43 protein-coding genes and 1 other RNA gene are annotated in these 49,908 nt (G+C 46.7%); 16 read left to right on the top strand and 28 right to left on the bottom strand.

Going from position 1 to position 49,908, the window contains the following annotated elements; genetic code table 11:
- The first annotated feature begins 596 nt into the window (after positions 1–596).
- The 3 genes from speF to K5Q99_RS10365 all read left to right on the top strand — a co-directional run bounded on the left by speF (position 597) and on the right by K5Q99_RS10365 (position 5,444).
- Positions 597–2,759 (top strand): ornithine decarboxylase SpeF, encoded by a 2,163-nt coding sequence (gene speF / locus K5Q99_RS10375; RefSeq protein ID WP_220776812.1) that lies wholly within the window; start codon positions 597–599, stop codon positions 2,757–2,759.
- A gap of 86 nt (positions 2,760–2,845) precedes the next feature.
- The gene (gene potE, locus K5Q99_RS10370; RefSeq protein WP_220776811.1) at positions 2,846–4,165 is read left to right on the top strand and encodes a putrescine-ornithine antiporter; all 1,320 of its coding nucleotides are present in this window, start codon (positions 2,846–2,848) and stop codon (positions 4,163–4,165) included.
- 124 nt (positions 4,166–4,289) lie between these two features.
- Positions 4,290–5,444: a porin gene (locus tag K5Q99_RS10365; RefSeq protein WP_106649126.1), complete on the top strand. Its 1,155-nt coding sequence runs from the start codon at positions 4,290–4,292 to the stop codon at positions 5,442–5,444.
- 450 nt (positions 5,445–5,894) lie between these two features.
- Here the strand turns inward: K5Q99_RS10365 and K5Q99_RS10360 are convergent, their stop codons facing one another.
- On the bottom strand, positions 5,895–6,455 hold the full coding sequence (locus K5Q99_RS10360) for a gluconokinase (RefSeq protein ID WP_220776810.1): 561 nt from the start codon (positions 6,453–6,455) through the stop codon (positions 5,895–5,897).
- An 85-nt stretch (positions 6,456–6,540) separates the two neighbouring features.
- Between K5Q99_RS10360 and gntU the strand changes: the two genes are divergently transcribed.
- The gene (gene gntU / locus K5Q99_RS10355; protein WP_220776809.1) at positions 6,541–7,884 is read left to right on the top strand and encodes a gluconate transporter; all 1,344 of its coding nucleotides are present in this window, start codon (positions 6,541–6,543) and stop codon (positions 7,882–7,884) included.
- 53 nt (positions 7,885–7,937) lie between these two features.
- Here the strand turns inward: gntU and gntR are convergent, their stop codons facing one another.
- From gntR to K5Q99_RS10340, 3 genes are all read right to left on the bottom strand, one after another.
- The gene (gntR, locus tag K5Q99_RS10350; protein WP_106649124.1) at positions 7,938–8,936 is read right to left on the bottom strand and encodes a gluconate operon transcriptional repressor GntR; all 999 of its coding nucleotides are present in this window, start codon (positions 8,934–8,936) and stop codon (positions 7,938–7,940) included.
- A gap of 221 nt (positions 8,937–9,157) precedes the next feature.
- Positions 9,158–11,590 carry a YgiQ family radical SAM protein gene (locus tag K5Q99_RS10345; RefSeq protein ID WP_220776808.1) on the bottom strand — a complete coding sequence of 811 codons (2,433 nt, stop codon included), beginning with the start codon at positions 11,588–11,590 and terminating at the stop codon, positions 9,158–9,160.
- A 216-nt stretch (positions 11,591–11,806) separates the two neighbouring features.
- The gene (locus K5Q99_RS10340; RefSeq protein WP_106649122.1) at positions 11,807–12,217 is read right to left on the bottom strand and encodes an MAPEG family protein; all 411 of its coding nucleotides are present in this window, start codon (positions 12,215–12,217) and stop codon (positions 11,807–11,809) included.
- Between the two features lie 159 nt (positions 12,218–12,376).
- On the opposite strand from K5Q99_RS10340, the gene K5Q99_RS10335 reads away from it, so the two are divergent.
- Positions 12,377–13,597, top strand: a complete 1,221-nt coding sequence (locus tag K5Q99_RS10335) for a threonine/serine exporter family protein (RefSeq protein WP_220776807.1) — start codon at positions 12,377–12,379, stop codon at positions 13,595–13,597.
- A gap of 191 nt (positions 13,598–13,788) precedes the next feature.
- Positions 13,789–15,435 carry a BamA/TamA family outer membrane protein gene (locus K5Q99_RS10330; protein WP_220776806.1) on the top strand — a complete coding sequence of 549 codons (1,647 nt, stop codon included), beginning with the start codon at positions 13,789–13,791 and terminating at the stop codon, positions 15,433–15,435.
- Between the two features lie 65 nt (positions 15,436–15,500).
- On the opposite strand, the gene K5Q99_RS10325 is transcribed toward K5Q99_RS10330, so the two are convergent.
- From K5Q99_RS10325 to rsmI, 5 genes are all read right to left on the bottom strand, one after another.
- On the bottom strand, positions 15,501–15,749 hold the full coding sequence (locus K5Q99_RS10325) for a hypothetical protein (protein WP_220776805.1): 249 nt from the start codon (positions 15,747–15,749) through the stop codon (positions 15,501–15,503).
- Entirely contained in the window at positions 15,743–16,252 is a 510-nt protein-coding gene (locus K5Q99_RS10320; protein ID WP_220776804.1) for a hypothetical protein, read from the bottom strand. Before K5Q99_RS10320 ends, K5Q99_RS10325 begins: the two co-directional genes overlap by 7 nt.
- A gap of 9 nt (positions 16,253–16,261) precedes the next feature.
- Positions 16,262–16,585, bottom strand: a complete 324-nt coding sequence (locus tag K5Q99_RS10315; protein WP_006083526.1) for a DUF883 C-terminal domain-containing protein — start codon at positions 16,583–16,585, stop codon at positions 16,262–16,264.
- Between the two features lie 360 nt (positions 16,586–16,945).
- An RNA gene (gene rnpB, locus K5Q99_RS10310) (RNase P RNA component class A) lies at positions 16,946–17,297 on the bottom strand.
- A gap of 65 nt (positions 17,298–17,362) precedes the next feature.
- A complete protein-coding gene (rsmI, locus tag K5Q99_RS10305; RefSeq protein WP_006084494.1) occupies positions 17,363–18,205 on the bottom strand; it encodes a 16S rRNA (cytidine(1402)-2'-O)-methyltransferase in 843 nt (280 codons plus the stop codon).
- An 88-nt stretch (positions 18,206–18,293) separates the two neighbouring features.
- Between rsmI and K5Q99_RS10300 the strand changes: the two genes are divergently transcribed.
- From K5Q99_RS10300 to dolP, 4 genes are all read left to right on the top strand, one after another.
- A complete protein-coding gene (locus tag K5Q99_RS10300; protein WP_220776803.1) occupies positions 18,294–20,189 on the top strand; it encodes a penicillin-binding protein activator in 1,896 nt (631 codons plus the stop codon).
- Complete coding sequence (locus K5Q99_RS10295) at positions 20,186–20,512, top strand: YraN family protein (RefSeq protein ID WP_220776802.1); 327 nt, start codon at positions 20,186–20,188, stop codon at positions 20,510–20,512. Before K5Q99_RS10300 ends, K5Q99_RS10295 begins: the two co-directional genes overlap by 4 nt.
- Positions 20,513–20,621: 109 nt before the next feature.
- On the top strand, positions 20,622–21,215 hold the full coding sequence (locus K5Q99_RS10290) for a phosphoheptose isomerase (RefSeq protein WP_006083530.1): 594 nt from the start codon (positions 20,622–20,624) through the stop codon (positions 21,213–21,215).
- Positions 21,212–21,778, top strand: a complete 567-nt coding sequence (dolP, locus tag K5Q99_RS10285; protein WP_106649115.1) for a division/outer membrane stress-associated lipid-binding lipoprotein — start codon at positions 21,212–21,214, stop codon at positions 21,776–21,778. The genes K5Q99_RS10290 and dolP overlap by 4 nt, the downstream gene beginning before the upstream one ends.
- A 92-nt stretch (positions 21,779–21,870) precedes the next feature.
- On the opposite strand, the gene K5Q99_RS10280 is transcribed toward dolP, so the two are convergent.
- A complete protein-coding gene (locus K5Q99_RS10280) occupies positions 21,871–22,755 on the bottom strand; it encodes a DMT family transporter (RefSeq protein ID WP_106649114.1) in 885 nt (294 codons plus the stop codon).
- 120 nt (positions 22,756–22,875) lie between these two features.
- Between K5Q99_RS10280 and K5Q99_RS10275 the strand changes: the two genes are divergently transcribed.
- Positions 22,876–23,748, top strand: a complete 873-nt coding sequence (locus K5Q99_RS10275; RefSeq protein ID WP_006084499.1) for a LysR substrate-binding domain-containing protein — start codon at positions 22,876–22,878, stop codon at positions 23,746–23,748.
- A 63-nt stretch (positions 23,749–23,811) separates the two neighbouring features.
- Here the strand turns inward: K5Q99_RS10275 and trpS are convergent, their stop codons facing one another.
- From trpS to rpe, 3 genes are read right to left on the bottom strand one after another with little or no spacing between them, the layout of a single operon-like run.
- On the bottom strand, positions 23,812–24,810 hold the full coding sequence (trpS, locus tag K5Q99_RS10270) for a tryptophan--tRNA ligase (RefSeq protein WP_220776801.1): 999 nt from the start codon (positions 24,808–24,810) through the stop codon (positions 23,812–23,814).
- A gap of 47 nt (positions 24,811–24,857) precedes the next feature.
- Positions 24,858–25,556, bottom strand: coding sequence for a phosphoglycolate phosphatase (locus tag K5Q99_RS10265; protein ID WP_220776800.1), 699 nt, complete (start codon positions 25,554–25,556; stop codon positions 24,858–24,860).
- A gap of 2 nt (positions 25,557–25,558) precedes the next feature.
- On the bottom strand, positions 25,559–26,233 hold the full coding sequence (rpe, locus tag K5Q99_RS10260) for a ribulose-phosphate 3-epimerase (protein WP_012090481.1): 675 nt from the start codon (positions 26,231–26,233) through the stop codon (positions 25,559–25,561).
- 276 nt (positions 26,234–26,509) lie between these two features.
- Here rpe and K5Q99_RS10255 point away from each other — a divergent pair, with 276 nt between their 5' ends.
- Together K5Q99_RS10255 and K5Q99_RS10250 are read left to right on the top strand one after the other, a co-directional pair.
- A complete protein-coding gene (locus K5Q99_RS10255; RefSeq protein WP_220591366.1) occupies positions 26,510–26,875 on the top strand; it encodes a hypothetical protein in 366 nt (121 codons plus the stop codon).
- Positions 26,875–27,060 carry a DUF2970 domain-containing protein gene (locus tag K5Q99_RS10250; protein WP_220591367.1) on the top strand — a complete coding sequence of 62 codons (186 nt, stop codon included), beginning with the start codon at positions 26,875–26,877 and terminating at the stop codon, positions 27,058–27,060. The genes K5Q99_RS10255 and K5Q99_RS10250 overlap by 1 nt, the downstream gene beginning before the upstream one ends.
- Before the next feature lie 18 nt (positions 27,061–27,078).
- On the opposite strand, the gene K5Q99_RS10245 is transcribed toward K5Q99_RS10250, so the two are convergent.
- The 9 genes from K5Q99_RS10245 to K5Q99_RS10205 all read right to left on the bottom strand — a co-directional run bounded on the left by K5Q99_RS10245 (position 27,079) and on the right by K5Q99_RS10205 (position 36,111).
- The gene (locus tag K5Q99_RS10245) at positions 27,079–27,918 is read right to left on the bottom strand and encodes a Dam family site-specific DNA-(adenine-N6)-methyltransferase (protein WP_220776799.1); all 840 of its coding nucleotides are present in this window, start codon (positions 27,916–27,918) and stop codon (positions 27,079–27,081) included.
- Positions 27,919–27,966: 48 nt separating this feature from the next.
- A complete protein-coding gene (locus K5Q99_RS10240) occupies positions 27,967–29,415 on the bottom strand; it encodes an AAA family ATPase (RefSeq protein ID WP_220776798.1) in 1,449 nt (482 codons plus the stop codon).
- A gap of 18 nt (positions 29,416–29,433) precedes the next feature.
- Complete coding sequence (gene aroB, locus K5Q99_RS10235) at positions 29,434–30,510, bottom strand: 3-dehydroquinate synthase (RefSeq protein ID WP_220776797.1); 1,077 nt, start codon at positions 30,508–30,510, stop codon at positions 29,434–29,436.
- A 9-nt stretch (positions 30,511–30,519) separates the two neighbouring features.
- Complete coding sequence (gene aroK, locus K5Q99_RS10230) at positions 30,520–31,035, bottom strand: shikimate kinase AroK (protein WP_006083542.1); 516 nt, start codon at positions 31,033–31,035, stop codon at positions 30,520–30,522.
- 216 nt (positions 31,036–31,251) lie between these two features.
- Positions 31,252–33,303, bottom strand: a complete 2,052-nt coding sequence (locus K5Q99_RS10225; protein ID WP_220776796.1) for a type IV pilus secretin PilQ — start codon at positions 33,301–33,303, stop codon at positions 31,252–31,254.
- A 21-nt stretch (positions 33,304–33,324) separates the two neighbouring features.
- A complete protein-coding gene (locus K5Q99_RS10220) occupies positions 33,325–33,840 on the bottom strand; it encodes a pilus assembly protein PilP (protein ID WP_106649105.1) in 516 nt (171 codons plus the stop codon).
- A complete protein-coding gene (locus K5Q99_RS10215) occupies positions 33,840–34,463 on the bottom strand; it encodes a type IV pilus inner membrane component PilO (RefSeq protein ID WP_106649104.1) in 624 nt (207 codons plus the stop codon). The genes K5Q99_RS10220 and K5Q99_RS10215 overlap by 1 nt, the downstream gene beginning before the upstream one ends.
- Entirely contained in the window at positions 34,460–35,044 is a 585-nt protein-coding gene (locus K5Q99_RS10210; protein ID WP_220776795.1) for a PilN domain-containing protein, read from the bottom strand. The genes K5Q99_RS10215 and K5Q99_RS10210 overlap by 4 nt, the downstream gene beginning before the upstream one ends.
- Positions 35,032–36,111, bottom strand: coding sequence for a pilus assembly protein PilM (locus tag K5Q99_RS10205; protein WP_106651741.1), 1,080 nt, complete (start codon positions 36,109–36,111; stop codon positions 35,032–35,034). The genes K5Q99_RS10210 and K5Q99_RS10205 overlap by 13 nt, the downstream gene beginning before the upstream one ends.
- Positions 36,112–36,299: 188 nt before the next feature.
- On the opposite strand from K5Q99_RS10205, the gene K5Q99_RS10200 reads away from it, so the two are divergent.
- Positions 36,300–38,834: a penicillin-binding protein 1A gene (locus K5Q99_RS10200; RefSeq protein WP_106649102.1), complete on the top strand. Its 2,535-nt coding sequence runs from the start codon at positions 36,300–36,302 to the stop codon at positions 38,832–38,834.
- A gap of 102 nt (positions 38,835–38,936) precedes the next feature.
- Here K5Q99_RS10200 and argH read toward each other — a convergent pair whose 3' ends face one another.
- The 5 genes from argH to argC form a co-directional block, all read right to left on the bottom strand.
- The gene (argH, locus tag K5Q99_RS10195; RefSeq protein ID WP_220776794.1) at positions 38,937–40,304 is read right to left on the bottom strand and encodes an argininosuccinate lyase; all 1,368 of its coding nucleotides are present in this window, start codon (positions 40,302–40,304) and stop codon (positions 38,937–38,939) included.
- Between the two features lie 109 nt (positions 40,305–40,413).
- Complete coding sequence (locus K5Q99_RS10190) at positions 40,414–41,652, bottom strand: argininosuccinate synthase (RefSeq protein ID WP_220776793.1); 1,239 nt, start codon at positions 41,650–41,652, stop codon at positions 40,414–40,416.
- Positions 41,653–41,712: 60 nt separating this feature from the next.
- Complete coding sequence (locus K5Q99_RS10185; protein WP_220776792.1) at positions 41,713–42,618, bottom strand: ornithine carbamoyltransferase; 906 nt, start codon at positions 42,616–42,618, stop codon at positions 41,713–41,715.
- Positions 42,619–42,630: 12 nt separating this feature from the next.
- Complete coding sequence (gene argB, locus K5Q99_RS10180) at positions 42,631–43,413, bottom strand: acetylglutamate kinase (RefSeq protein WP_220776791.1); 783 nt, start codon at positions 43,411–43,413, stop codon at positions 42,631–42,633.
- A 31-nt stretch (positions 43,414–43,444) separates the two neighbouring features.
- Positions 43,445–44,425, bottom strand: coding sequence for an N-acetyl-gamma-glutamyl-phosphate reductase (gene argC, locus K5Q99_RS10175; protein WP_220776790.1), 981 nt, complete (start codon positions 44,423–44,425; stop codon positions 43,445–43,447).
- 620 nt (positions 44,426–45,045) lie between these two features.
- Here argC and ppc point away from each other — a divergent pair.
- Both ppc and K5Q99_RS10165 read left to right on the top strand, forming a co-directional pair.
- Positions 45,046–47,715 (top strand): phosphoenolpyruvate carboxylase, encoded by a 2,670-nt coding sequence (ppc, locus tag K5Q99_RS10170; RefSeq protein WP_106649096.1) that lies wholly within the window; start codon positions 45,046–45,048, stop codon positions 47,713–47,715.
- Complete coding sequence (locus K5Q99_RS10165) at positions 47,715–48,260, top strand: YceB family lipoprotein (protein WP_106649095.1); 546 nt, start codon at positions 47,715–47,717, stop codon at positions 48,258–48,260. Before ppc ends, K5Q99_RS10165 begins: the two co-directional genes overlap by 1 nt.
- A gap of 91 nt (positions 48,261–48,351) precedes the next feature.
- Here K5Q99_RS10165 and K5Q99_RS10160 read toward each other — a convergent pair whose 3' ends face one another.
- Positions 48,352–49,626: a CinA family nicotinamide mononucleotide deamidase-related protein gene (locus K5Q99_RS10160; protein WP_220776789.1), complete on the bottom strand. Its 1,275-nt coding sequence runs from the start codon at positions 49,624–49,626 to the stop codon at positions 48,352–48,354.
- Between the last annotated feature and the right edge of the window lie 282 nt (positions 49,627–49,908).

Here is a 49,908-nt window from a genome sequence, read left to right as displayed (position 1 = left end):
TCAATCAGTGCCTTAGAGGCCAGCATCAAGCTGTTTAATCGTTTTAGGTGAAGTTCTGGGCAGTATTGGTGTAAAGAATGTTGTAGGATATTGGCTTCGCGCATCTTGTTGTCCAAGTGTAGTTTTTGGCGAAACCATTTGATCATGCAACAAGATGCGCTTCCACCCTAATTTGATGATTTATTTGTAAATCATCAGGGGATTCTTCAGCGCGGCATATCATGATGCCTAGTCAACGTGACTATTTCGATCATTCCTTTATCTTCCTCCGCTAATCTCAGCGCAGGTTGTAGGCCAATAAACAGGTCTAAAGTGCTATTGCTCTAAATGTTGCAAACACTTAATGTACTGTCTTTTTTTGGTTTATTATCTTGCGTCACTATCAAAGCATTCTTTTATCAGTGCAGTTTTACTGCGGCTAAGCTATTCATACGCTCAATAAATATATTTCTACTTATATTTATTTCGTAACTTTGGCATAACCACATTTAATCTGCGCACGGAATAGCTATATCTAATTTTCATACCATTAATGTTTTTAATTAGGTATAGGCACACTTGTATCTATTTTTTAAAAAGTAAAAGGGAAATTAACTATGAAATCATTAAAAGTAGCCGCTAGCTTATCTGTTAGATCTTGTTTCGATATCGACAGAGAAGTCGTCAATGTACTAACCACAGATTTTTGTGATGTGGGCGCGGCTGTAGTCTCTGTTGATGATGTTAGAAATGGTATTGTTGAAAAGATTAAAAATACCGGATTGAAACTACCCATTTTCGTTTCAGTTTGCTGCGAAGAAACTTTCCCGGACGATGTTTGCTCATCGATTACTGGGGTATTTGAACTGTGCGGCGATAACACTGACTTCTACGGAAAACAGGTTGAAACGGCAGTCAATAAATATGAACAAGCACTATTACCGCCTTTCTTCGGCACCTTGAAAAAGTACGTTGAAATGGGTAATTCCACCTTTGCTTGCCCGGGTCATCAGGGCGGACAATTCTTCCGTAAGCATCCTGTGGGCCGTCAATTCTTCGACTTTTTTGGCGAAACGATTTTCCGCGCCGACATGTGTAATGCCGACGTGAAATTAGGTGATTTACTGATCCATGAAGGCGCACCACTCGATGCACAAAAATACGCAGCCAAAGTCTTTAATGCCGATAAAACCTATTTTGTACTTAACGGCACTTCATCCTCAAATAAAGTGGCCACTAATGCGTTATTAGCTAAGGGCGATCTCGTTTTATTCGACCGCAATAACCACAAATCAAACCACCATGGCGCGTTAATTCAAGCAGGTGCCACGCCGATTTATTTAGAAACCGCGCGTAACCCCTTCGGATTTATTGGCGGCATCGATGCCCATTGCTTCCAAGAATCCTATTTAAGAGATCAAATTCGCGAAGTCGCCCCAGAAAGAGCCGATGAAAAACGCCCCTTCCGTTTAGCGATTATCCAACTCGGCACCTATGACGGCACTATCTATAATGCTCGACAAGTTATTGATCGTATTGGCCATCTTTGTGACTATGTCTTATTCGACTCGGCTTGGGTCGGTTATGAACAGTTCATCCCTATGATGAATGACTGCTCGCCACTCTTGCTCGAACTGACGCCTGAAGATCCCGGTATTATCGTGACTCAGTCGGTGCATAAACAACAGGCGGGTTTCTCGCAAACATCGCAAATCCATAAAAAAGACAAGCATATCAAAGGACAAGATAGATATTGTAACCATAAACGCTTCAACAACGCTTTTATGATGCACGCCTCTACTAGCCCCTTCTATCCATTATTTGCGGCGCTAGATGTGAACGCGAAAATGCACGAAGGCGCGAGTGGTCGTTATCTGTGGCGTGAAGCGGTAAAAGCGGGTATTGAAGCACGTAAGCTACTGCTTAAAAAATGTAAATATATCAAACCATTTGTGCCCACGATGATAGATGGTCGCCTATGGCAAGATTATGAAACTGAACAAATGGCCGATGACTTACGTTTCTTCGAATTCGAACCCGGTCAGAAATGGCACTCCTTCGAAGGTTATGAAAAAGGCCAATACTTTGTTGACCCTTGTAAATTCCTATTAACGACACCCGGTATAGATGCAGAAACCGGTAAATATACCGAATTTGGTATTCCAGCCACTATTTTGGCTAACTTCTTACGGGAAAATAATATTATTCCTGAGAAGTGCGACTTGAATTCAATTTTATTTCTGATGACACCTGCAGAAGATATGGCCAAGATGCAACATCTGGTCTCGCAAATATCTCGTTTCGAGAAATTAGTCGATGAAGATGCGCCTTTATCTGAAGTATTACCTAACGTCTACAACGCGAATAAAGCACGTTATCAAGACTATACCATCCGCCAACTTTGCCAAGAAATGCACAATCTTTATGTCAGTCATGACGTAAAACAACTGCAGAAAGAAATGTTCCGTAAAGCGCATTTCCCAACCAAAGTGATGGACCCACAGGAAGCAAATCTAGAATTTATTCGTGGCAAAGTCGAACTCGTTCCGCTGTCGCAAATTGAGGGAAGAATTGCCGCAGAAGGCGCGCTTCCTTATCCACCAGGTGTGCTGTGTATGGTACCGGGTGAAATTTGGGGCGGTTCGGTGCAACGTTATTTCCTCGCTCTCGAAGAAGGTATCAACCTATTACCTGGATTCTCGCCAGAACTGCAAGGTGTTTATCTTGAAAATACCGCAGACGGCAAAATTCAAGCTATGGGATATGTATTAAATAAATAATGAAGACTGACTGCAGAGTTAATTAACCCCGCTCTGCAGTCAATTTCAAACCTCCTATAATAAGTCACCTAAATTAGGTTATTAATATGAGTAAATCAGCAAATAAAATTGGTGTAATCCAATTAACGATTATCACCATAGTCAACATGATGGGCTCAGGCATTATTATGCTGCCAACCCAACTCGCTCAAGTCGGTACCATTTCAATTTTATCTTGGCTAGTCACAGCGGCGGGTTCTACAGCCCTCGCGTTTGCTTTTGCCAAGTGCGGTATGTTCAGTAAGAAATCCGGCGGTATGGGCGGATATGCTGAATATGCTTTCGGCCGCTCAGGCAACTTTATGGCCAACTATACCTATGCCGTCTCGCTGCTCATCGCCAACGTTGCGATTGCGATCTCGGCTGTGGGTTATGCCGCCGTATTGCTCGAAGTCAACTTAAGCCCTATGGCAATTTGTCTTGCGACCATTGGCGTACTTTGGCTAGCAACCGTTGCCAACTTTGGCGGTGCTCGCATCACGGGCCGTGTGAGTAGCGTGACTGTATGGGGGATCATTCTGCCCGTGATTGGCGTGTCGTTAATTGGTTGGTTCTGGTTCGACATCGACCTCTACAAAGGCGCATGGAACCCGCATGATATGCCATTCTTCAAAGCGTTAGGCGGTTCTATCGCAATGACTTTATGGGCGTTCCTCGGTCTAGAATCGGCCTGCGCCAACTCAGAAGCCGTCGATAATCCAGAGAAAAACGTCCCTATCGCTGTGATGGGCGGTACCTTAGGTGCGGCGGTGATTTATATCGTCTCTACTAACGTGATTGCAGGTATCGTACCAAACGCTGAACTTGCCATGTCGAATGCGCCCTTCGGTTTAGCCTTCGCGCAAATGTTTAATCCTGTGGTCGGTAAAATCGTGATGGCCTGTGCCATTATCTCTTGTACTGGCTCACTTTTAGGTTGGCAGTTCACTATTGCCCAAGTGTTTAAAGCCTCTGCCGATGAAGGATTCTTCCCTAAAATCTTCTCTAAAGTCAGCAAAGCCGATGCGCCAATTTGGGGCATGACAATTATTGTTTCTATCCAAACCGTCCTTTCATTAATGACTATTAGTCCATCGCTAAGTAAGCAATTCGAAGCCTTAGTGAACCTCGCCGTTGTCACCAATATTGTGCCTTACATACTGTCGATGGCAGCCCTTGGGGTAATGCAAAAACAACTTAAAGTGCCTGCCCATAAGGCCCGTATTGCTAACGTAATTGCCGTGATCGGTGCTTTATATAGCTTCTATGCCCTGTATAGCTCAGGCGAAACCGCAGTAATGCTTGGCGCCATGGCCACCTTCTTCGGTTGGACTATTTTCGGCGTAATCTCAAACCAAGCGCCTGTTGCCGACACACGTCCAGCCTAAATATGGCTAACGCATGATCGAAAACAATTAATACCAACATCCACATCAAGACTAACGATAACTCAGGGATCATAGGCCAAGCCTATGATCCCCTGGAGAATACTTGCTCATTGTCGGGGGATTTATGAATAAGACTTGTCTCGCTTTAGTGTTACCTATGCTATTAACGGCCACCAGCAGTCAGGCGGTTGAACTCTATAAAGATCAAAAAAACACCTTAGATTTAACGGGTTGGTTAGGGTTTGCAGCATTAAATGACAGCCACGATACTTCAGTTATCGACGACTCATCACGCCTCAGATTTAGTTTCGAGCGCAGCGAAAGAAATGGCTGGACCGCCTTTGCTACCACGGAATGGGGGATCAATATGGTCTCCAGCGACGATGGTCTAGTGATGCAAGGAGGCAAACTCGCCGCCGAAAAAACCGATGATTTTCTCTATAACCGCTTAGGTTATGTCGGCATGTCCCACGATGTCTGGGGGAGTTTGAGCTTTGGTAAACAATGGGGCGCCTATTACGATGTTGCCGGCACCACAGATTTACCTAACGTTTTCGCAGGTTACAGCGTTGGCGCTTACACCTTTGGCGATGGCGGCCTCACAGGTACTGGCCGTGCCGACTCCGCCTTTATTTACCGCAATAGTGTCGGCCCAGTGCAAATTGCCCTGCAATATGCCGCCAAAACCAATGGCGATGTCAGCTTAAAAAATGATGACGGCAGCGAAATGAGTAACTCTGAGCTGAGTTTCGACAGCAGTTACGGTGCCAGTATCATCTATTCAGCAACCGAAAAATTCAAGCTGCTCGCAGGCTTTAACCGCGGTGATTTTGAAGGCCACCTAGCTAATACTCAAGTCGACGAAACCAATGAAATTATTGGCATTGGTGCCATGTACGGTGACTACTATCACTATGCCGAAGGACGCGAAGCCAGCGGTCTCTATGTGGGTTTTAATGCTCATCAAAGCAAAAGCAATGAACTGGTCAACGGCGATCTCTACGACGCCACTGGTGCCGAGCTGATGACGGCCTATCAATTCGACAACGGTTTTGTGCCTATGCTCGTGCTCAGTTATTTAGATTTAGACACAGATGCAACTACACCTATTCAAGGTAATTGGACCCGCCAATTTGCCATGCTGGGTCTGCACTATCGCTATAGCAAGGATACTGTGATGTTTGCTGAAATGAAGTTAGATTTCAGTGATATGGATGATGCCGCGCTTGAAGCGCAGGAAGACAACAGCTTCGCAGTCGGGATTAACTACTTCTTTTAAAGCTTAAGGAAATCTAGCCAAGGTGACGACAGCACTTATTCGACTTTGACATTCCTTGGTCGTATATAGCAGGACTGTTTTGAATAACAGTCTTAAGTGGCTGTTTTAGTCACATGTTGAATTGAACCATGTTTTGCAGGACAGGCAGCTCGCGTCATCGCTCATATGCGTGGGCTTATTTGAGGCTGAGGTGCGGCGCACGTTCCGTCTACAACGCTCGCCGTAACACTCATTGGATGGTACCGCAGGCTTACCATTATCTCTACGCCACTCCAAGTCAGTTTCTGGAGTGGCTTTTTTCAATAAAGAACTGCCAGATCCACGTTTGCTACGATCTTCAGCGGTACTTTAAATCCCGACGACTGTCGTTCAGCTCCCCTTCGCGTTAAGGACTAATCTGCAACAGATTGATAAAGCAGACAAGCCTAGCTTTAAGAGCCAATGACTTGCCTAGGCTTCGCCATTTATCGCATTGATACAGCGCTGTACCACCTCTTCAAAAGTACCGTCTATGCTCACTTGGATAACGTCAGCTTCATCGGTTGCAGGCATCTCCAGCGTGTCGAACTGACTCTTGAGTAGTTCAATCGGCATGAAGTGGGCTTTTCTGGCAAACATGCGCTCTTTGACTAATTCAAAATCTCCGTACAGATGAATAAACACCAGCTTACTGTTGTTCTGACGGATCAAGTCACGATATTGGCGACGTAGCGCAGAGCAGACAATCACCCCCTGTTCACCTTTTTGTTCAATGCTATACACAGCATCGTTGATGCGCTCAAGCCAAGGTGCCCGATCGCTGTCATTGAGCGGTGAGCCAGATTTCATCTTGATGATATTGGCTCTAGGATGCAGATCATCACCATCAATAAATTTCGTCTCTAACGCGTTTGCAACCGCGGCACCTATCGAAGATTTGCCACAACTAGAGACGCCCATGAACACATAGCTATTGCCTTTTTTTCTCTCAGTCACTTTGTTAACCTCAAGCCCATTCTCGAATTTAGTCACTTCCCACTCTACCATATTACGGGTAACATGTTACCGGTAACCTACAAAAATGTGGACAACTTAACTAACAAGGAAAAGTCCTCTTATGTCTGATATGTCATTGATTCTGACAGCGCTGGGTTCAATCGCCCTGCTACTGTTCTTAGTGATGAAAGTGAGATTACATGCGGTGGTATCACTAATACTGGTGTCAATCATTGCCGGCCTTTTCTCTGGCATGAACCCAGCCGATATCACTAATACTATTCAACAGGGTATGGGGGGAACACTGGGCTTTGTGGCGGTAGTGGTCGCTTTGGGAGCCATGTTTGGCCGGGTAATGGAAGAGACTGGCGCGCTAGATCAGATAGCCCATACACTGCTGAATAAATTTGGTAACGACAAAGCCCACTGGGCCATGACTTTTACTGGCTTTATCTGTGCGCTCCCCCTCTTCTTCGACGTTGCTGTGGTGCTACTGATTGGCATCGCCTTTGCTGTGGTTCGTAAAGGGGGTGGCAGCGTCGTTAAAATTGGTATTTCACTGCTCGCGGGTATTGCCACCTGTCAGGCGTTTCTTATCCCCGCACCTGGGCCTATTTTGGTCGCTTCCCAGCTCAATGCTGACTTCGGCTACATGATCGTCTTCGGTCTATTGGCATCGATTCCGGCTATGATTCTAGGCGGCCCACTCTTTGCCAGCCTCATCTCGCAAAAAGTCCATGTTGATCTACCCGCCCACGAGCAGCAAGAAAAAGGCGAACGAGAAGGCGGACCTATCCCCTCATTCGCGCTATCAATCAGTATTGTGGTGTTCCCACTGCTGCTTATCGGTTTAAAAACCGTTGTGTCGCGCTTTATTGATGAAAAATCCGATCTGCATAACTGGCTCGCCTTGATTGGTCATCCCTTTACTGCCATTTTGCTGGCCTGTTTAATCGCATTCTATGTGCTAGGCGTGAGACGTAACATTCCCAATGAGCGCATCATGGAAATCTGTAGCTGTGCGCTCCAACCTGCTGGGGTCATTATTCTCGTCACTGGTGCTGGCGGCGTGTTCAAGCAAGTGCTGATTGATTCAGGTGTCGGCGATGCGTTAGGGAATATGCTGGCAGGTTCAGGATTACCGATTGTGATACTGGCATTTATTTTGTCGGCTTCAGTGCGCGTGATCCAAGGGTCGGCAACCGTGGCCATGTTAACGGCTTGCGGCCTTATCATCCCGATACTTGAACCACTAAACTTAGATGGTGCTCAATTGGCGGCAATTACGATTGCCATTGGCGGTGGTTCGATTGTGCTCTCGCACGTCAATGACTCAGGCTTCTGGCTCGCTAACCGTTTTCTTGGATTATCAGAAAAACAAACGCTGCAAACCTGGACTGTGATGGAAACCATTATTGGTACGACGGGCGGCATAGTAGCAGTTATTATCTCTGCGTTTCTTTAACGCTAGCCTGTGATGACAAGCATTAGCCGTTAAGCGAAAGACCGAGGGGAAGTCTACAATGTTTCCCCTAAATCAATACGATAGCCCAGATCGATAACCGATTCTGCTCTCTCTTTGCCATTTAACCTGTCTAATAGCTCAGTGGCAGCCATTCGACCAATCTCTTTTCTCGGGGTAATAATGCTCGCCAATTTTGGCGTCATAGATTGGCCGATATCATGGCCATGAAACCCTGCAACGCCAATTTGTTCAGGGATCTTAATGCCTTGTCTTTGGCACTCAAATATCACCCCCGCCGCTAAATCATCGTTGGTGCAAAAAAAGCTATCCACATAGGGATATTTCGCTAAGGTTTGTTGCAATAACGACGCCCCCAAGGAAAACGACGAAGCCTCATTGGTGGTCATAGCCAAAGGTGTGAGCTTGGCTTGCTGCATCGCTAACTCGTAGCCTCGCATCTTAAGCTGAGTGCGAATATCCATGCGCGCGCCTAAGTAAGCAATGTGGCGATAGCCTTTTTCAATCATGGCCTTAACCATTTCGCATGCGGCCGCTGTGTTATCAAAACCCACACACTGTTGAATCGAAGGCGACACGCTATCCATCATTTCGATAACAGGAATGCCCGCCGTTTCAATCATTCGCACGGTACGCGGTGTGTGGTAACTTTCAGATAAAAGTAAGCCATCGATATTGTAAGAGAGCAGTGATGCCACCCGCTCCTCTTCTAATTCGGGCTGATATCCGTAGTGAGCTAGCATAGTTTGATAACCGCGCTGACCAGCCACATTCTCGATACCGCGTAATACTTCAGCAAATACTTGGTTGGTTAACGAAGGCACCAATACGCCAATGGCGCGACTAGTTGCTTGCGCCAAAATTTCCGGCGCACGATTAGGGATATAACCTAAGGTTTCTAGCGCGATAGCTATCTTTTCTTGGGTGCTTTGCGCCACCCTTGTTGGATTTTTTAAATAGCGGCTCACCGTCATTTTGGTGACCCCAACTTGATCGGCAACATCTTGAAGACTGGGTCTACGCTTTTTATTCATAGTATCTAATGTTAGTTAACAAGCCGTGGGATTGGTGAGATGTATAGCTAAAATATCGAATATAAACAAATAGTAGACATAAGCATCAGACAGAGATCTTATAATAGTTCGCCCTGTGATACCAGTTAGGACGCTTTTAGCGGGGTGATCTTACTAGCTAGGCCGCTCCATACTTATGTCTGGAGCGGCCTTTGCACATTATTTGTGATGGCTAAAAGTGATTACTTAGCCTGTTGGCGACCCTGAGCGGGTTTACCTGCAGGTTTACCACCACTCTTTGATGGACTTCCGCCTTTAGCACCGCTTTTAGCTTGAGTACCGCTGGCCTTAAAACCAGACTGGCCGAAAGGCGCTTTCGCTCCAGGGCGGCTCGAATGGACTCCGCTGGGTTTAGCGCCAGTTGGTTTAGCTCCCGCTGGCTTAGAACCGGCAGGCTTAGCGCCATTCGCGGCGGGTTTTCCACCTTTAGCGGCCGGTTTTGGTTCAGTACCAGCTTGAGCCGCACCTTTAGATTTGCCATCGCCCTTGCGGTCATCAAATTGATTACCCGAGAAGCGCGTAAAAGCTTTTTGGCCTTGGTTGGCATCTTTCATCCACTTAGGTCCGCGCTCATTTCGACCTTCTGGCGGCACTAACTGATGTGGACTATTACCGATCAAGTCTTCACGCCCCATGGCGGTTAAGCCTTCACGGATTAATGGCCAACCCGCAGGATCGTGATAACGCAGCAATGCTTTATGCAAGCGACGTTGACGCCCTTTCTTCGGCACAGAGACCACTTCGCTGGTGTGCTTGACGTTTTTCAGCGAGTTTAACTCGGTATGATAAATCGTGGTCGCATTCGCCATCGGTGACGGATAGAAGTTCTGCACTTGGTCGAGCTTGAACTTACGCTCCTTCAACCACAGCGCTAAGTTCACCATGTCTTCGTCGGTCGTGCCCGGATGCGCTGAAATAAAGTAAGGGATCAGGAACTGCTCTTTGCCCGCTTCCTTAGAAAACTTGTCGAACAATTCTTTAAACTTATCGTAGGCGCCCATGCCGGGTTTCATCATCTTGCTGAGCGGACCTTCTTCGGTATGCTCAGGGGCGATTTTTAAGTAGCCGCCCACATGGTGCTGCACTAACTCTTTAACATAAGCCGGATCTTCGATCGCCAAGTCGTAACGCACGCCAGAGGCGATCAATACTTTCTTAATGCCAGGTACGGCACGCGCCGCGCGATACAGGTCGATAGTGTGTTTATGATCTGTGCCTAAGTGGCCGCAAATCGATGGAAACACACAGGATAAACGACGACAGGTTTTTTCGGCCTTTTCGCTGGTACAACCTAAACGATACATGTTGGCGGTTGGGCCGCCTAAATCGGAAATCACCCCAGTAAAGCCGGGCACTTTTTCCTGAATATCTTTGATTTCTTTAACAATCGACTCTTGTGAACGACTCTGAATGATTCGGCCTTCATGCTCGGTAATCGAGCAGAAAGAACAGCCACCAAAGCAGCCACGCATGATGTTGATAGACGTCTTGATCATGTCATAGGCAGGGATTTTTTCCTTGCCATAGATAGGATGAGGAATACGCTGATAGGGCAAATCGAATACCGCATCCATCTCATCGGTATTAAGCGGCCATGCGGGCGGATTCACCCAAACGGCGCGATCGCCATGGGGTTGGAATAACGCACGGGCACAACCTGGGTTTTGCTCTTGGTGCAAAATCCGTGAAGCATGGGCATATAAATATTTGTCTTCGGAGACTTTTTCAAACGCTGGCAGCAGCACATAGGTTTTATCCCATGGCTTAGGTTTAGGCGGTTGAACGCTAATTGGCTTAGGGGCTTCGTTATCGAATATCTTCACATCCGACGGGCCAGACAAGTTAGCACAACCCACATCATCGGCGCCGTAAGGGTTCGGCAGCGGCTCTATCTTGTGCAGTTGGTCAATCTTGCGCGAGTCCATACCACGCCATTCGGGCAGCGGCTCTTTACGGATAACAGCTGTGCCACGCACATCATGCAACGAGCTAATGGGTTCGCCAGCAGCTAAGCGGCGTGCCACTTCAACTAAAGGACGCTCGGCGTTGCCATACATCAGAATGTCGGCCTTGGCATCGAAAATCACACTGCGGCGCACTTTGTCCGACCAATAATCGTAATGGGCGATGCGGCGCAAACTGGCTTCAATACCGCCAATGATCACCGGCACATCTTTAAAGGCTTCTTTACAGCGCTGGGTGTACACAGTCACAGCGCGATCTGGGCGCTTACCGCCAATATCTCCCGCAGTATAAGCATCGTCAGAACGTAAACGACGGTCAGCGGTGTAACGGTTGATCATCGAATCCATGTTGCCGGCGGTGACGCCAAAAAACAGGTTCGGGCGGCCCAATTGCATAAAGGCGTCTTTGCTCGACCAATCGGGCTGGGAAATAATACCGACTCGGTAACCTTGGGCCTCTAACATACGGCCGATCACCGCCATGCCAAAGCTTGGGTGATCCACATAAGCGTCGCCTGTGACTATGATAATGTCACAGCTATCCCAGCCAAGCTTATCCATCTCCTTGCGGGACATAGGTAAGAAAGGCGCAGTGCTGTCGCCTGTAGCCCAATACTTGGGATGACTAAAGAGTGTGGATTCAACTTGCATGGATTGTGACCCGAAAACGTAATGTCAAATAAAGGCGCCACTGAAAATAAGTTACGCCAATTTAGGGACGCGGAGTATAGCAGGCAATGGGGGATAAGTGCGATTAAAAAAACATCAATCAAGGCGTTTTTCGGGGTATTTGAGCCTGAAGCCTAATACCCATAAATCCGCTATGGATATGGCTTAGGGCGGAATTGACCGCCCAAACCGACCAGCCTAGAGACCCTTTCCTAATCCTTGGGCAAAATGCAGCAAATTCACCAGCGCCAAACTGATAATCACTAGCCAAGTGAGCAATACGCCCCAGAAACGCCCAAAATGATAACCGCCCTGGCCTTGGGTTAAGCCGATAGCATGGAGTAGGCGCGCCACTATCCACACAGTCCCAAAGCAATGGAGATAAAATACAGGTAAGCCACCGGCTTCGGCCACCAGCATGAGAATCAATACGATAGGCGCATTTTCGATCAGGTTGACATGGACACGATTCGCTAAGGCGAGCGCATTGTTACCCCCATCGCCTAGGCCGATTTTCTGACCTCGCCTTAATTTCACTACTCGATAAGCCAAAGCGACAATTAATAGCCCTGTGAGGCTAGCGTAAAGACCCGTTACCATCAAAGACATACCTATTATTCCCCTAATCAAAAAGCTGACTATAGCCCGAGCTGCAAAAATTCAGCAATTTATTTGTATTAAGGTTAAAAGCCGTTAACCTTTTATAGACAAGATAGGTTAATATGCGCGCGTTAATCCCTACAACTTTTTATACAGTGAATACCCCGATTGGATAACGACGATTTTATCGAAAAACGCAGATTTATCATCAAGCTAGGCAAGGCATTGCATAAGTTTGGCACACCCGCTTATCGCCTAGAAACCCACTTACAAACCGTTGCGCGCACCTTAGGTATCGAAGGCTACTTCCTTATCTCGCCAACTTCGATGACCTTCGTTTTACAACACGATACCGATCAAGAATATAACCATGCCGCTCGAGTGAAGCCCGGCGAACTCGATTTAGGCTCCCTCGCGCGCACCGATGAATTAGTCGATGAATTAACTTCGGGCAAGCGCACTTTGGCCGAGGCCTTAGAGCGCTTAGAAGAAATCGCCAACAAACCCAATCCCTATGGCCCAGTGTTAACTTGTTTTTCATTTGGTACTTCTGCCGCAGCCTTTGCCATGTTGATGGGCACAGGTTGGAACGATGTATTTTGGTCGGGGTTATTAGGTTTATTCGTTTATGGTTTGGTATACCGCGCCGAACGCTCGGCACGCATGGCCGAAGTGCTCGAACCCTTCGCCACCATTCTTTGTGCTATCGCCGCCTGCGGCATAGCGCGCATCGATCCCAACATTAATATCCCAGTGGTGATCCTCTCCTCGATCATTATTTTTATTCCCGGCTTAGCCTTAACCTTAGGTCTGGCCGAACTCGCTGCGCGGGATTTGATTTCCGGCACGGCGCGTATCATGGATGCGAGCATGCTGCTGTTTAAGCTGTACTTTGGCGCAGTGCTCGGCATGGCTATTGGCAAGGCTATTTTTGGCGAAGCGATTCATATCGAGCCAGAAGGCTTGCCACGCTGGGCAATTTGGTCGGCGGTGCCGATTTTATCTATGGCGTTAGTGTTTATCTTCAAGGCGCGGATGCAAGATTCACCTTGGGGCGTATTAGCAGGGATAGTGGCGTTTTTCTCGGCCATGCTCGGCGGGCATTATTTTGGTGATTCGGTGGGTATTTTCTTTGGCGCCTTGGCTGTCGGGATTTACTCCAACCTCTTCGCCCGCTGGATGAAAGCTCCCGCCTCCATCGCCCTGTTGCAAGGCATAGTCATCTTAGTGCCCGGCAGTAAAACCTATATCGGACTCAATGCCTTAATCTCAGGTGAGACTATGCTCAATCAATCCCATATTGGCTCGCAAATCTTTTTGATTTTTATGTCGCTGATCGCGGGATTGATTTTTGCCAACGTCGCCGTGCCGCCAAGGCGAACATTGTAACAATTGTGAATTCGGCTGGAGCCCGCGCCCAGCCGCTACCTCAAGACAATCTTAAGCTAACCTTAAGTAAAATCAGAAACTTATTAAAATGTTTTCTTGACTAGCCTCCACTTTCCATGTGTTATTAAATTGTGAATTGCAGAGTGAAGTTGTTTTCGCTGCAGTCGTCAATTTCATGGGAGTGGTCTTTTATGCAGAAATTCATTCAGTATGCATGCATCCTACCTTGTTGTGTTGGCAGCCTGATCAGTGCTGCCCAAGCAGAAGACGCTAAGCTCGCCGATCCCGCAACACAGGCTCAAGAAACCAAAAAAGTCAGCAAGATTGTCGTAGTTAACAATCCTATTTTTGATGAATCCGATCCCGATGCTTTTTTCATCCACCGCTGGGCGAACGCCCTGCATATCAACACTAAAGAATACGTGGTGCTCGATAAACTGACCTTCGGCGAAAATGATACTGTCACCCAGAAAGATCTCGATGAATCGCAACGGCTATTACGGGCCGTGCCCTATATCCGCGACGCCAAAATTTATGTTGCCGAAAAAGATCCCCTCGCCGATACCGATCCCACGGTTGAATCCGTTGTCGTCGAAACCTGGGATAACTGGTCATTATTACCGACTGCTAGCCTGAGTAGTTCAGGTGGCGACACTCGCTATTCCTTCGGCGTTAAAGAAGATAACTTACTCGGAACAGGTATTCGCACTCGACTCAAGTACCAGTCCAACGAGTCCCGCAATGGCTATAAATTTGCGTTCGAAGCTCCGTTGAGCATTATCGAACACGGCACAGTTGCTGCCGAGTTTTACGACAATAGCGACGGCCAAGCTAAACACGTTTATGTCAGTAAGCCCTTCTATTCACTCGATACCAATATCATGTATTCGGCTGAGTTTTTAGACGATAACCGTATCGATACGATTCGACAAAATGGGCAAGATATAAATGAATTCGAACACACAGTCGACTACCTCAATCTAAAATACGGTTGGTTAATCAATAAAAACAGTGAGCATCTTTCTCGCTTTATTACCGGTGTTACCCAAGACAAACATGAGTTTGCCAATTCAGATCTCTACCCCAATTCGATGCTGCCTCAAGACAGGGACTTTATGTACCCTTGGGTCGCATACGAGTTTATCCAAGATGATTTCCACGTACTGAATAACGTTCACCTGATAACCAATAATGAAGACTTTAACTTAGGCTGGCATCACTATGTGCAACTCGGCATAGAAACCAACGACATAGGAGATAACAATCCTGTCGGCTACCACGTCAATTGGCAAAGTACTGGCGGCTATAAGTTTAACGATCAACTGTGGCTGTTAGAAATGGGCGGCACTAGCACAATAGGCACAACCCAAAAAGACACTTACAAGGTCGATATCCAAGCCGAATACTTCTATCAAATCAATCCTAAGTGGACAGCCTACGGCAAAGCATGGGCTAGCCTTTCAAAGAACACTTATCTGGATCTGAGCAAAGGGCTGGGAGATGAAACTGGCGTACGCGGCTATCCCAACGAATACCAACAAGGGGACAATCAGTGGTTACTGACCGCCGAGATACGCAACTACCCCAATATCAACTTATACCAACTGGCTGAATTAGGTTGGGCAGTGTTTGCCGATCTGGGCCAAGCTTCCGGCGGCCAACTAGCCGAGAATAACGAAGTCAGCGGTCCACTGGGGAGCATAGGCATAGGCGCGCGGATTTATTCCTCTCGCTCCAGTTACGGCAACGTCGCCCATATCGATTTTTCACTCCCTTATACGGGCGGCGAGTCAGTCAACAGCTGGGAATGGCGATTCCTAGTAAAAAGCAGTTTTTAGTCGCTGATTTAGGAACTGTAAATCCGACAAAACCAAACGCTAGCCGCCATAGGAAGGCTGGGCAGTTAGAGTTTGGTCATCCAACGCAAACCAAAGGTGCTACGCAGCAGTTTTACTGTGCTGTTGTGGCGCATTTGAAACAGACATCCCAAGCTAAAACTGACGATTAAGCCAGGTGTCGACCCGATAAAAGCACGACCGCTTTGCGCTAGTTGTTGTTTCCTCACCTGCAATAACTCATGCTGCAGCCGACCTTGCTCCGTCAGTACAGTGAGCTCTAATTGCTGCTTTTTAAGTAACTTTTGCACTAGCATTGTTGATCTTCCTGTTGTTTGTTGACTGACTTTTGAGTAGAAAACAACAACCGTAACTGTTGCCAAGTCTTTGAAAAACCCGCTTGCGACAGTACATAGCTCAGGCTACGCCAACACCAAATCAATAACACGAACTGCAATACCACTAATGCGCTCGCGGTAATCAACAACGAGCCGCTCAGTTGAAACAGCATATAGCCCAGCAGCAATAAAATACTGCCCCAGAATAGGGTAATACCCGTCCCAAAACAGACAACCAAAGCCGCAGCAATAATCAAGCTGCGACCCGTTAACTGCCATTCTGCCGTTGCTATTTTTCCTGCCAAATTTAACTGATTGATATAGGCCTGCTTCACCGAGCTGCTCAGTGCCGCTATTTCAGCCAATTGCTCAATGGCCTGATCAACCACCTTATTCTGGGCAGCGGATGCAGGCTGCCCAGTGGGTTCAGCATGCTGGACTGATCTTTGCTCTGGCGCCTCTGACTGTGCACGGTTTTGCATAAATCCACCCTAACGACGGCGTAACAAGGCCGTCAACACAACACCAGCTGCAAACGCTATCCCAGCTGTGGCCAGCGGATTTTGCGCTGCCAGCTCACGGGTTTTACTGTAAGAGCTTTGCAGTTGCTGTTTGATTTCCTCTTGCTTGTGCGCCAGCGTTTCCTGCGAGCTGGCGGCGGTTTTACGCAAAGTATCCTCTGCAACAGCGGCTTTCTCTGCCACAGCGTCAACGGCATGATGCGTCACTTCGCTGGCTTTCGCTGTGGTTGGTGAATTCAACGCGCCGTTATCTTTACTATTAGTTTGTTCTGTTACACTTTTTGAACTGGCCATTGTCAGACTCCTTGGTGAACACTGTGCAATGCAACAAGATGCTGCACTTTGCATATAAACCAATGCAATGGCTAAGCCAATTGATATAAACATATAAAAACAAACAGTTACACTTAAACTCTTTATATCCGCGATCTCAGTTAACGGTAGATGTTACCTACATAGGGTAATTTTTACCTGCAGCGAAGGTTGATAAAGGGAGCAACAGAACAGAGAACTAAATAGGATATAGATTGGATACGGACGGGGAATTCAACACTTTGATTTTTAATCATTTAACAAGTAACGGTCGCTTAAAGCTGCAACAGTTAAAAACAAAAAGCCCGTTTGTCATTACGACAAACGGGCTTTTTATTGAATGAGGTGAGTTGGCCGATAAGCCGGGTCCTGTCTTGGACAGTCATTCATCTAGGCCTGCAATCGCTCACAGGCTCAAGCGACCTACCCGGTTCCAACGCGAGCCACGCCATACGGAACCCTATTTGGTCTTGCTCCGGGTGGAGTTTACCTTGCTACGAACTATTGCTAGCCGCACGGTGCGCTCTTACCGCACCCTTTCACCCTTACCGACCTGATAAATCAGGCAGGCGGTCTACTCTCTGTTGCACTTGTCGTCGGTTCGCACCGCCCAGGCGTTACCTGGCACCCCGCTCTTTGGAGCCCGGACTTTCCTCCCCGTTCTTGCGAACGCGGCGACTGTCTGGCCAACTCGGCGCGGATTATAGCCTAAGCCACCCTGATGCACCACAGATAATCCGCTCGCGGCCGTTTTAGCGCTTATAAATCAGACTCTAGCCCATATTTATACAGAGCATTCTTTTTAAGCCCATGAATTTGCGCGGCAATTGCAGCGGCTTTCTTCAATGGCAATTCTTCACATAAGAGCTTGAGCGTGTTGATGGCGACCGTGGGAATCGCTTCGTCATCACTTAAATGGTAACCATGCACCATAAGCACGATTTCGCCCTTCTGCTGATTCGGGTCAGTACTTACGGTGGCAAGCACTTCTGAGACCGGGCCAGATAAAAAGGTTTCGAAGGTTTTGGTCACTTCGCGCGCCATCACCACATGGCGATCGCCGCCCAGCACTTCGACCATAGTCGTTAAGCTATGCTCGATGCGGTGCGGTGATTCATAAAAAATCAGCGTGCGCGGATCTTCTTTCAGTGCCAATAACTTATCGGCACGGGCTTTTTCTTTTGATGGCAGAAAACCCTCGAAAGAAAAACGGTCCGATGGCAAACCAGAGGCGCTCAGGGCGGTAATCGCCGCGCAAGGGCCGGGCAGAGGGATCACATTAAACCCAGATTGGCGCACATGGGAGACTAAGTGGTAACCCGGATCGGAAATCAACGGCGTACCCGCATCAGAAATTAATGCTATCGACTGTCCAGCGGCAAGCTGATCGACAATCCACTGGGCACGCGCACGCTCATTGTGGTCATGCAAGGCAGTGGTTTTAGTGGTAATGCCAAAGTGGCTCAATAACTTACCGCTGTGGCGAGTATCTTCACAGGCGATCAATGAAACCTGATTCAGCACCTCTATTGCCCGTGAGCTCATATCGCCCAAATTACCTATGGGAGTAGGAACTATGTAGAGTGCGACGCTTTGGTCCATATATACCTCTGTAATGACAGTGCCAAGACTTTCGTCAAGCGCGAGAGAAGGTTAAACTAGAGGCCGCATCTTACCAGAGTGAAGCCCAGTGTTAAAAAGCCTGAATACAACTAAGTTCGTTTCCGTGGCCATTTTATCGGTAATCTTGGCGGGTTGTGGTGTTTCATCGCCCAATTCCACTGGAACAACCGCCACAGTGGCTACCTCATTAGCATCCGCACCTTTGGCGGCAAATGTCTATCTGGCGCAAGCGGCTAATAGCAAAGACCCGCAGCAGCGCGATACTTATCTGCTGCTAGCAGCCCATGCCTATATTAATGCCAATGACTATGCGGCGGCGCAAAAGCTACTTAAATCGATACAGCCGAGCTTAACTCAAAGCCCTACATTACTGGCCGAACATAAATATTTAACTGCACGTGTACTTGAACATACGTCCACCTACAGTGATGCCCTTAAAACCTTAAATTATCCAAGTAGTTGGAGCCTGCCAAGCTGGCAAATGACGGCCTATCACCAATTCAAAGCGCATTTATATCAATTGAATAAACAGCCAATTGAACAAGTGCGCGAGTTGAGTTTGCTGACAACTTACTTGCCACCCGCCCAAGCCAACGAAGTGAATAACACCATTTGGCAAGTGCTGCAGCCGATGCACGAACAAACCATAAAGACGTTTACCCAAGATGCTAAGACTCCAGTGTTTGCGGGCTGGTTACAACTGGCTTATATCGCTAAGCATTATGCCGTCGATCCCACCCAGTTAGTGCGCTACTTAGGTGAATGGCAGAAACAAAATCCTTATCACCCTGCTGCAGCCAAACTGCCCGCCGATTTGGATAGAGCCTTAAACGCTAAACCATTTACGCCGAAAAATATTGCCGTGCTGTTGCCGCTGACGGGGCCAAGAGCGAACGCCGCCAATGCGATTCGCCAAGGTATATTAGCTAGCTATATGGCAAAGCAAAACGATCAAGTCGCAGTGAATTTTTACGACACGGCCAACGATGCGGCGAGTGCCTATCAACAGGCACTGACAGCAGGAGCCGAGTTTATTATTGGCCCATTACTACCGACTGAAATCGAACAAATACAAGTGATGAATGCAGCAAATACTGCCACCACTAATGCGCTGACCAATGCGGCTAACCCTGAAAAAACAGCTAATACAGTTGCAGCTGCGCCTGTACCACAACTGTTTTTGAATCAAGTTGATAAATTCACCCCCGATCCAAACAAATTCTACTTTGCGCTATCGCCAGCCCAAGAAGCAGCCGATGCCGCCGAGCATTTATATCAAGATGGCGTCACTATGCCATTGCTGCTCGCCAGCAATGATGCCCTTGGTAAACGTATGGCCGAAAGCTTTATTCAAGCGTGGAAAAAGAAGAGCGATAACGTCGTCGAAGTCTATTATTACGATGGCGGCGACCAAATGAAAACCACAGTGCAAGATGCCCTTGGCGTACGTGATAGCCAAGCCCGTATTGCACGCATCAAGGAGCTGCTGGGTAACTCAGTGCAGGCTGACTTCCGCTCACGCCAAGATATTGATGCCATTTATATGATTTCAACACCGCAGGATCTGACTCTGCTCAAGGCCTTTATCGACGTAAACTTTAGCGTATTCACTCAACCTGTGCCCTTGTATACCTCAAGCCGCAGCCGAGTTGAGAACGAAAGCACACAAACGGCGCAGGATTTAAATAACCTCACTCTCAGTGATGCACCTTGGCTGATGCAAAACGGCGAACAAAACCTTATGGTTAACACATTATTTTCGGGCTGGAATAACAGCCAGAAACGTTTGTTTGTTATGGGTTATGATGCAATGGACTTGATCGGCCGCTTAGCGCAAATGCGCTCATTTACGGGCTACCAATTCAATGGCCGCAGCGGCGCTTTATCGGTTAACCCAGATGGCATAGTAAACCGCCAATTAAGCTGGGGACGTTACCAAAGAGGCAGCTTCCGCCAGCTATGACACTCGGACAACAGGCAGAAGCGCACGCACAACGTTACCTTGAACAGCAAGGGTTAACTTTTGTCGAACGTAATGTCCGCTATCCATTTGGGGAAATTGATTTAATCATGCGCCATAAAAGCCATTGGGTATTTGTTGAAGTAAAATATCGCTCGGCAACCCAATATGGCGGCGCATTACAGGCTTTAAGCACGGCGCAAATAACGCGGATTCGCAAAGCGGCCAACCATTATTTGCAACTCAATCGGCTCGATGTGCCCTGTCGTTTCGATGTCATCGCCATGGAAGCCGATCAAATTCATTGGCTCGTCGATGCCTTTTAAGCGCCAATAGTGCGAGAGTAGCGCCACAAATTATTTTTAACGTCTGTGCCTCAACACGCTTGTGGAAATATGGCATGATAGCAACACTTTATCCTGAAAGGATTTATCCATGTTAGAACGCATTAAAGACAGCTTTACTGAATCTATCCAGACAAAAATCGATGCAGCCGAAGCACTGCCAGAATCCATCGCCAAAGCGGCCGAGATGATGGTGCACTGTCTTTTGGGTGGCAATAAAATCCTTGCTTGCGGTAACGGCGGCAGCGCTGGCGATGCACAACATTTCTCAGCTGAATTGCTAAACCGCTACGAGATTGAGCGTCCACCCTTACCGGCCATCGCCCTGTCTACTGACACTTCAACCATCACAGCTATCGCCAACGACTATAGCTATGATGAGATTTTCTCAAAACAGATTTTTGCCTTAGGCCAACCGGGCGACATTCTGCTGGCAATCTCCACCAGCGGTAATTCAGGTAACGTAATCAAAGCCATGGAAGCCGCATTAAGCCGCGACATGACTATCGTTGCCCTAACGGGTAAAGATGGCGGCGCTATGGCTGGCCTGCTGAGCGTGGGCGACGTAGAAATCCGCGTGCCTTCTAACGTCACCGCACGAATTCAAGAAGTGCACTTACTGGTGATCCACTGCCTGTGTGACAACATTGACCGCACACTCTTCCCGCAGGACGAGCAGCAATGAGACACGCTGCCCCACTGTTAATGGTTTGCTTGCTGCTACAAGGCTGCGCCGGTGCCGTTATGGTGGGCGCAGTGAGTGGCGCCATGATGGCCAATGATGAGCGCACTGTTAAGACACAGATTGATGATACTAATACGGATTTTAGGATAACTAGCGCACTGCTAGAGCAAGAAGATCTTAAAAAACAAACCAATATCACTGGCGTGTCCGTCAATGGCAATGTGCTTATGATAGGCCAAGCCCCTAACTCCATGTTAAGGGATAAGGCCATCAAGGTTGTGCAAGACCTTAAGCTAGGCGGCAAGATCCACAATCAGATCCGCATTGGCAACCCGACTTCTTTCACTACACGCAGCAACGACACTTGGGTCACCACCAAAGTGAAGGGCCGCATGTTAAACGAGAAAGATTTAGATGTGACTCGCATTAAAGTCATCACTGAAAATGGTGAAGTATTCTTACTTGGTGTTATCCATCGCTCGCAAGCAGATTTAGCTGTCGATATCGCCCGCAATACAGCAGGCGTGCGTAAAGTGGTGAAAGTATTTGAATATACAGAGTAACTTTACAATTCAAGTATGTTGAAATGTGAGTATTTAGGCAGTGAAGCCTAAGTCGCGAGTCAACTCGCATACTTAGGCTTAAACGCTCAGCGTTATTTCCCCGTTAGTGTATCTGCAACCTTAGGCGTCGATTTTGATAACAGCGACCCTAACCAAGGTAAACACAACGAAGGCAACACAATCAAAGCAGCGCCGAGCCAGCTTAAGTTATCCAACCACTCATCGAATAACAACCAGCCTAAAAAGACAATAAATAACAAGCCAGTGTATTCCGCAATCGCGATATCGCTTGCCTGTGCTTTACGGTAGGCCAGCACGCAAAACCAATGATACACAAGTAAAAATGCGTTGCTCAGCAATGCCACGCCCACCAGCTCCCAACTCAAACCTTCGATGCCCTGAAACGCCGCAATCACTAACGTCGCTGGAATACCCAGTAAGTTATACAACATCAGCGTTAACACGGGATGCTCTGCATTAGGCACTTTTTTCAGCGCTAACTGATTCACCGCAAAGGTAAAAGCCGAAAATAGCACAGCAATGCCATACCAGTTCATTTCACTCGGCCGCAGGATAATCAAAATACCAACAAAACCTAAGCCAGTGCAGATGGTCTGGGCAGCAGTGATCCGCTCCCTCAGGAAAAAATACCCCATCAAGATGATCATCAAAGGTGCCGAGTAAAACAATGAGCTAACCGTCGCGAGTGGCAATGCCATCAAGCCAATAATTAAAAAAAGCGCGCCAACTGAGCCTATGTTGGCACGCCAAAGGTGAACTGAAATATGTGTCGTCATCGGCCGCTGTGAATACAACCACACTGGCAACAACATAAAGACTGAGGAGATTTGCCTGACAAGAAGGAAAGTCGAGGCATTCGCATCGTCCGGTAACCACTTGATCGACACATCATAGAAGGCACTAAATAGATTACCTACTATCAATAAAATCAAACCGATAACAACTGGGCGTTGCATTTTTTAACATCCATAAATCTCAATGGCGGCATGATAATCCCCCAAAAACTTAAGCTGAAATGATGCTTTCTCATGCTAGATGAATTAAATTCATACTAAAGCCTTTAGATATTGAAAATTATGAGAAAGCTACCACCATTACGCGCTCTGCAAGTGTTTGAGGCCGCCGCCAGACAGCAGCATTTTTCTAAGGCAGCCGATGAACTGTGCATCACCCAAAGTGCGGTTTCTCACCAAGTACGAGTATTAGAAGAGTATTTTGGCGAGCAACTGTTTGACCGCCAGGGGCGTAAACTGCAGTTAACCCCGAAGGGACACGGACTATTTCTAGAGTTAGAGCGGATATTCAACGAGTTAAGTGATCTTAATTTGAAGGTGCGCGACACGCCCAATCAGCAGCTGTGCTTAGCAGTTTACAGTTCCTTCTCGGTGAAATGGTTGATCCCCAGACTCGCCGATTTTCGCCGCCAATATCCGAGCGTAAAAATCCGCCTTGAGATGATCACCCAAGATCCTGATCTCAGCACTAGCACGGCAGATATCTTTATCGCAGGAAAACTGAATCAACGCGGCTATTGGCAACAGTTACTACACAAAGAACGGCTAATCCCAGTGTGCAGCCCAAATTTCTACCTTAAATGGCGCGACATAAGCCTGAATAATTTCCAGCAACAAGCCCTGCTGGTTGTCGATGAAGGCCCACTCGGACTCGACTGGCACAAGTGGTCATCGGCGCACCAAATCCCACTCGATAACGAACAACAACATGTGTTTAGTCATATTGTGATGGCGATTGAGGCGGCGATTGCAGGCCAAGGCTTAGCCCTAGCGCCGGACTTTATGGTGGCAGGTGATATCACCACGGGGCGTTTGGTCGCCTTGAATCTTCCCGATGTGCATACTGGATTTGAATTTACTTTCTTTTGTAAGCAACGCCGTTTATCAGAACCTGCGATTGCCGCCTTCTCCTCTTGGCTTAAATCACAGGCCTAAGGTGAGCATACAGACACAAAAAAGCCGACGCTGACGTCGGCTTAATTTATCGCTATCGGTTGATTACACTAACAAACCAATCTTCTCGTACACTTTTTTCAGCGTCACTTCGGCGCGCGCCTGCGCACTCTGGGCGCCCGCTTTCATCACTTGGTCTAAGTATGTACGATCGGCACGAATCGCGCGGTAGCGCTCTTGCAGCGGTTCTAACATGCTCACAACCGCTTCACCTGCTGCACCTTTCAAATGGCCATACATCTTGCCTTCAAACTCGGCTTCTAGGCTTGCAATGCTTTGCCCCGTCACACCCGACATGAGACTCAGTAGGTTAGAAACGCCTGGTTTATTTTCCATGTCGAAACGCACGACAGGCGGCTCATCACTGTCTGTCATGGCTTTTTTCAGCTTCTTCAGTACAGATTTCGGATCTTCTAACAGGCCGATGACGTTGTTACGGTTCTCGTCTGACTTAGACATCTTCTTCAGCGGCTCCTGCAGCGACATGACTTTCGCGCCATGCTCAGGAATAAACGGCTCAGGAATAGTGAAAGTATCGCCGTAAGCATTATTGAAGCGAGTCGCGATATCACGCGTTAACTCAAGATGTTGCTTCTGATCTTGACCAACTGGGATTTCGTTCGCTTGATAAATCAAAATATCCGCCGCCATCAGCACAGGGTAACCAAACAGACCCACGTTGATGTTGTTAGCATGCTTTTGTGACTTATCTTTAAATTGCGTCATGCGGCTCAACTCGCCCATTTGGGTGTAGCAGTTTAGTGCCCAACCCAATTGCGTATGTTGTGGCACCTGTGACTGGATAAACACTGTGCTCTTTTTAGGATCGACGCCACAGGCCAAATACAGAGCTAAAGTGTCTAAACAAGCTTCGCGCAACGCTTTAGGATCTTGACGCACGGTAATAGCATGCAAGTCGACTACACAATACAGGCAGTCGTGGCTATCTTGCATCGCAACCCATTGACGCAATGCACCCATGTAGTTACCTATGGTTAATTCGCCGGACGGCTGTGCACCGCTGAGTACTATGGGTTTGGTCATTACGTCATTGCTCCACTATCTATATTAAAAAGACTATAAAAAATCGACTAAAGAACGGGTAAACACCTATTACTTGAGAGGTTTACCCAGTTCAAAATCTCACTAAATTGCTCACATACGGCATCTGGGCCACTGAGCCCAATATCTTCACCGTAGTTGTAGCCGTAGGTCAAGCCGATTGACGCTATCCCAGCCGCTTTCGCCGCTAAAATGTCGTTTTTAGAGTCGCCGACCATCAATAACGCCTCTTTATCCAATTGCCACTCATGCAATAAGTGCTGCAGCGGCAAAGGATCGGGCTTCATCTTAGCTAGGGTATCGCCACCTAACACTAAGCTGAAAAAGTCATTAATCCCAAAGGCATTGAGTAATGGCAAGGTAAAACGATAGGGTTTATTGGTGACAACGGCGAGCTTAAAACCTGCATCGAACAAGGTTTGCAGTACTTGATGCACGTCACTATACAGCGCACTGTGTTTTTCAAGATTCTCTTGATAGTGATTCATAAAAATCGGCATGGCCGCATCCAGTGCGGTTTGCTCAACATCCGCTCCCAAGGCATGGGTCATGGCGCGGCGCATTAACATTTCGGCACCGTTACCGACCCAAGTACGCACTTGCGCCTCAGAGCAGCTCTTCAAACCTAACTCGGCTAAGGCTTGCTGCGTGGCAACGGCTAGGTCCGGCACACTGTCGATCAGCGTGCCATCAAGATCAAACGCTATCGCTTTAATCTTATCCCACATGCCTATGCCCCAACTTTAGCAAGTTCGGCACGCATCTCATCAACAACAGCTTTGTAATCTGGCTTGCCGAAAATGGCAGAGCCCGCAACAAACATGTCGGCACCGGCGGCAGCGATTTCAGCAATATTGTCGACCTTAACGCCGCCATCCACTTCTAATCGAATATCAAAACCACTGGCATCGATACGCGCACGCACTTGACGCAGCTTATCTAAGGTCGATGGAATAAAAGATTGCCCGCCAAAACCAGGGTTGACCGACATCAACAGAATCACATCCAGCTTATCCATCACATGGTCGAGATAATGCAGTGGTGTAGCAGGGTTAAACACGAGACCCGCTTTACAGCCACATTCTTTGATCAACTGAAGTGTACGATCGACGTGCTCTGAGGCTTCTGGATGGAAAGTAATAATAGATGCGCCCGCTTTAGCAAAATCAGGCACGATACGGTCAACTGGCTTAACCATCAAATGCACATCAATATCGGCGGTAATACCGTAGTTACGCAGCGCTTGGCACACCATGGGGCCAATCGTTAAGTTAGGAACATAGTGATTATCCATCACATCAAAATGCACTACGTCGGTCCCCGCATCTAACACGGCTTTTACATCATCACCCAAACGGGCAAAATCGGCAGATAAAATCGATGGAGCAATCAAGAATGGACGCATAAAACACTCGCTGCTATTTGGATAAAAAGTGCCTTATTTTACCCTGAGCCAAGCTAAGCCTCTATAGCTAAAGCCACATTTCTGGCAATTGATACGCGATGCCCGTGTCAGCAAAGCAGCACATTCTGTAACTATCGCAGTCAATTGGGGCTTGGATTCGGTAAAATAAGCTAATATTTACGCGCATTTTGGCGGCAATTGATAAATTTTTGTTCATAAACTAGGCGAGTTTGTTATACTCGAGGCGCAATGCTGGTTCATTTCAAAGGAAGCGTTATGAAGGGGCGGTTTAGTTTGTTTTCACACTATGTTAAGTCAGTGACATTTAAGTCATCTATGATGTTGGCATTCACTGCTGTGGTCGTGGCCACGTTAGCTTTTGGCGTTGAAAAACTTACGGAAAATACCGAAACAGCTTCATGCGCTTGTAGCAGTGACACCCGTTACAATAATGCTCTGCCTAGTAGTCATCCTAATAATCGTTGCGCCGATCAAGCACAAACCCTAAGTTGGAAAACGTGGCTCACAGGAAAAAACCGTTCGAGTCAGTTCCACTTTGTCGATCTGCTTGAGCTATTACACGGCCATCAAGATAAACCTATGGATGACCTCAAGCCCACTACATCGCATCTCGCCTATTAATGCTTAGCCGTATCTGGCAAGTATTCCACAGTACCGTCGCCGCCTTTTTCGGGGTACAAACTGACGAAAATCGTAAAAAAGACTTCCAAACGGGTTCACCGTTACCTTACATAGCTATGGGAATCGTATTGGCAATCGTTTTAGTGGCAAGTCTGATGTTTCTCGTAGGACAAGTGCTTAGCTAAACCTAAGCTATGTCGAACCTAATCTTCCTTTGGATCATAGTTTTCATCATATAACGCCATCAACTCATCCACCTTGTTCCGGCCACTGCCATTTTGACTAATGTTACGTTGCACTTGGATTGTCGCTAAGTGAGCGCCGCGGTATAACTCGCGAGTCAATGGAATATCATGATTACTGATCAATACCGGAATGCCACGCTCCAGTGCTGTATGGCGAGAATGACGGGCAAGCAGTGCTTGATCGTCTAGACTAAAACCCGCACCAACATATGTCGTAAAACTGGATGTAGTCGACAATGGCGCATAAGGTGGATCGCAATAAACCACATCGCCGCTACGTGTCTGCTCGAAGGCTTTTTCGTAGCCTATGCATTTAAACTCGGCACGTTGCGCTTTTTCAGAAAAGGCCCAGATTTCCTTTTCGGGGAAATACGGCTTTTTATAGGAACCAAAAGGCACATTGAAACCGCCCTTACGGTTATAACGACATAAACCATTAAAACCATGACGGTTTAGATAGAGGAAATACACGGAACGCTGGAAAGGGTCACGGCATTTATTAAAGTCGGTCCGCACCTTATAGTAAGCATCTTTTTGATTCATCTCATCAACAAACAACGCCTTAGCTGCGGCAATGTAAGCTTCTGGTTGATGCTTCACAATCTGGTATAACTCGATCAAATCCTGATTAATGTCACAGAGCAGATAGCTAGGATAATCCGTATTTAAGAAAACGGATCCGGCACCCACGAATGGCTCGACCAAACGGTCTCCAGTAGGTAAATAACTGGCCAATTCATCCACCAATTTAAATTTACCGCCAGCCCACTTAAGGAAGGCTCTGTGTTTTTTTATCATTTAACTTGATGAATGCCGACAAAAATAAAGGCCATGATTGTACTCTGTTTATTCTGAAATTTCACGATTTGGCAGACTTTCTTCTAGTTGATAATCTTTCAAATCGGCCCATTTGCGAACCCAAGGTTGATCGAGATGATACTCTTTAACCAATTGTGCGGCGGCATTCGAAGCTGACTTGCTATTGCTGTAGTTGCCAACAAGGACAACCCAGCGTTGCTTATGTCGTGCAACGCGAACACCCTCGACATGCTCGATACTCTTTAGTGTCGAACGCAGGGTATCCAATTGAGCAACACTAGCAATCTGTATTGTGTAACCCTTGAGCGGCTTTTTCGTATCAAAGAATACTTTAGTTATCGGCTTTTCAACCTTTGCAGTCGCAGCCGTTACAGGTTGAATCTCTGCTACTTTGGCTTGTGATTTGATCTCTTCAGGCGGCTTATCCTCACCAAAAGACTTGCTACTCTCCTCACCCACACTCATCAAAGCGGCATCGTCAGGCACAGGATGTGGCGCTTCACCGTGGAATTCACTTAAAGGATCAACGGCTTGTTCAGTTTTGGCTTCTGCCGTCTCGATTTCTATCACTTTCGCAGTCTCCGCAGCGAGCTTTAGTTGCTCAGCGCGCAGCATAAAATAGGGCGCTAAAACTTTTTGCCCGTAGGACAAGAAGGCGGGTGAATCTATCGATGGATAAGTCACGACCTCTGGAGCTTGCTCTTCAGAAAATGGTTGAGTAACACCAAGCCAAATACCTAGCGCTAACAACATGCTCACAGCTGTCACCATCACGGCTTTATACTTCATCCAAGAAGATGTTTTCTCTGGCGTGCTATGCAAGGCTTTATCTAACAGATTGACCACTTCCTGCGGCGTACCCGTTTGCTTCTCAAGCTGACTACGTACAATTTCCCTTGGCGTAAAAGGATTTTGCTCGCTGTATCTCAGTAACGTTTGATACAAGGCCTCACGCTCGGGCATGGTTAACGGCTCAATATTGATAGGCAATATCTGCCGCCGTAACGGCTCAGGCAATTGGGGTAATAGGTCGGCTAAAAATGCCGGTGGAACCGTGAGCGTGACGGCGATATTTTTACCCGCACACTGGATCTGATTGAGAATAATACACTCTGCCCATAATGCCTTAGGCAATAAATGTGCATCATCGATAATAATATGTAGGGGTTTAGTTTGGGTACTCGCAAGCCGCAACAAGGTATCGGCAAGGGGAATATCGTCGTCAAAAATCGGGGATGAAATTAACTGGACTAGAATTTTGCGCCGTATCTCAGCGTTATCAGCATGCATAGGACAAATCACAAATGCCGCATTGGATTCGTCAAAATCAGTCGCTAATCCGGTCACTAAGGTAGTTTTGCCTGAGCCGCTGACACCAGAAAGCACCAGCAGCTGATCGCTATAACTGGCAACATGATGCATTCTTTGTATGAGGGCTTCCTGAGAAGGAAGCAAGACAGAACCCTGAAACGTCACTCACCCACCACACAGTTTTTATGCGCAGCGAATAACCTGTTCAAGGGTGGATTCTGTGACTTGACTAAACACATCCGCGCGGCCTATAGCCGTTGGGAGCACCAGTCGAATCTGACCGCCTAAAACTTTTTTATCGCGTCGCATATGTTGAATGAAACTGTCGAAATCCATAGATTCCGGCGCACTCACTGGAAGATCAAAAGCTTGTAGTAACGCTATGATACGACAAACTATTGACTCATCGATAAGCCCCAGTGCCTTAGCTGTTTTAGCAGCAAGGACTGTGCCAGCTGACACTGCTTCACCATGCAACCAATTACCGTAGCCCATTTCGGCTTCAATCGCGTGACCAAAGGTATGACCCAGATTCAATAAAGCACGAACACCTTGCTCAGTTTCGTCTTGGCTAACCACATCAGCCTTAATCTCACAGCAACGGGAGATAGCATAAACCAATGCTTGGGCATCTAAGGTTTTTAGCGCCGTTACATTATCTTCAAGCCATTGAAAAAAATCAGCATCCCACATGATGCCATACTTGATGACTTCCGCCATTCCCGCCGCAAACTCGCGCGCTGGAAGCGTATGTAAACATAAAGTATCGATAAGCACGATTTGTGGCTGATAAAAGGCCCCAATCATGTTTTTACCAAGAGGATGGTTAACAGCCGTTTTACCGCCGACGGAAGAATCCACCTGCGACAATAAAGTTGTCGGAATTTGAATAAAATCGATCCCACGTTGATAACATGCCGCGGCAAAGCCCGTCATATCACCAATCACGCCGCCACCCAAAGCCACCAGCACAGAATCTCGACCATAGTTTTGCTGCAGCAGTGCAGTAAAAATAGTATCTAGATGTGCTAAGTCTTTGAATTGTTCGCCATCGGGAAGGATAACACTCTCTACCTCACCAAACGAAGCCATCGTCTCTTGTATCTGTTTAAGATACAAAGGCGCGACAGTTTCATTGGTGACGATAAGAATACGTTTTTTAAGCAGGTAGCGAGACAAGGTCTCGCCATCACTCATCAAATTCTGGCCAATGTAAATGGGATAACTACGTACACCTAAATCAACCTGAATTTGCTTCATAAATTCTGCCTAAAAACCTAATTGCTCAATGATCTGATTGGCGACAATCTTTGCGCTTTGATCATCAGTTTTGACAATCACATCGGCAATTTCTTCGTACAATGGATTACGGATCTCTGCAAGATTCTCCAACACTTCTCGAGGATCATCCACTTGCAATAATGGGCGTCGCTTGTCTCTTTGAGTACGAGCGACCTGTTTGTCGATAGTGGTTTCCAGATAAACCACAATGCCACGAGCAGACAGATGATTACGGATATCTTTGCTTTGTACTGAACCACCACCGGTGGCAAGGACAATACCTTGTTTCTCAGACAAATCAGCAATAACCTGAGCTTCACGACGACGGAAGCCTTCTTCACCTTCGACGTCAAACACCCAAGCAATATCAGCGCCTGTGCGTTGCTCAATCTCTTGATCTGAATCGTGGAATTCTAAATGCAGCATTTGCGCCAGATGGCGACCAATTGTGCTTTTACCTGCGCCCATAGGGCCTACCAGAAAAATATTACGTTTTTCAGCCATTTCTTGTACGTCTGAATCTTATTGAAAAGTATGCCTATATCGACTCAACATCAAGCCGACCTATATGTTACCTTGCTCTTATGAGACTTGACCGAGGATTATCTCAGCTTAAGGTCTACTATGGCAAGCCATGTGCGCTATTTATGCAAAGAATTGTATACCAGTAATAATAAAGCCAGCAATTACTGCTGGCTTTAGTCGATACATAGCAAGTGCTTAGATCTTCTCACCGACAATTTTCGGGGTGACGAAAATAAGTAGCTCTTGACGCTCATTTTTGTCTGTTGTGTTCCTAAACAAGAAACCAACTAAGGGAATATCACCTAGGATTGGCACTTTACTGACACGGCTAATGAGATTTTGCTGATAAATACCACCAAGTACTATGGTTTCGCCGTTATTAACGAGCACTTGGGTACCAATACGTTGAGTATCGATGGCCACAGCAGGACCCGTTGGAGTATCAACGGTTTTACCCTGAGAATCTTGAGTAATTTCTAGATCTAAAATGACTCGGTTATCAGGTGTAATTTGTGGTGTAACCCGTAGAGATAACACCGCCTTCTTAAACGTGACTGACGTTGCACCACTCGAAGTCGACTGCACATAAGGGATCTCGACACCTTGCTCAATATAAGCCGCCTTTTGGTTAGAGGTGGTAATACGAGGGCTAGCGATGATCTCACCTTTGTTTTCTTGCTCTAACGCACTTAATTCCAAATCTAGAATGGTTCCATCTGCCAATTTAGCGACATGAAAAGCAATACTCGCTGGATTAGTTGCTGCCGCGGGTAAGTTAACATTTAAACGCTGATCGGGGGTGGGGATAATTCCGTTGGCAATATTCTGTGCACCTTCTAATGTGCCAGAAGTTCCCTTGCTACCCTGCTGATCGGTGACACCCCAACGAATACCTAAGTCTTCGGAGACATCATCTTTTACAGTCACCATACGTGACTCGATCAACACTTGGCGGATAGGGATATCGAGCACTTCAACTAAGCGGTGGATGTTCTCAATCGTTTCAGCCGTATCTTTCACCAGTACCGTGTTGGTACGTTCATCGACCGCGACTGAACCTCGTGGTGAAAGTAAGCTCGAATCCGTACTTTTTAATAACTCTGCAATATCGACCGCTTTCGCGTAGTTAATTTGTAAATACTCGGAATAGAGCGGTGCTAACTCTTTAACCTCTTGTTTGTTTTTGAGGTTTTGGCTTTCACGAATTGCCAGCTCTTCGCTCGGCGCCACCATTAAGATATTACCTTCGATACGCTTATCTAATCCTTTGGTTTGAAGAATTAGTTCTAAAGCTTGATCCCAAGGCACATCATCCAATCTTAAAGTGATATTACCTTCCACAGTATCACTGGTGACTAAGTTAAAATTGTTATAGTCGGCAATGATTTGTAGCACAGTCCGTACAGGGATATTTTGAAAGTTAAGCGACAAGGTACGGCCATTGTATTTTTTAACATCTTTCTTGGCGGCGACTCTCTCGACTTTATTCATTGAAAGTCTAAAGAGATTATCTTCTTGCTTGTAAGTGAAATCATATTCACCCGCAATATCAACGACAATACGCGCTGTTAAATCTTCTTTAAATGTCTCGAAGCTTTTTACTGGTGTGGAGAAGTCTTTCACATCCATAACATACAGAAGATCGTTATTAATATCTGTGTTATACAACTTCACTTCAAGCTTAGCGCCCACTTGCTCGACATTAGCCGCAACCGAGCGATTATTGAGATAGACCAATAACTCACCGCCACCATTATCATTACGACGGAAATCAATATTTTTAATGCTATTAACGAAGGGGTTTTCAGCTTGGGCTTGAGTCCCTGGCACTTCATCGTTAATCGTGAGCCGATATGAATTGCCCATTACTGAACCTTGGTAAGGTTTCACTTTGGACATACCTAAGATGACTTTTAGGTGAGTGTCTTGCTGCTCAGTGGTGATATCTGCAACCCCAACCTGATTAATAGGTAAACGATCCTTAGATAAACCCGAGATACTATTATCGAAGGTCAACACTAGCTCGGCGGGCGAAGCATTTGAATCTATTGCAGGCGGAGCGACCGCATCTTCAAAGACCAGTTCTAGCTCCAATTGATGATCAACCAAGGTATGGTATTTAACATCCATTAATCGATTTGCCGCAAAACTCGATGGCAAAATTCCAAATACCAGTGCGATCCCTATAACAGACTTGATTAAGCCTGAAGAAATTAACGGGACTTTTATCGCGGCAGAAGATTTCATTATACCCTCATCCTTCGCTCGTTATTCTCCAGAAAGTTCTAAATTGCTTGTCCTTTCGGACCAACAACCAGAACCATCTGGAATTAATTCTACTACTTCGACATTTTGTGAAGTAACTTTAGAAATGCGTCCATTAAACAGACCTAAATACTCACCAACGCCCATCCGATACACACTGCCATCATTTGTTTCGACTAGTGCCCAAGTCGTATCGGCTTCACTTAAGGTGCCACGCATTTTTAAATTATCTAAAGGATAAGTTTCTAATCGTCCTTTTCGACGCTTTAAATCTGGTTGTAAACAATCTTTGCTGGTATCAACAACCTCTTCAGTTAGTTCACGTGAAGGTGGTACAAATGGGCTACGCATTAGCTCAGCCTGATAGGCAAAGTGCTCAAACTTTGGCGGTTCTTTTAAAGGTGGAATATGAGCAACGTGTTGCGCTTTAGTTGTAGTAACAAATAGCTCTAAATCACTGCGATCGCCAACACAACCCATTAAAAAAAGACTCAACGCCAATAGAGGTAAGAATTTCATTATTTCTTCCCCTTCTTAGCAGGCTTTTCAGGCGGTAATTCAGCCCCTTCTTTAAAGCGATAGGTCTTAGCTAAAATATCCATGGCTAAGTTACCAGCATCGTCGCGCTTAATCGTAAAATCATGCAGACTGACAATACGCGGCAGTTTTGCTACGCCACTTACCATATTACCTAGCTGATGATAATCGCCTGTAACAGACATTTTAATGGGGAATTCAATATAAAAATCCCGCTGAATTTCCGGCTCCCAATCTAAACTCTTAATTCGAAGTCCTGCATCGGTGGCGACAAAGGTTAAATCATCTAGCAAGCCTGGCATTTCATTCTCAGAGGGGAGCATCTTCAGTAACTCGGCAAATTGCACTTCCATCGTTGCTAACTGCTCACGATAAAGTTTTAAATTTGCTGCGAGTTGATACTTATTCTTAAAATCATCTCTGAGTTGAAATTCCCTATCTTGCTCTGCGGTATAGGAGTCAATCGAATCTGAAACGACTAAGAAATAACCCGCTGCAAAAACACACAGTGCCAATAGGATCGCGAAAAAACTTTTAACTTGGTTAGGCCAACCACCAATATTTTCAAAGTCGATATCATTAAATTGACTTAGATCGAGTTTCATTTACTCGCTCCTTTTGTCATTTTCTCAGGCTCGTCCACATTCGCGCCTTTAATCGTGACTCTTAAACTGAATCGCTGTAATTGCCGTAATTCCTCATTTTGAGTCACAATCGACTGCATATTGGGATCGGTTAGCCACTCCGAAGTCTTAACCTTACGCATCATATTGGCAACGTTATTATTTGATTCACTGCGTCCTTCAATCAGTAACAAGCTGCCCTTTTTCTCTAAGCTAGAAAGGTAGATTCCTGGGGGCACAATTCGCACTAACTCATCTAACACATGGGTCGGTAAATTACGGGATTGTTGTAAATTCAAAATAATTTCGGTGCGGCGTTCAATATCCTTCTTACGCTCGGTAATCTTCTTAATCTCAGAAATTTGTGTTTCTAGCAGGCTAATTTCCGATTGCAAATAGGCATTACGCGCTTTTTGCTCGTCAGTCATCACGTCCAAAAGAGATACAGCCACATAGACCAAGATTACCGACGCTAGAAATACCGCGGCTAAAATGCCAATATAATCGCGCTTTTGTTTTTCTCTCGCCTCTTCTCGCCAAGGGAGTAGGTTTATGTTCGCCATTGACCGTAACTCCTCAATGCTAAGCCACATGCAACCATATATTTACTGATTGTAGGTTGCAGTACAGTTTTAACCGACTCATCAGCATGCAGGCACCCTTGAAAAGGATCGGCAATAATAGTGTGGACCCCCAATTCATTCGTCAGTAAATTGGCCATACCTTCTAATTTAGAGGTCCCACCACATAATACGAGGTAGTCAACTTTATCTTTTCCACTCGAAGTACAATAGATTTGCAGCGTACGTTTTATTTGTTGTAATAGCTGAGTTTGGAAAGGTGATAGGACTTCAAACATATAATTTCGTGGTAGGTCGCCTTCAATTTTTGCTTTTTCGGCTTGATCATAAGACATGCCATAGAAGGATAATATTGACTGAGTAAATTGCTCACCTCCGAAGGCTTGTTCACGAATAAAAGTCGTCTCTCCCGCTTCAACTACAGAAAAAGTCGTCATATTGGCGCCAATATCGACCATAGCAACGGCCTTATGTTTCGCTCCTTCGGGTAGCTGGGCCAGAATTAATTCAGCTGCGCGACCTAAAGCATAACCTTCTACATCAACCACTTTAGCCTCAAGTTCTACACTATCGAGCGCATCGACTCTGACATCAATATTGTCGGTGCGGCATGCGCTCAACAACACATCCACTTTGGTAGGATCTGTACTGTTTACACTGAGGGTTTCAAAATCTATGCTGACTTCATCGAGTGAATACGGAATAAGGTTATCGGCTTCGATTTCGATCTGTGCTTCCATTTCTTCCTCGCTCAGCGAGGCGTCCATGTAAATGACTTTAGTCATGACTGCAGAGCCTGAAACACAAACCGCAGCATATTTAACCGATTTAGGTAAATTACGTTTTATTTGCCTAAGGCATTCGACAACGGCATCAGCATCACGAATATCATGATCGTTAACGGCCCCTTTTTTTATAGGTACCGCCGCATGACTCACTATCTTGTATCCATCAGCAGTCTTACTCAACAAAATGGCCTTAACTTCATGGGAACCGATATCGATTCCGACCATCTGCGGAGCCTGACGCTTCCATAAATTTGAAAGCATATCCATTGTCACTTTTTTATTTATATTTCAGTAAAAGAGATTAGCACAAAATCAACTTGTTATACTTACTTGTATCGAATGTTTCATGATTTTACAAATGCTATTTTAGGCTTCTCACGTTTTTACTTCACCAAGAGGTGTACGCCTTATATACTGTCGCACTTAACGGAACATTAGGATAAATTTTGGTGAAGTGGTTAAAACGTATTGTTATAGCACTATTCAGTCTAGCCCTTTTGGGCGTAGGCGCCATTGTGGCAGCATACTTTTATGTTTTGCCGGATTTGCCAGATGTTTCAACACTAAAAAATGTGCAACTTCAAACACCTTTACGCATTTACAGCAGTGACGGCAAACTTATTTCACAATTTGGTGAGAAGCGTCGCATTCCATTGAAGCTAGACGAAGTACCAAAACCCTTGCTTCAAGCATTTATTGCAACTGAAGATGCGCGTTTTTACGAACATGGTGGTATTGATCCTGTTGGCGTACTTCGCGCAGCATTAGTCATGCTAACCACAGGAGAGAAGAAGCAAGGTGCGAGTACCATTACCATGCAGGTCGCACGTAACTTCTTCTTAACCCGCGACAAAACGATTATTCGTAAAGTGAAGGAGATCTTTATTTCCTATCACATTGAAGAATTACTTACCAAAGATGAGATTTTAGAACTCTATGTGAACCGCATTTACTTAGGCCAACGCGCCTATGGTGTTGGTGCCGCTGCACAGGTTTATTTTGGTAAAGATGTTAAAGATCTTACACTCTCAGAAATGAGTATGATCGCCGGCTTACCCAAAGCGCCTTCAACACTCAACCCTGTGACCTCACCTTCTCGTGCTGTCGCTCGCCGTAATGTCGTCCTCATGCGGATGAATGAAGTAGGTTATATCAGCCAAGCTGAATACCAAGCCGCTTTACAAGAACCGCTGATTGCTAAATACCACGGCGCCGAAATTGATCTCTATGCCCCGTATATTTCTGAAATGGCTCGGGATTATATGGTGCAAAAGTACGGTGAAGAAGAAGCCTATACCAATGGCTACAACGTCTACACGACCATTTCATCGGATATACAACTGAAGGCTCAACAAGCGCTACGCAATAACGTTTATGCCTATGATGAGCGTCATGGCTATCGTGGTCCTGCCGCTGTGTTGTGGACAGACGAGAAACCAGAACAAGCTCAAATCAAGGCTGAACTTGCTAAGGTGGCTTCGATTCAAGAACTGCAACCCGCAGCCGTCATCAGCGTGGCAGATCAACAAGCCAGCGTCATGACCGCCAAGGGCGAAACTAAAATCATTGCTTGGGATGGTCTGAAGTGGGCGCGTAAATTTATTACCGATAAGCGTCAAGGCAGCGTTCCTAAGTCAGCCTCTGACATGCTCAAGGTCGGTGAACGTATTTGGATCCGTGATAACGGTCAATATTTGCAGTTATCGCAAGTACCAGAAGTTGCCAGCGCGACTGTGTCACTCGACCCACAAAATGGTGCGATTCGATCTCTAGTTGGCGGATATAGCTTTAGCCAAAGCCAATACAACCGCGTCACTCAAGCGAAACGGCAATTAGGCTCAAACATTAAACCTTTTATTTATGCTGCAGCGTTAGAGAAAGGCTTTACCTTAGCAACCCTAATTAACAATGCACCAATCAATAAACCCGATATCAGCCAAGGTACTGCATGGCGCCCTAAAAACTCGCCAGATATCTATGGCGGCCCAACCCGTTTACGTGTTGGCTTAGCGCAGTCAATTAACGTGATGTCTGTACGTGCAATGCGCCATGTTGGGCTCGATGCCACCATTGCAGAATTGGTTAAGTTTGGTTTCGATCCTAATGACTTACCGCGTAACGAGTCGATAGCTTTAGGTTCGTCTTCAGTAACACCATTACAAGTGGTTACTGCGTTTAACGTGTTTGCTAACGGCGGTTTCTTACTCGAGCCTTTCTATATCGATCGCGTCGAAGATGCCTACGGCAATGTGATTGAAAAAGCCAATCCAACATTGGCCTGTAAACCTAGCCAAAGCCTTAGCCAACCTGTAACACCGAGCGATCCTATGGCGTTCAGTGTTAGTAGAGATAGCAGCACAGAACCGAGTGCGCCCGTTGCTCAGTGTTTCGAACAAACGGGTCGCTTTGCACCTCAGATCATTTCAGAACAAACGGCATTCCTCATCACCGAAGCATTAAAGAGCGTGATCTGGGGGGGCGGCGATTGGAGCAAAGGCACGGGTTGGCAAGGTACAGCTTGGCGCGCAGCAAGATTGATAAAGCGTCATGATATTGCAGGTAAAACGGGTACAACTAACGAATCTCGCGATACGTGGTTCAGTGGATTTAGCCCGATACTCACTAGTACATTCTGGGTTGGTTTCGACGATCACGGTCGACAACTAGGCAGAACAGCATGGAACGCCAATGGCGAAAAAGATCAGATAACTGGCGCCGAAGCGGGCGCGAAAACTGCAGGTCCGGGCTGGAACGAGTTTATGAACAGTGTCTTACAAGGCACACCTGAAAGCACATCGATTCCGCCAGAAGGCATAGTTTCGGTACGCATCGATTTAGCGACAGGTAAACTTACCCGTAAAACCGACTATACCAGTGCGTTCGAGTACTTCATCTCGGGCACTGAGCCAAAGGAATACATTAGTGAAACGCAGGATGAAAATAACCTTTTCATCGATGCACCAACCGATGATTTATTCCAATAAACGAGTCATAAAAAAGTCATTGCCGCGACTCGGAATGACCCAATAAAAAACGCGACCTTAAGTCGCGTTTTTTTATTGGCTTGCTGATTTGAACAACTCGCCTTAGCGGGCTTTTTTCGCCGCTATCGCCTGTTGAATTTGTGGCAATGCAGTACCACCGAGCACGTCGCGTTTCGCTAAACAAGCTTCAATAGTCAGGTTTGGATAAACATCATCTTCAATGATAGCGGCAAAGGTTTTTAACTCTGCTAAGGAGAAATCCTCCAGCGGAATTTGCTTCGCTATCGCGGCAACCACCACTTCACCCACAACGTGGTGCGCCTCACGGAATGGCATACCTTTAGACACAAGATAATCAGCAAGCTCAGTAGAATTGGCATAACCTTGCTGCGCAGCTAACAGCGCATTAGGACGATTAACTTTCAGACCCGATAACACTAACGCCGCCATATCGAGGCAAATTGCCCAGCTATCAACCACGTCAAACAGGCCTTCTTTATCTTCCTGCATATCTTTGTTGTACGCCAAAGGCAGCGCTTTCATGGTGGTTAGAATACCCACTAAGCTGCCATATACACGACCCGTTTTACCGCGGATAAGCTCCAGCGCATCGGGGTTTTTCTTTTGTGGCATCAGGGATGAACCCGAGGTCACTTCATCACTCAGGGAAATAAAGTTGGCTTCACCTGAGTTAAAGAAGATCAAGTCTTCAGCCATACGGCTTAAGTGCATCATGCTGATCGATGCCGTTGAGCAAAGTTCAACCACGTGGTCTCTGTCTGACACACTGTCGAGACTATTGAGCGTCGGCGAGGCAAAGTTCAGCGCAGCAGCCAGTGCATGGCGATCCATTTTATAAGCTGTACCCGCAAGGGCGCCTGAACCTAATGGGCAGGTATTCGCACGGATTAACGCATCGGCTAAACGGCTGATATCCCGCTCAGTCATTTCTACATAGGCTAAACACCAGTGGCCAAATGTCACAGGTTGGGCGCGCTGCAAGTGAGTGTAACCTGGCATTACCGCATCAAACTCACGTTCTGCCAACGCCAGTAATTCAGCATGTAAGCTGTGAAGGCGCGCGAGTAATGCTTTGCCTTCGGATTGACACCAAAGCTTTAAATCGGTGGCAACTTGATCGTTACGGCTACGGCCAGTGTGCAGCTTCTTACCGAGATCGCCCACTTTGGCAATCAAGGCAGACTCGACGAAACTGTGAATATCTTCGGCGCCCGAGACGAGAATAATCGCTGGATCGCCATTCACTTCTACCAGTAAATCATTGAGTGCTTTTTTCAAGTCGCTGCATTCAGTGGCAGTAATAATACCTACGCTAGCAATCGCATCGGCCCAAGCGATAGAACCGACCACATCCTGTTCGAACAGGCGATAATCCACGGGTAGCGAATCGTTGAATAATTTGAATAGCGCGCTCGTTTCGCCCTGAAATCTTCCACCCCATAAAGCCATGCTAACTCCCCTTACACACTGCTGATTTGAAATCGACTCATCTGAATCAAAAAACCGGATCAAAACCTAGAAACAAAAAAGGGCGCTAGGCGCCCTCTTTAACGACCTATTACTTACCCTTAACGTCATTAGCGTTGAGTGCGCGGATGCGGCTCGCTAACGAGTACAAGCGGATAAAGCCTTCTGCATGTTTTTGATCGTACACTTGATCTTCACCGAAGGTCGCAAACGCTTCGGAGTACAAGCTGTTGGGTGAACGCTTCTTCACCGCAGTCGCTTGGCCTTTGTAGAGTTTAACAACGACTTCACCGTTCACTGATTCAGCCAGTGATTCAGATGCCGCCAGCAGTGACTTACACAGAGGCGTGAACCAACGGCCGTCATACACTAGATGCGCCATTTGTGCACCCACCTGCTCACGCCAGTTACGGCTAGTCTTGTCGAGTACCAGTTCTTCAATCGCACGCAGTGCCGCGAACATTACAGTGCCGCCTGGGGTTTCGTAACAGCCACGAGACTTCATGCCGACTAAGCGGTTTTCAGTGATGTCGATACGACCCACACCGTGCGGCGCAGCAATCGCGTTTAATGTCATCAGCACACCGTAGGGTGTTAATGCCTCACCATTCACTTTAGTCACACGGCCATGTGCTACTTCTAGCGACACATATTCAGGCTTGTTCGGTGCATCTTCAGGATCAGCAGTCAGTGTCCATACGCCTTTGCTTGGCTCGTTCCATGGATCTTCTAACTCACCACCTTCATGGGAAATATGGAAAGCGTTGGCATCACGGCTATAGATTTTAGTCGCTGACGCTGATGTCTTGATATTGCGCTCGGCGAGATAGGCCAGCAGATCTTCACGGCTCTGCATAGTCCATTCACGCCACGGTGCAATCACTTTTAAATCAGGTGCTAAGGCGGCGAAGCAACCTTCGAAACGCACTTGGTCGTTCCCTTTACCTGTACAACCGTGGCACAGAGCATCGGCGCCTACTTTACGGGCCACTTCAACCTGCGCCTTGGCAATGATAGGACGCGCCATTGACGTACCAAGTAAATACGTGCCTTCGTAAATCGCACCGCTCGCAATCGTTGGGTAGATATAGTCTTTAACGAATTCTTCTTTTAGATCGACGATATGACATTCTGATGCGCCCGAAGCTAAGGCTTTTTCAGTCAAGCCAACCAGCTCCTCTTCGCCTTGGCCGACATCGGCGCAGAATGCGATGATTTCACAGTTATCGTAGTTTTCTTTTAACCAAGGAATAATGGCCGAGGTATCTAGACCACCTGAATAGGCTAAAACCACTTTTTTCACGCCAGTATTTTTTATCTCGATAGACATCTTAAATTCCTATGACTCGTTTCTCACCTAGGAGAAAACAGGCTGCTAAACAGGGTTAATTTAACTAAATAAGGTTACCAGTACCGCATTTTGGGCATGCATCCGATTTTCGGCTTGTTGCAGAATTAAGGAGCCAGCACCGTCCATCACTTCATCTGTTACTTCTACACCACGGTGGGCGGGCAAACAATGCATAAAGAAGTTAGCGCCCGCTTTCGCCATCAAAGCTTTGTTGACTTGGTATGGTGCAAACTTCGCTTTGATATCCGCTAGCGGAGTGGGATCGCCCATTGAAATCCAAGTATCAGTATAAATCGCATCGTGGCCTTCAATCGCATCGATATCTGAAGTCAGTACCAGCTTACCGCCATATCGCTTAGCGAGCTCTTGCACTTCTGCCACTACGTAGCCATCAGGAAAGTGACCCGCAGGGCAGATCACTGTCATGGTGGCACCGAGAATAGCCGCACAGTACATCAGCGAGTGAGTGACATTATTACCATCACCAACATAAGCTAATTTAGCTTTGCTGACATCCTCAAACTGCTCTGCCAGTGTTAAAAAGTCAGCTAAGGCTTGGCAAGGATGATAAAGATCTGACAGCGCATTGATCACGGGCACTGAGCCAAACTCAGCTAATTGTTCAATGGTGGTGTGCGAATAGGTTCTCGCCACAATCGCATCGGCCCAACAGGACAGGTTAGCAGCAAAGTCAGCAACCGATTCCCGTTTACCTAGCTCACCGTTTTGCTGATCTAGGTATAAACAGTGGCCACCGAGCTTATTAATACCGATATCAAAGCTAACGCGGGTTCTGAGCGATGGCTTTTCAAATAACATCACCACACTCTTACCATCCAGCGCGTGGCGGTACTCAGCCGGATTGGCTTTGATCGTTTTTGCCAAGGCAATCAGATCGAGTAACTGCTGCTGGGTTAACTCTTTTATCGATAGTAAATGCTTCATAACCTACTCCACTTATGGTTGGATTTGTGTTCCTACGGCTTCACCTTTTGCTAATGCGATTAATTGGCTTGCATCACGCCACGAGGCAACTTGTACCGCCTGCCCCATCCACTGCGCGACTTCGAGCGCAGCTTCAACTTTGACCTTCATTCCCTTTTCGATCACACCTTGCTTTACAAGGTCTACAATCTGCTTGCCATTTAAACTGTGGATGAGTTGGCCTTTACCATCGAGCACACCCGACACATCCGACAGCAGCACTAACTTGCCGCCCACCAATTTGGCTAATGCCGTCGCCGCTTGGTCTGCATTGACGTTAAGCATTTGGCCATCGTCCATCATGGCGATGGAGCTACAAATCGGCATCCAACCTTGGGCGAGGATAAACTTAAGATAAGTGCCATCGTTTGGCGTGACTTCGCCCACTAAGCCTAAACGTTCATCTTTAATCTTTGCCGATACAGTATTGCCATCGGCGAGGCTCATGCCCACACTCACAATCCCAGCCTTAGTCGCTGCACCTTGCAGAATTTTGTTCGAAGTGCCCGCAAGTGCGCCGGCAATAATCGGCATTTGCTCAGGCGGAGTCACACGTAAACCTTCTAACTTGACGGTTTCCATGCCGTTAGCCGCTAACTGTTCATCCACCAAACAGCCGCCGCCATGCACCATCAACACTTGCTGACCATTGGCTAACATAGCCGCAGCCGTATCCATCAATCGCGCCATCCCCATTTCACATTGCAGCAGCGCGCCGCCCACTTTAAGCACTAATACTGAGTTGTTTGTAGACATCTTGACGACTCTCTTAAATAAGGATGAACAATTAAAGGTTAAAATGAATCTTTATGCATTGCAGCGCTTGGCTGGCAGCACCTTTCATCAAGTTATCGATGGCACTGGCTACCACTAAGTAACCGCTATTCTCATCAAACTTCCAACCTAAATGGCAGTTGGGTGTCAGCACCACATCGTCCACTTTAGGGAACTGATTGTGCTTTACGGTTACCAATGGCGCCTTGTCATACACGCTATAGGCCGCTGCCACATCGGCAGTCGTTGTGCCTGGTTTTAGCTGCACGGTAATGGTCGCTAAGATGCCACGCTTAAAGTTGCCAAGGTGCGGGGTAAATATCACTTCTTGACCAAGCTGAGTGGCGATTTCGGGTTGATGTCTGTGGCCTAATACGCCGTAAGGTGTCAGGCTCACTTCACAAAAACTGGTGTGTAACTGCGCCTTACGGCCCGCACCCGTTACGCCGCTCACAGCATTGATCACCGGATAAGCCGATGTCAGTAAACTCGCCAGCGGTTTTAACGCTGTAAGTGATGCAGTTGGATAACAACCTGGCACGGCAATCATCTTAGTCGCCGCGATTTCTTTAGCATTCCATTCGGCAAGGCCATATACGGCTTTGGTTAAAACTTCAGGATATTCATGCTCAAAGCCATACCACTTAGGATATTGCGCCACATCACTGAAACGATAAGCACCGCTTAAATCGAATACCGCTAACCCTTGGCTATAAAACCAAGCGGCTAAATGTAAGCTCACTGAATGCTCAGTCGCTAATACCACGGCATCGGCTTCGGCAACGATTTTTGCCTTAGCGTCATCGGACAATGGCGACAGCGTTAATGCGATATGGCTATAGCTAGGGTACAAATCCGCTAAAGGCTTACCTTTATCTAAACTGTTTTCAGAAACATACAAACCCTGAATCGTCAGTTCTGCTTCTGCATGGATTAAAGCGGTCAGTTGTGCGCCTGTGTAACCACTGGCACCAATAATGGCGATATTTTTCATGTGTTGTCTTATTAACCGAATCAAACAAACTTAAAGAATAGATGAATAGCGTACACGCATCCGCGCATATCTATGATGACAAGATTATCGTCGCAGGAAATCGTAATTGGTTGTTATTTTATTCACTGTCAGGTTAATGCTCTGAATCATGATATTTACTCTACAGGTCACAGAGGGTGACTCATCTCAACTGCAGGCTAGACTACCACAAATATCTAATTATGCAATATATGTGAATATATATTTTTAATTTATTTTTATGTTTTTTACTAAAACGCCGATCTGACCAGCCAGTCACTTATTCAGCTAACTCGTTAATAACTCAGTTATCCGTGGCAAATTTATGCAAAATTAGTCCTTTTTATTAACAGCTAAGATACATGACTGCAAAACCTAAAATGATGCACTTCATATTCACTTACGCTAATCATCACAAAATATTGCGTAGCTTCGCATTTATATTGAATATTCCTCAATGAACATTGCGATTGGTTGCATATTAGATAAGCCAGTCGTATAAGTTATAAGTTCTGCTGTTGACCATAGCCCCAAGTGATAGGTATTGTGCTAACGGGCTAAATGTACGGCAGGATTTTCATGTTTTTCTATTCGGAGTAACTATGGTTGTAACCAAGGCAGACAATATGACAGATATGTATGCGTCATTAAGATCAAACGTGAGTATGTTAGGACAAATCCTCGGTGACACTATGCGCACCCACCTCGGGGACTCCTTTCTCGAGAAGGTTGAACAGATCCGTAAACTTGCTAAAGATTCACGCCGGGGCGATCAAGCCGCTAGAGAGCAAATGCTCGAGTTACTCACCGCCCTGCCAGACGAAGAATTAGTTCCGTTTGCAAAGGCATTTAACCAGTTCCTCAACTTAGCTAATTTATCTGAACAATTTCATACCATTAGCCGCAACTGTGACGAACTCGTCTGTGTGCCAGATCCCGTGGAACAGCTGCTAGGCCGCATGTTAAATGGCCGTGTAGACCAAACGAAAATGCTCGACTGCCTTAAGACACTGGATATCGATCTAGTGCTGACAGCGCATCCCACTGAAATTTCCCGTCGCACCCTGATCCAAAAATACGCCGCCATTGTCGACTGCTTAACAGAGCAAGAAAACGACCAACTGTCGGATAGAGAACGTCAACAGATCAATCTGCGCCTGCGCCAATTAATCGCGCAAATATGGCACACCAATGAGATCCGCCGCGAGCGTCCAACTCCAGTAGATGAGGCTCGCTGGGGATTATCCACCATTGAAGAGTCACTCTGGCATGCGGTGCCTGACTTCTTAAGACAACTTAACGACCGAGTGCAGCAACGCACAGGCCAGCAATTACCGATTGATATCGCGCCAGTGCGCTTTTCAAGCTGGATGGGCGGCGATCGCGACGGCAACCCGTTTGTAACTGCCAAAGTCACCCAAGAGGTGCTCGATCGTAACCGCCATGCTGCCGCCAGATTATTCTTAAAAGATATCGTGCTGCTGGTCGGTGAACTGTCGATGGAAGAAGCCAATGATGAGTTAAAGGCTTATACCAATAACAGCTGCGAGCCATACCGCCACGTGTTGCGCTCCATTCGTCAAAGACTGCGCGATACCATAGATTATTTAAATGCGCGCATCGAAGGCCACAATCCTGAAGTCGATAAGTCGAGTCTGATTTGGCAAGAAAGTGATCTCAAAGCGCCGCTAGAAATGCTCTATAAGAGTTTAACCGACTGCGGTATGCGCTTAATTGCCAACGGTTTATTGCTCGACATTCTCCGCCGTCTCGCCTGCTTTGGCATTCATATGCTCAGGCTCGACATTCGCCAAGATGCCAGCCGTCACAGCGATGTGCTCGCCGAGTTAACTCGCTATCTCGGCATGGGTGATTTCAACCATTGGGACGAGACTGAGAAGCAAGCCTTCTTATTACGCGAACTCAGCAACCGTCGTCCACTGATCCCAGGTAACTGGCAACCCTCAGCCGATGTGGCCGAAGTGCTTAATACCTGTCGTTTGATTGCTAAACATCCGGCTAAAGCACTTGGATCCTATGTGATTTCGATGGCGGGTAAGCCATCGGATGTCTTAACGGTTTTACTCTTGCTCAAAGAAACGGGCTGTTCGCATCCAATGCGCGTGGTGCCACTGTTTGAAACCCTAAGCGACTTAAACAACGCCGCGGCCTGTATTACCGATTTGCTCGATATTGACTGGTATCGTGGCTATACCAAAGGCATGCAAGAGGTCATGATTGGCTACTCTGACTCCGCTAAAGATGCCGGTGTTATGGCGGCGGCTTGGGCTCAGTATCACGCTCAAGAACAGTTAGTGGCCGTCTGTAAACAAGCGGGCGTCAAGCTTACGCTATTCCATGGCCGTGGTGGCAGCATTGGTCGCGGGGGTGGTCCTGCACACAAAGCAATCCTATCGCAACCACCAGGTTCGGTAGATGGCCGCATTCGTGTGACTGAGCAGGGCGAAATGATCCGCTTCAAGTTTGGCTTGCCAAAACTCGCGGTTCAAAGCTTAGCCCTGTATACCTCGGCCGTATTGGAAGCAACCCTATTACCACCGCCAGAGCCTAAACAAGAATGGCGCAATTGCATGCAACGTATCGCTGAAGAATCAGTGGGTGCATACCGTGGCATAGTGCGTGATGAACCTGATTTTGTGGCTTATTTCCGCGCGGCAACGCCAGAAGTGGAATTAGGAAAACTGCCACTCGGCAGCCGTCCAGCTAAACGTCGTGTCGATGGTGGGATCGAAAGTCTGCGAGCCATTCCATGGATTTTTGCTTGGTCGCAAAACCGCTTGATGTTACCCGCATGGCTCGGCGCAGGTGAAGCACTACAAGCCGCCAGTGAACGCGGTGAAATGGGTTTACTGCAAGACATGGAGCGGGAATGGCCCTTCTTCAGCACTCGCATTTCAATGCTAGAAATGGTGTACGCCAAGGCGGAACCTAATTTGGCCCGCTACTACGAAACCTGTTTAGTACCTAAGGAATTGCATCACTTAGGCGAAACCTTGCGCCAACGCTTAGATCTGGGCATTAAAGTCGTGCTTGAGCTGACAAAATCGGATAGTTTAATGGCGCATACACCGTGGAATCGCGAATCAGTTAAACTGCGAAATCCGTATATCGATCCATTAAACTTCTTACAAACCGAGCTATTAGCGCGGACACGTAAGGAAACAACCGAAACTCCTGCGTCTGAACATGTGCAATTAGCGCTAATGCTGACTATTGCAGGTGTGGCAGCGGGTATGAGAAACACTGGTTAATGAAAAAACTTTCCCGCACGATTTGCTTGGGACTGACTGTACTGCTTGGCGGCTGCGTCTCGCAGTACAGTATCAGCGAGCACGAAATGGAGCAGTACCTCAGTAAAGAGATCCATTTTGAGATTAAACAAGGCAATCAATTAGTTGGCGCAGAAGTACGCATTAACGACATTAGTGTCAAGCTAGGTGCAAAACCTGACACTATGAGCGTAAGTGCCGCAACGCAAGTATCAATTAAGAATCCGATCTTTCCATTGAGTGCCAAACTCACTACGACTTTCGAAGCCAAGCCTTGGTATGACAGCGCAACGCACAGTGTCTATCTGCGCCAGCTCGAATTAGTCAAAGTGGAGTCAACACCAAAAGATATTGAAAAAGCCATCAGCAGTGCCACGCCGCAGGTAATGGGCTATCTAAGACAATTCTTAGAAAACCAGCCTGTGTATGTGCTGGATACTAAGGATAGTAACCAAGCACTGATGGCAAAAATGACCGAAAGCATTCAAGTTGCCCCAGGCAAATTAATGCTTAAGTTCACTAAATAATCTGCCATTTTTGTCGCTCTGTAGAAGTTAAAATGCTCCATCAGGAGCATTTTTGTTGGCGGATTTAAACTGGTATATACCCGTATAAGAGTTACTTACTGAATCGCCCAATCGACTGATAATCGACGATCACAGCTTCAGCTAAAAGCTCACGTCTTAGCATATCGTAAGCCACAGCAGCACTTAAACTGCGTACCAGATCCCGTGAACGTCTCGGTAGTTTAATCATCTGACTATAAACACCGCCGCGAGTTGCTAAAGCGATCGCCACAGTGCCCACAGGTTTCTCATCTGTGCCACCATCGGGCCCCGCAATTCCACTGGTTGCCAGCGCATAATCACTGTCTAAAATTTGCCTTGCCCCCTTAGCCATTTCTTCCACAGTCGCAATAGAGACTGCACCATGATCATCTAAGGTTGAAGGATTCACACCGAGTACGCGCACCTTAGACTCGTTGCTATAAGTCACTAATCCGTGCTGTAAGTAAGATGAACTACCAGGGAAATCAACCAACTGATTGGTGATCATGCCGCCAGTGCAGGATTCTGCAACACTTAAGGTCAAGCCGGAGTTAAGTAGCTTATAATGAATTTCTTCGGCAAGGGTGGCTTTATCTTCTGCGACAACCGCAGTACCCAGTACCATTTTGATATGCCCAGCGACCCGAGGTAATACCGCAATCGCCTTCTCGCCACGGGCAAAAATCTTAATCTCAATATGCGGCATAGAAGAGCGGTAACCAATGGTAATGCCTTCTGGCAGCTCTAGCGGTTCTAACTTATCTGCCAACGCCGACTCGCCTTGGCCTATGGTCAATAGTTTCTTTAAGGCAACCTTAGCATCAAGGTTAAACTCATCGCGGATAAAGGGCACAAACTGCTCTGTAACCATGTGCTTCAGCTCAAAAGGCACACCCGGTGTAAAGAATAGCCAAGCGCGGTTAAGCTTAACTCTAAAACCACAAGCGGTTCCCACTGGGTTATCAACCATCACAGCTGAGGCTGGCAGCATGGCTTGCTTCAGATTACTTAAGGGCATTTCACGGTTATTACGGGTAAACCAGTCCTCTAAACGCTCACGCCACTCCGCATTCTCAACCAATGGTTCGCCCTTCGCCTTCGCCATCGCTAAAGCAGACATATCATCACTCGTCGGCCCGAGGCCACCATTAACAAGAATCACATCGGCATGTAAGCTACGTTCTTGGAACACTGCAATCAAATCCTCGAGGCGATCGCCGACAGTCACTCGACGCTGGATCTCGACACCATGCTCCATCATAGTACTGGCAAACCAAGCGGCATTGGTATCAACAATCTGCCCCGCCAGCACCTCTTCTCCAGTACAAATCATCTCTAACTTCATCTCAGATCCTTATCTACCCCAACAAATTAAAACATAAGGTAAGTAACCGCTTAACTAAAAGCAATAGCGAGGATCGATCTAGAACTAAGATCGCTGTAGCAAAATCGGAGCATTGACAAAATAATCGAACAAATAATCGACAGCCATTACTTATTATACCATTCCGCATTAAAGTTCAGTCACCTTTGCCCATTCCCGAGAGCACATTTTTACCACGCGTTTTGTACAACTGATAAAGCTGTTCCATGCCTGGCTGCAGGCATCCACTATGTCCTCATATCC

Origin of the sequence: Shewanella hafniensis, from assembly GCF_019655335.1 — a bacterium.
Classification (GTDB): Bacteria; Pseudomonadota; Gammaproteobacteria; order Enterobacterales; family Shewanellaceae; genus Shewanella; species Shewanella hafniensis.
This window is presented reverse-complemented; position numbering and strand designations above follow the sequence as displayed.

What these genes read in the sequence shown, in the direction of transcription:
- speF (WP_220776812.1), top strand. Translation starts at nt 597, where the DNA reads ATGAAATCATTAAAAGTAGCCGCTAGCTTATCTGTTAGATCTTGTTTC.
- potE (WP_220776811.1), top strand. Translation starts at nt 2,846, where the DNA reads ATGAGTAAATCAGCAAATAAAATTGGTGTAATCCAATTAACGATTATC.
- K5Q99_RS10365 (WP_106649126.1), top strand. Translation starts at nt 4,290, where the DNA reads ATGAATAAGACTTGTCTCGCTTTAGTGTTACCTATGCTATTAACGGCC.
- gntU (WP_220776809.1), top strand. Translation starts at nt 6,541, where the DNA reads ATGTCTGATATGTCATTGATTCTGACAGCGCTGGGTTCAATCGCCCTG.
- gntR (WP_106649124.1), bottom strand. Translation starts at nt 8,936, where the DNA reads ATGAATAAAAAGCGTAGACCCAGTCTTCAAGATGTTGCCGATCAAGTT.
- K5Q99_RS10345 (WP_220776808.1), bottom strand. Translation starts at nt 11,590, where the DNA reads ATGCAAGTTGAATCCACACTCTTTAGTCATCCCAAGTATTGGGCTACA.
- K5Q99_RS10340 (WP_106649122.1), bottom strand. Translation starts at nt 12,217, where the DNA reads ATGTCTTTGATGGTAACGGGTCTTTACGCTAGCCTCACAGGGCTATTA.
- K5Q99_RS10330 (WP_220776806.1), top strand. Translation starts at nt 13,789, where the DNA reads ATGCAGAAATTCATTCAGTATGCATGCATCCTACCTTGTTGTGTTGGC.
- K5Q99_RS10325 (WP_220776805.1), bottom strand. Translation starts at nt 15,749, where the DNA reads ATGCTAGTGCAAAAGTTACTTAAAAAGCAGCAATTAGAGCTCACTGTA.
- K5Q99_RS10320 (WP_220776804.1), bottom strand. Translation starts at nt 16,252, where the DNA reads ATGCAAAACCGTGCACAGTCAGAGGCGCCAGAGCAAAGATCAGTCCAG.
- K5Q99_RS10315 (WP_006083526.1), bottom strand. Translation starts at nt 16,585, where the DNA reads ATGGCCAGTTCAAAAAGTGTAACAGAACAAACTAATAGTAAAGATAAC.
- rsmI (WP_006084494.1), bottom strand. Translation starts at nt 18,205, where the DNA reads ATGGACCAAAGCGTCGCACTCTACATAGTTCCTACTCCCATAGGTAAT.
- K5Q99_RS10295 (WP_220776802.1), top strand. Translation starts at nt 20,186, where the DNA reads ATGACACTCGGACAACAGGCAGAAGCGCACGCACAACGTTACCTTGAA.
- K5Q99_RS10290 (WP_006083530.1), top strand. Translation starts at nt 20,622, where the DNA reads ATGTTAGAACGCATTAAAGACAGCTTTACTGAATCTATCCAGACAAAA.
- dolP (WP_106649115.1), top strand. Translation starts at nt 21,212, where the DNA reads ATGAGACACGCTGCCCCACTGTTAATGGTTTGCTTGCTGCTACAAGGC.
- K5Q99_RS10280 (WP_106649114.1), bottom strand. Translation starts at nt 22,755, where the DNA reads ATGCAACGCCCAGTTGTTATCGGTTTGATTTTATTGATAGTAGGTAAT.
- K5Q99_RS10275 (WP_006084499.1), top strand. Translation starts at nt 22,876, where the DNA reads ATGAGAAAGCTACCACCATTACGCGCTCTGCAAGTGTTTGAGGCCGCC.
- trpS (WP_220776801.1), bottom strand. Translation starts at nt 24,810, where the DNA reads ATGACCAAACCCATAGTACTCAGCGGTGCACAGCCGTCCGGCGAATTA.
- K5Q99_RS10265 (WP_220776800.1), bottom strand. Translation starts at nt 25,556, where the DNA reads ATGTGGGATAAGATTAAAGCGATAGCGTTTGATCTTGATGGCACGCTG.
- rpe (WP_012090481.1), bottom strand. Translation starts at nt 26,233, where the DNA reads ATGCGTCCATTCTTGATTGCTCCATCGATTTTATCTGCCGATTTTGCC.
- K5Q99_RS10255 (WP_220591366.1), top strand. Translation starts at nt 26,510, where the DNA reads ATGAAGGGGCGGTTTAGTTTGTTTTCACACTATGTTAAGTCAGTGACA.
- K5Q99_RS10250 (WP_220591367.1), top strand. Translation starts at nt 26,875, where the DNA reads ATGCTTAGCCGTATCTGGCAAGTATTCCACAGTACCGTCGCCGCCTTT.
- K5Q99_RS10245 (WP_220776799.1), bottom strand. Translation starts at nt 27,918, where the DNA reads ATGATAAAAAAACACAGAGCCTTCCTTAAGTGGGCTGGCGGTAAATTT.
- aroB (WP_220776797.1), bottom strand. Translation starts at nt 30,510, where the DNA reads ATGAAGCAAATTCAGGTTGATTTAGGTGTACGTAGTTATCCCATTTAC.
- aroK (WP_006083542.1), bottom strand. Translation starts at nt 31,035, where the DNA reads ATGGCTGAAAAACGTAATATTTTTCTGGTAGGCCCTATGGGCGCAGGT.
- K5Q99_RS10225 (WP_220776796.1), bottom strand. Translation starts at nt 33,303, where the DNA reads ATGAAATCTTCTGCCGCGATAAAAGTCCCGTTAATTTCTTCAGGCTTA.
- K5Q99_RS10220 (WP_106649105.1), bottom strand. Translation starts at nt 33,840, where the DNA reads ATGAAATTCTTACCTCTATTGGCGTTGAGTCTTTTTTTAATGGGTTGT.
- K5Q99_RS10215 (WP_106649104.1), bottom strand. Translation starts at nt 34,463, where the DNA reads ATGAAACTCGATCTAAGTCAATTTAATGATATCGACTTTGAAAATATT.
- K5Q99_RS10210 (WP_220776795.1), bottom strand. Translation starts at nt 35,044, where the DNA reads ATGGCGAACATAAACCTACTCCCTTGGCGAGAAGAGGCGAGAGAAAAA.
- K5Q99_RS10205 (WP_106651741.1), bottom strand. Translation starts at nt 36,111, where the DNA reads ATGCTTTCAAATTTATGGAAGCGTCAGGCTCCGCAGATGGTCGGAATC.
- argH (WP_220776794.1), bottom strand. Translation starts at nt 40,304, where the DNA reads ATGGCTTTATGGGGTGGAAGATTTCAGGGCGAAACGAGCGCGCTATTC.
- K5Q99_RS10190 (WP_220776793.1), bottom strand. Translation starts at nt 41,652, where the DNA reads ATGTCTATCGAGATAAAAAATACTGGCGTGAAAAAAGTGGTTTTAGCC.
- K5Q99_RS10185 (WP_220776792.1), bottom strand. Translation starts at nt 42,618, where the DNA reads ATGAAGCATTTACTATCGATAAAAGAGTTAACCCAGCAGCAGTTACTC.
- argB (WP_220776791.1), bottom strand. Translation starts at nt 43,413, where the DNA reads ATGTCTACAAACAACTCAGTATTAGTGCTTAAAGTGGGCGGCGCGCTG.
- argC (WP_220776790.1), bottom strand. Translation starts at nt 44,425, where the DNA reads ATGAAAAATATCGCCATTATTGGTGCCAGTGGTTACACAGGCGCACAA.
- ppc (WP_106649096.1), top strand. Translation starts at nt 45,046, where the DNA reads ATGGTTGTAACCAAGGCAGACAATATGACAGATATGTATGCGTCATTA.
- K5Q99_RS10165 (WP_106649095.1), top strand. Translation starts at nt 47,715, where the DNA reads ATGAAAAAACTTTCCCGCACGATTTGCTTGGGACTGACTGTACTGCTT.
- K5Q99_RS10160 (WP_220776789.1), bottom strand. Translation starts at nt 49,626, where the DNA reads ATGAAGTTAGAGATGATTTGTACTGGAGAAGAGGTGCTGGCGGGGCAG.